The 55,087-nt window shown below is 59.7% G+C and carries 59 protein-coding genes and 2 pseudogenes (2 of these 61 only partly in view); 37 read left to right on the top strand and 24 right to left on the bottom strand.

Translation table 11 applies throughout. The features are described 5' to 3' along the window. The 11 genes from edd to AACY49_RS19900 form a co-directional block, all read left to right on the top strand. Window positions 1-1,294 carry the 3' portion of a phosphogluconate dehydratase gene (gene edd / locus AACY49_RS19950; protein ID WP_019651699.1) on the top strand. It extends 533 nt beyond the left edge of the window, so 1,294 of the gene's 1,827 nt are visible here — the last part of the coding sequence; its start codon lies beyond the left edge, outside the window; its stop codon occupies window positions 1,292-1,294. Further along, window positions 1,291-2,241: a glucokinase gene (locus AACY49_RS19945; protein ID WP_339525908.1), complete on the top strand. Its 951-nt coding sequence runs from the start codon at window positions 1,291-1,293 to the stop codon at window positions 2,239-2,241. Before edd ends, AACY49_RS19945 begins: the two co-directional genes overlap by 4 nt. A 156-nt stretch (window positions 2,242-2,397) precedes the next feature. Further along, window positions 2,398-3,129, top strand: coding sequence for a response regulator (locus AACY49_RS19940; protein WP_258699425.1), 732 nt, complete (start codon window positions 2,398-2,400; stop codon window positions 3,127-3,129). A 31-nt stretch (window positions 3,130-3,160) separates the two neighbouring features. Then, complete coding sequence (locus AACY49_RS19935) at window positions 3,161-4,588, top strand: ATP-binding protein (RefSeq protein ID WP_445262652.1); 1,428 nt, start codon at window positions 3,161-3,163, stop codon at window positions 4,586-4,588. Window positions 4,589-4,816: 228 nt separating this feature from the next. Further along, complete coding sequence (locus AACY49_RS19930) at window positions 4,817-6,076, top strand: D-mannose isomerase (protein WP_339525906.1); 1,260 nt, start codon at window positions 4,817-4,819, stop codon at window positions 6,074-6,076. Window positions 6,077-6,193: 117 nt separating this feature from the next. Further along, window positions 6,194-7,501 carry an ABC transporter substrate-binding protein gene (locus tag AACY49_RS19925; protein ID WP_339525903.1) on the top strand — a complete coding sequence of 436 codons (1,308 nt, stop codon included), beginning with the start codon at window positions 6,194-6,196 and terminating at the stop codon, window positions 7,499-7,501. 184 nt (window positions 7,502-7,685) lie between these two features. Beyond that, window positions 7,686-8,594, top strand: a complete 909-nt coding sequence (locus tag AACY49_RS19920; protein WP_007902369.1) for a carbohydrate ABC transporter permease — start codon at window positions 7,686-7,688, stop codon at window positions 8,592-8,594. Next, window positions 8,587-9,432, top strand: a complete 846-nt coding sequence (locus AACY49_RS19915; RefSeq protein WP_102616685.1) for a carbohydrate ABC transporter permease — start codon at window positions 8,587-8,589, stop codon at window positions 9,430-9,432. The genes AACY49_RS19920 and AACY49_RS19915 overlap by 8 nt, the downstream gene beginning before the upstream one ends. Window positions 9,433-9,435: 3 nt before the next feature. Next, the gene (locus tag AACY49_RS19910) at window positions 9,436-10,596 is read left to right on the top strand and encodes an ABC transporter ATP-binding protein (protein WP_258699428.1); all 1,161 of its coding nucleotides are present in this window, start codon (window positions 9,436-9,438) and stop codon (window positions 10,594-10,596) included. 220 nt (window positions 10,597-10,816) lie between these two features. After that, window positions 10,817-12,163, top strand: coding sequence for a carbohydrate porin (locus AACY49_RS19905; protein WP_258699429.1), 1,347 nt, complete (start codon window positions 10,817-10,819; stop codon window positions 12,161-12,163). A 116-nt stretch (window positions 12,164-12,279) separates the two neighbouring features. After that, entirely contained in the window at window positions 12,280-13,179 is a 900-nt protein-coding gene (locus tag AACY49_RS19900) for a D-hexose-6-phosphate mutarotase (RefSeq protein WP_258699430.1), read from the top strand. 56 nt (window positions 13,180-13,235) lie between these two features. Here AACY49_RS19900 and AACY49_RS19895 read toward each other — a convergent pair whose 3' ends face one another. Further along, a complete protein-coding gene (locus tag AACY49_RS19895; RefSeq protein ID WP_258622787.1) occupies window positions 13,236-14,096 on the bottom strand; it encodes a MurR/RpiR family transcriptional regulator in 861 nt (286 codons plus the stop codon). 227 nt (window positions 14,097-14,323) lie between these two features. On the opposite strand from AACY49_RS19895, the gene zwf reads away from it, so the two are divergent. The 4 genes from zwf to AACY49_RS19875 all read left to right on the top strand — a co-directional run bounded on the left by zwf (window position 14,324) and on the right by AACY49_RS19875 (window position 18,182). Then, window positions 14,324-15,793, top strand: coding sequence for a glucose-6-phosphate dehydrogenase (gene zwf / locus AACY49_RS19890; RefSeq protein ID WP_258699431.1), 1,470 nt, complete (start codon window positions 14,324-14,326; stop codon window positions 15,791-15,793). Next, window positions 15,780-16,493, top strand: coding sequence for a 6-phosphogluconolactonase (gene pgl / locus AACY49_RS19885; RefSeq protein WP_258699432.1), 714 nt, complete (start codon window positions 15,780-15,782; stop codon window positions 16,491-16,493). Before zwf ends, pgl begins: the two co-directional genes overlap by 14 nt. 17 nt (window positions 16,494-16,510) lie before the next feature. Then, window positions 16,511-17,176, top strand: a complete 666-nt coding sequence (locus AACY49_RS19880; protein ID WP_258699433.1) for a bifunctional 4-hydroxy-2-oxoglutarate aldolase/2-dehydro-3-deoxy-phosphogluconate aldolase — start codon at window positions 16,511-16,513, stop codon at window positions 17,174-17,176. Between the two features lie 280 nt (window positions 17,177-17,456). Next, the gene (locus tag AACY49_RS19875; protein WP_339525895.1) at window positions 17,457-18,182 is read left to right on the top strand and encodes an intradiol ring-cleavage dioxygenase; all 726 of its coding nucleotides are present in this window, start codon (window positions 17,457-17,459) and stop codon (window positions 18,180-18,182) included. 2 nt (window positions 18,183-18,184) lie between these two features. On the opposite strand, the pseudogene AACY49_RS19870 reads toward AACY49_RS19875, so the two are convergent. Both AACY49_RS19870 and AACY49_RS19865 read right to left on the bottom strand, forming a co-directional pair. After that, window positions 18,185-18,638: pseudogene (locus AACY49_RS19870) on the bottom strand (hypothetical protein). A gap of 25 nt (window positions 18,639-18,663) precedes the next feature. After that, the gene (locus AACY49_RS19865; protein WP_026346079.1) at window positions 18,664-18,900 is read right to left on the bottom strand and encodes a DUF3820 family protein; all 237 of its coding nucleotides are present in this window, start codon (window positions 18,898-18,900) and stop codon (window positions 18,664-18,666) included. 203 nt (window positions 18,901-19,103) lie between these two features. On the opposite strand from AACY49_RS19865, the gene AACY49_RS19860 reads away from it, so the two are divergent. After that, window positions 19,104-19,571 (top strand): ferritin-like domain-containing protein, encoded by a 468-nt coding sequence (locus tag AACY49_RS19860; RefSeq protein ID WP_320393555.1) that lies wholly within the window; start codon window positions 19,104-19,106, stop codon window positions 19,569-19,571. 172 nt (window positions 19,572-19,743) lie between these two features. On the opposite strand, the gene AACY49_RS19855 is transcribed toward AACY49_RS19860, so the two are convergent. Next, window positions 19,744-20,214 carry a MaoC family dehydratase gene (locus AACY49_RS19855; RefSeq protein WP_071553717.1) on the bottom strand — a complete coding sequence of 157 codons (471 nt, stop codon included), beginning with the start codon at window positions 20,212-20,214 and terminating at the stop codon, window positions 19,744-19,746. Window positions 20,215-20,257: 43 nt separating this feature from the next. Beyond that, window positions 20,258-21,202 (bottom strand): alpha/beta hydrolase, encoded by a 945-nt coding sequence (locus tag AACY49_RS19850; protein ID WP_258699436.1) that lies wholly within the window; start codon window positions 21,200-21,202, stop codon window positions 20,258-20,260. A 244-nt stretch (window positions 21,203-21,446) separates the two neighbouring features. On the opposite strand from AACY49_RS19850, the gene fadD2 reads away from it, so the two are divergent. Next, window positions 21,447-23,135 (top strand): long-chain-fatty-acid--CoA ligase FadD2, encoded by a 1,689-nt coding sequence (fadD2, locus tag AACY49_RS19845; RefSeq protein WP_339525890.1) that lies wholly within the window; start codon window positions 21,447-21,449, stop codon window positions 23,133-23,135. Between the two features lie 356 nt (window positions 23,136-23,491). Continuing rightward, window positions 23,492-25,192, top strand: a complete 1,701-nt coding sequence (fadD1, locus tag AACY49_RS19840) for a long-chain-fatty-acid--CoA ligase FadD1 (RefSeq protein WP_339525888.1) — start codon at window positions 23,492-23,494, stop codon at window positions 25,190-25,192. Between the two features lie 164 nt (window positions 25,193-25,356). Here fadD1 and AACY49_RS19835 read toward each other — a convergent pair whose 3' ends face one another. Further along, window positions 25,357-25,734: a hypothetical protein gene (locus AACY49_RS19835; protein WP_008069134.1), complete on the bottom strand. Its 378-nt coding sequence runs from the start codon at window positions 25,732-25,734 to the stop codon at window positions 25,357-25,359. A gap of 201 nt (window positions 25,735-25,935) precedes the next feature. Between AACY49_RS19835 and AACY49_RS19830 the strand changes: the two genes are divergently transcribed. The 3 genes from AACY49_RS19830 (at window position 25,936) to def (ending at window position 27,778) form a co-directional block, all read left to right on the top strand. Next, entirely contained in the window at window positions 25,936-26,127 is a 192-nt protein-coding gene (locus AACY49_RS19830) for a CsbD family protein (protein WP_339525884.1), read from the top strand. A 170-nt stretch (window positions 26,128-26,297) separates the two neighbouring features. After that, a complete protein-coding gene (locus AACY49_RS19825) occupies window positions 26,298-27,242 on the top strand; it encodes a YihY/virulence factor BrkB family protein (RefSeq protein ID WP_258699439.1) in 945 nt (314 codons plus the stop codon). Next, window positions 27,239-27,778, top strand: a complete 540-nt coding sequence (gene def, locus AACY49_RS19820; RefSeq protein WP_258699440.1) for a peptide deformylase — start codon at window positions 27,239-27,241, stop codon at window positions 27,776-27,778. Before AACY49_RS19825 ends, def begins: the two co-directional genes overlap by 4 nt. 138 nt (window positions 27,779-27,916) lie before the next feature. Here the strand turns inward: def and AACY49_RS19815 are convergent, their stop codons facing one another. Together AACY49_RS19815 and gstA are read right to left on the bottom strand one after the other, a co-directional pair. Beyond that, on the bottom strand, window positions 27,917-28,333 hold the full coding sequence (locus tag AACY49_RS19815; RefSeq protein ID WP_339525881.1) for a GNAT family N-acetyltransferase: 417 nt from the start codon (window positions 28,331-28,333) through the stop codon (window positions 27,917-27,919). Between the two features lie 477 nt (window positions 28,334-28,810). Next, entirely contained in the window at window positions 28,811-29,413 is a 603-nt protein-coding gene (gene gstA, locus AACY49_RS19810; protein WP_320393561.1) for a glutathione transferase GstA, read from the bottom strand. A gap of 99 nt (window positions 29,414-29,512) precedes the next feature. Between gstA and AACY49_RS19805 the strand changes: the two genes are divergently transcribed. After that, a complete protein-coding gene (locus AACY49_RS19805; RefSeq protein ID WP_258699443.1) occupies window positions 29,513-30,400 on the top strand; it encodes a LysR family transcriptional regulator in 888 nt (295 codons plus the stop codon). A gap of 180 nt (window positions 30,401-30,580) precedes the next feature. Here AACY49_RS19805 and AACY49_RS19800 read toward each other — a convergent pair whose 3' ends face one another. After that, the gene (locus AACY49_RS19800; protein ID WP_339525879.1) at window positions 30,581-31,213 is read right to left on the bottom strand and encodes a glutathione S-transferase family protein; all 633 of its coding nucleotides are present in this window, start codon (window positions 31,211-31,213) and stop codon (window positions 30,581-30,583) included. 63 nt (window positions 31,214-31,276) lie between these two features. Then, complete coding sequence (locus AACY49_RS19795; RefSeq protein WP_258699445.1) at window positions 31,277-32,308, bottom strand: LacI family DNA-binding transcriptional regulator; 1,032 nt, start codon at window positions 32,306-32,308, stop codon at window positions 31,277-31,279. 215 nt (window positions 32,309-32,523) lie between these two features. Here AACY49_RS19795 and AACY49_RS19790 point away from each other — a divergent pair, with 215 nt between their 5' ends. Together AACY49_RS19790 and AACY49_RS19785 are read left to right on the top strand one after the other, a co-directional pair. Further along, window positions 32,524-33,057, top strand: coding sequence for a gluconokinase (locus AACY49_RS19790; protein ID WP_339525876.1), 534 nt, complete (start codon window positions 32,524-32,526; stop codon window positions 33,055-33,057). Window positions 33,058-33,138: 81 nt separating this feature from the next. Continuing rightward, a complete protein-coding gene (locus AACY49_RS19785) occupies window positions 33,139-34,491 on the top strand; it encodes a GntP family permease (RefSeq protein WP_258699447.1) in 1,353 nt (450 codons plus the stop codon). A gap of 167 nt (window positions 34,492-34,658) precedes the next feature. Here AACY49_RS19785 and alaC read toward each other — a convergent pair whose 3' ends face one another. After that, window positions 34,659-35,876, bottom strand: a complete 1,218-nt coding sequence (gene alaC / locus AACY49_RS19780) for an alanine transaminase (RefSeq protein WP_258699448.1) — start codon at window positions 35,874-35,876, stop codon at window positions 34,659-34,661. A gap of 138 nt (window positions 35,877-36,014) precedes the next feature. Here alaC and AACY49_RS19775 point away from each other — a divergent pair, with 138 nt between their 5' ends. The 3 genes from AACY49_RS19775 to AACY49_RS19765 all read left to right on the top strand — a co-directional run bounded on the left by AACY49_RS19775 (window position 36,015) and on the right by AACY49_RS19765 (window position 37,825). Further along, window positions 36,015-36,677 (top strand): LysE family translocator, encoded by a 663-nt coding sequence (locus AACY49_RS19775; RefSeq protein WP_339525874.1) that lies wholly within the window; start codon window positions 36,015-36,017, stop codon window positions 36,675-36,677. Window positions 36,678-36,746: 69 nt separating this feature from the next. Continuing rightward, window positions 36,747-37,235 (top strand): GyrI-like domain-containing protein, encoded by a 489-nt coding sequence (locus tag AACY49_RS19770; RefSeq protein ID WP_258699450.1) that lies wholly within the window; start codon window positions 36,747-36,749, stop codon window positions 37,233-37,235. Window positions 37,236-37,336: 101 nt separating this feature from the next. Next, window positions 37,337-37,825, top strand: a complete 489-nt coding sequence (locus AACY49_RS19765) for a GNAT family N-acetyltransferase (RefSeq protein ID WP_320393568.1) — start codon at window positions 37,337-37,339, stop codon at window positions 37,823-37,825. A gap of 24 nt (window positions 37,826-37,849) precedes the next feature. Here the strand turns inward: AACY49_RS19765 and AACY49_RS19760 are convergent, their stop codons facing one another. Further along, window positions 37,850-38,455 (bottom strand): pyridoxamine 5'-phosphate oxidase family protein, encoded by a 606-nt coding sequence (locus AACY49_RS19760; protein WP_339525871.1) that lies wholly within the window; start codon window positions 38,453-38,455, stop codon window positions 37,850-37,852. An 18-nt stretch (window positions 38,456-38,473) separates the two neighbouring features. Then, window positions 38,474-38,959 carry a GNAT family N-acetyltransferase gene (locus tag AACY49_RS19755; RefSeq protein ID WP_339525869.1) on the bottom strand — a complete coding sequence of 162 codons (486 nt, stop codon included), beginning with the start codon at window positions 38,957-38,959 and terminating at the stop codon, window positions 38,474-38,476. 140 nt (window positions 38,960-39,099) lie between these two features. On the opposite strand from AACY49_RS19755, the gene AACY49_RS19750 reads away from it, so the two are divergent. The 3 genes from AACY49_RS19750 (at window position 39,100) to AACY49_RS19740 (ending at window position 41,280) form a co-directional block, all read left to right on the top strand. Beyond that, on the top strand, window positions 39,100-39,525 hold the full coding sequence (locus AACY49_RS19750; protein WP_258699453.1) for a YybH family protein: 426 nt from the start codon (window positions 39,100-39,102) through the stop codon (window positions 39,523-39,525). A gap of 98 nt (window positions 39,526-39,623) precedes the next feature. Beyond that, entirely contained in the window at window positions 39,624-39,968 is a 345-nt protein-coding gene (locus tag AACY49_RS19745) for a YciI family protein (RefSeq protein WP_258699454.1), read from the top strand. Between the two features lie 76 nt (window positions 39,969-40,044). Further along, entirely contained in the window at window positions 40,045-41,280 is a 1,236-nt protein-coding gene (locus AACY49_RS19740) for an RNA polymerase sigma factor (RefSeq protein WP_339525866.1), read from the top strand. A 61-nt stretch (window positions 41,281-41,341) separates the two neighbouring features. Here the strand turns inward: AACY49_RS19740 and AACY49_RS19735 are convergent, their stop codons facing one another. Next, on the bottom strand, window positions 41,342-42,196 hold the full coding sequence (locus AACY49_RS19735; RefSeq protein WP_339525864.1) for a LysR family transcriptional regulator: 855 nt from the start codon (window positions 42,194-42,196) through the stop codon (window positions 41,342-41,344). 89 nt (window positions 42,197-42,285) lie between these two features. Between AACY49_RS19735 and AACY49_RS19730 the strand changes: the two genes are divergently transcribed. Next, window positions 42,286-42,723: a multidrug/biocide efflux PACE transporter gene (locus AACY49_RS19730; RefSeq protein ID WP_339525862.1), complete on the top strand. Its 438-nt coding sequence runs from the start codon at window positions 42,286-42,288 to the stop codon at window positions 42,721-42,723. Window positions 42,724-42,931: 208 nt separating this feature from the next. Here the strand turns inward: AACY49_RS19730 and AACY49_RS19725 are convergent, their stop codons facing one another. The 3 genes from AACY49_RS19725 to AACY49_RS19715 form a co-directional block, all read right to left on the bottom strand. After that, complete coding sequence (locus AACY49_RS19725) at window positions 42,932-43,654, bottom strand: TylF/MycF family methyltransferase (RefSeq protein WP_258699458.1); 723 nt, start codon at window positions 43,652-43,654, stop codon at window positions 42,932-42,934. After that, window positions 43,651-44,517 (bottom strand): hypothetical protein, encoded by an 867-nt coding sequence (locus AACY49_RS19720; protein ID WP_258699459.1) that lies wholly within the window; start codon window positions 44,515-44,517, stop codon window positions 43,651-43,653. Before AACY49_RS19720 ends, AACY49_RS19725 begins: the two co-directional genes overlap by 4 nt. A 159-nt stretch (window positions 44,518-44,676) precedes the next feature. Then, on the bottom strand, window positions 44,677-45,699 hold the full coding sequence (locus tag AACY49_RS19715) for a transporter (protein WP_320393574.1): 1,023 nt from the start codon (window positions 45,697-45,699) through the stop codon (window positions 44,677-44,679). Window positions 45,700-45,912: 213 nt separating this feature from the next. Here AACY49_RS19715 and AACY49_RS31920 point away from each other — a divergent pair. The 3 genes and pseudogenes from AACY49_RS31920 to AACY49_RS19705 form a co-directional block, all read left to right on the top strand. After that, window positions 45,913-46,713, top strand: a pseudogene (locus AACY49_RS31920) (HAMP domain-containing protein); the annotation flags it as partial. Between the two features lie 117 nt (window positions 46,714-46,830). Continuing rightward, window positions 46,831-47,598, top strand: a complete 768-nt coding sequence (locus AACY49_RS31915) for a methyl-accepting chemotaxis protein (protein ID WP_445262651.1) — start codon at window positions 46,831-46,833, stop codon at window positions 47,596-47,598. Between the two features lie 111 nt (window positions 47,599-47,709). Beyond that, entirely contained in the window at window positions 47,710-48,153 is a 444-nt protein-coding gene (locus tag AACY49_RS19705; RefSeq protein ID WP_339525858.1) for a hypothetical protein, read from the top strand. 114 nt (window positions 48,154-48,267) lie between these two features. On the opposite strand, the gene AACY49_RS19700 is transcribed toward AACY49_RS19705, so the two are convergent. Both AACY49_RS19700 and AACY49_RS19695 read right to left on the bottom strand, forming a co-directional pair. Further along, on the bottom strand, window positions 48,268-48,573 hold the full coding sequence (locus AACY49_RS19700) for a PepSY domain-containing protein (protein WP_258699463.1): 306 nt from the start codon (window positions 48,571-48,573) through the stop codon (window positions 48,268-48,270). 100 nt (window positions 48,574-48,673) lie between these two features. Continuing rightward, on the bottom strand, window positions 48,674-49,801 hold the full coding sequence (locus AACY49_RS19695) for a glycerophosphodiester phosphodiesterase (protein ID WP_258699464.1): 1,128 nt from the start codon (window positions 49,799-49,801) through the stop codon (window positions 48,674-48,676). Between the two features lie 235 nt (window positions 49,802-50,036). Between AACY49_RS19695 and AACY49_RS19690 the strand changes: the two genes are divergently transcribed. Beyond that, the gene (locus AACY49_RS19690; RefSeq protein ID WP_258699465.1) at window positions 50,037-50,363 is read left to right on the top strand and encodes a DUF2025 family protein; all 327 of its coding nucleotides are present in this window, start codon (window positions 50,037-50,039) and stop codon (window positions 50,361-50,363) included. 125 nt (window positions 50,364-50,488) lie between these two features. Here the strand turns inward: AACY49_RS19690 and AACY49_RS19685 are convergent, their stop codons facing one another. Both AACY49_RS19685 and AACY49_RS19680 read right to left on the bottom strand, forming a co-directional pair. After that, on the bottom strand, window positions 50,489-50,812 hold the full coding sequence (locus tag AACY49_RS19685; RefSeq protein ID WP_258699466.1) for an antibiotic biosynthesis monooxygenase family protein: 324 nt from the start codon (window positions 50,810-50,812) through the stop codon (window positions 50,489-50,491). After that, complete coding sequence (locus AACY49_RS19680; RefSeq protein ID WP_339525853.1) at window positions 50,809-51,516, bottom strand: CTP synthase C-terminal region-related (seleno)protein; 708 nt, start codon at window positions 51,514-51,516, stop codon at window positions 50,809-50,811. Before AACY49_RS19680 ends, AACY49_RS19685 begins: the two co-directional genes overlap by 4 nt. 15 nt (window positions 51,517-51,531) lie before the next feature. Here AACY49_RS19680 and AACY49_RS19675 point away from each other — a divergent pair, with 15 nt between their 5' ends. Further along, a complete protein-coding gene (locus AACY49_RS19675; RefSeq protein ID WP_339525851.1) occupies window positions 51,532-52,473 on the top strand; it encodes a LysR family transcriptional regulator in 942 nt (313 codons plus the stop codon). Window positions 52,474-52,479: 6 nt separating this feature from the next. Here the strand turns inward: AACY49_RS19675 and AACY49_RS19670 are convergent, their stop codons facing one another. Both AACY49_RS19670 and AACY49_RS19665 read right to left on the bottom strand, forming a co-directional pair. Then, window positions 52,480-53,019, bottom strand: a complete 540-nt coding sequence (locus AACY49_RS19670; protein WP_258699469.1) for a DUF1003 domain-containing protein — start codon at window positions 53,017-53,019, stop codon at window positions 52,480-52,482. 140 nt (window positions 53,020-53,159) lie between these two features. Then, window positions 53,160-53,768, bottom strand: coding sequence for a TetR/AcrR family transcriptional regulator (locus AACY49_RS19665; protein ID WP_258699470.1), 609 nt, complete (start codon window positions 53,766-53,768; stop codon window positions 53,160-53,162). 215 nt (window positions 53,769-53,983) lie between these two features. Between AACY49_RS19665 and AACY49_RS19660 the strand changes: the two genes are divergently transcribed. Next, the gene (locus AACY49_RS19660; RefSeq protein WP_339525849.1) at window positions 53,984-55,042 is read left to right on the top strand and encodes an MBL fold metallo-hydrolase; all 1,059 of its coding nucleotides are present in this window, start codon (window positions 53,984-53,986) and stop codon (window positions 55,040-55,042) included. A 44-nt stretch (window positions 55,043-55,086) separates the two neighbouring features. Here the strand turns inward: AACY49_RS19660 and AACY49_RS19655 are convergent, their stop codons facing one another. Then, window position 55,087 carries a 1-nt sliver of an XRE family transcriptional regulator gene (locus AACY49_RS19655; RefSeq protein WP_258699472.1) on the bottom strand. 194 nt of this gene lie beyond the right edge of the window, so a 1-nt sliver of its 195-nt coding sequence is all that appears in the window; the start codon falls outside the window, past its right edge; its stop codon straddles the right edge of the window (only 1 of its three bases is visible, at window position 55,087).

The raw sequence follows: 55,087 nt of genomic DNA, 5'->3' as shown, positions 1-55,087 counted from the left end.
CGGGCCGATGGTGTCGGGCATCTCCAACAAGCAGAAAGCCGATGTGCGCCAGCGCTACGCCGAAGGCAAGGCGACCCGCGAAGAGTTGCTGGAATCGGAGATGAAGTCCTACCACAGCCCCGGCACCTGCACTTTCTACGGCACCGCCAACACCAACCAGTTGCTGATGGAAGTCATGGGCCTGCACTTGCCGGGCGCCTCGTTCGTCAACCCGAACACCCCGTTGCGCGATGCCCTGACCCGCGAAGCGGCGCATCAGGTCACCCGCCTGACCAAGCAGAATGGCAACTTCCTGCCGATCGGCGAAATCGTCGACGAGCGTTCGCTGGTCAACTCCATCGTGGCCCTGCACGCCACCGGCGGCTCGACCAACCACACCCTGCACATGCCGGCCATCGCCATGGCCGCGGGCATCCAGTTGACCTGGCAGGACATGGCCGACCTCTCCGAGGTGGTGCCGACCCTGAGCCACGTGTACCCGAACGGCAAAGCCGACATCAACCACTTCCAGGCAGCGGGCGGCATGTCGTTCCTGATCCGCGAACTGCTGGAAGCCGGCCTGCTCCACGAAAACGTCAACACCGTGCTCGGCCATGGCCTGAGCCGCTATACCCAGGAACCGTTCCTCGAAAACGGCGAGCTGGTCTGGCGCGAAGGCCCGATCGAAAGCCTCGACGAAAACATTCTGCGTCCGGTGGCTCGCGCATTCTCGCCAGAAGGCGGTTTGCGCGTGATGGAAGGCAACCTCGGCCGTGGCGTGATGAAAGTCTCGGCGGTCGCGCTGGAAAACCAGGTCGTCGAAGCACCGGCCATGGTGTTCCAGGATCAACAGGACCTGGCCGATGCGTTCAAGGCCGGTTTGCTGGAGAAGGATTTTGTCGCCGTGATGCGCTTCCAGGGCCCGCGCTCCAATGGCATGCCGGAACTGCACAAGATGACGCCGTTCCTCGGTGTGCTGCAGGATCGTGGCTTCAAAGTCGCACTGGTGACTGACGGGCGCATGTCCGGCGCCTCGGGGAAAATACCGGCGGCGATCCATGTCAGCCCCGAAGCTTATGTGGGTGGCGCTTTGGCGCGGGTGCGTGAGGGCGATATCATCCGCGTCGATGGCGTCAAAGGCACCCTGGAGCTTAAGGTGGACGCCGAAGAATTCGCAGCGCGCGAACCGGCCAAAGGCCTGTTGGGCAACAACATCGGCACCGGTCGCGAACTGTTTGGTTTCATGCGCATGGCCTTCAGCTCCGCAGAGCAAGGCGCCAGCGCCTTTACTTCTGCCCTGGAGACGCTTAATTGAAACTGGCTTTGGTCGGTGACATCGGTGGGACCAACGCACGTTTCGCGTTGTGGAAAAACCAGCAGCTGGAATCGGTCCAGGTGCTGGCGACGGCAGACCACGCCAGCCCGGAGGAAGCGATTGCGCTTTACCTGAGCGGGCTGGGCCTGGCGCCGGGTTCGATCGGTTCGGTGTGCCTGTCGGTGGCAGGCCCTGTGAGCGGCGATGAATTCAAGTTCACCAACAACCATTGGCGGCTCAGTCGCAAGGGTTTCTGCACGACCTTGCAGGTGGATCAACTGCTGTTGGTCAACGACTTCTCGGCCATGGCCCTGGGCATGACCCGTTTGCAGCCGGGCGAGTTTCGGGTGGTCTGCGAAGGCAAGCCCGAGCCGTTGCGGCCGGCGGTGGTGATCGGCCCGGGCACGGGCCTGGGCGTCGGCACGTTGCTCGATCTGGGCGAGGGCCGTTTTGCCCCGCTGCCGGGGGAGGGCGGTCACGTCGATCTGCCGCTGAGCAGTCCGCGGGAAACCCAGTTGTGGCAGCACATCTTCAATGAAATCGGCCATGTCAGCGCTGAAACGGCGTTGAGCGGCAGTGGTTTGCCGCGGGTCTACCGGGCGATCTGCGCGGTGGACGGGCACACGCCTGTGCTCGACACGCCTGAGGCGATCACGGCGGCCGGGTTGGCGGGCGATCCGATTGCCCTGGAAGTGCTTGAGCAGTTCTGCTGCTGGCTGGGGCGCGTGGCGGGCAACAATGTGCTGACCACGGGGGCACGCGGCGGCGTGTACATCGTTGGCGGGGTGATTCCACGGTTTGCCGATTTCTTCATCGAAAGCGGTTTCGCCCGCTGCTTCGCCGACAAGGGCTGCATGAGCGATTATTTCAAAGGTATTCCGGTGTGGCTGGTGACAGCGCCATATTCCGGGTTGGTGGGCGCGGGTGTGGCGCTGGATCAGGCTTAGACCGAGTCGACTTCATCGCGGGCAAGCCCGCTCCCACAGGATCACCTGAATCCTTGTGGGAGCGGGCTTGCCCGCGATGGCGCCCGAACAGGCAACAAATTTCCAAGGTTCATCAGGCATAATCCTACCTAACACAAACAACAAGGACGCCTTCCCGTGAGCTCAGTCAACAAGTCGATTTTGTTGGTCGATGACGATCAAGAGATACGCGAGTTGCTGGACACCTACCTGACCCGTGCCGGTTTCCAGGTCCGCACCACGCCCGATGGCGCAGGCTTTCGTCATGCCCTGAACGAGGCGCCGAGCGATCTGGTGATCCTCGACGTGATGCTGCCGGACGAAGACGGTTTCAGCCTCTGCCGCTGGATCCGCCAGCACCCGCGCCAGGCCCATGTACCGATCATCATGCTCACTGCCAGTTCCGACGAGGCCGACCGCGTCATCGGCCTGGAACTGGGTGCCGACGACTACCTCGGCAAACCCTTCAGCCCCCGTGAATTGCAGGCGCGCATCAAAGCCTTGTTGCGCCGCGCACAGTTCGGTCAGGAGCGTTCCGGCGGTGAAGTGCTGGCCTTCGACGACTGGCGGCTGGACATGGTCAGCCATCGGCTGTTCCACACCGACGGCGAGGAAGTGATTCTCTCCGGCGCCGATTTCGCGCTGCTGAAACTGTTCCTCGACCACCCGCAGGAAATCCTCGATCGCGACACCATCGGCAACGCCACCCGTGGCCGCGATTTGATGCCGCTCGATCGTATCGTCGACATGGCGGTCAGCCGTTTGCGTCAGCGCCTGCGCGACACCGAAAAACCGCCACGGCTGATCCGGACCGTGCGTGGCAGTGGCTACCAACTGGCAGCCAGCGTGGTTGCCGGCAATGGTCACTGAGTTCCTGCGCAAGCTCGCCGGGCGCGTGCCGGTGCCGCGCTCACTGCTCGGGCGCATGTTACTGCTGACCCTGCTGGCGGTGCTGTTCGCTCAGACGCTGTCGAGTGTGATCTGGGTCTCGCAACTGCGCGCCACCCAGCTCGAGGGCCTGGTCACCAGCGCCCGCAGCCTGGCCCATTCGATGACGGCCAGCGTCAGTTATTTCCGCTCATTGCCGGTGGCGTTCAGGCCGTTGGTGCTCGACCAGTTGCGCAGCATGGGCGGCACCCGGTTCGTGGTGACGCTCAACGACAAACCCTTGGGCATGGAAGTGCTGCCAATCACCCCGCGCAAAGAGGCGGTGCTCAAAGCGGTGGACGAAGTGCTGCGCCAGTCGCTGGGCCAGGACACCGACATCTCGGTGACCTTCGTCAGCCCCGAAGACCTGCGGATTTTCAACGGCGGCTTGAAGCTCGATGAGTTGCCGCGCTCCTGGGCGCATTACGCGTTGACTCTGGAGCCGGTGAACCCGCCGGTGCTGGTCACGCAAATCCAGATGGCGCCGGGCGAATGGCTGTACATCGCCTCGCTGTTGCCCGAGCCCTACACCAGTCTTGAAGAGCAAGGCCTGCCGGCGCAGCAGGTCTGGTTCATCGTGCTCACCAGCGGTTTCTTGCTGCTGTTCATCGGCCTCCTCGTGCACTGGCAGAGCCGACCACTCAAGCGATTGGCGCGGGCGGCACGGGACATGTCTCTTGGCGCCGAGGTCGAACCGGTGGCCGAGGGCGGCGGCAGTGAAGTGGTGGAAGTGGGCCGCGCCTTCAACGCGATGCGCGAGCGTATCAGCCGTTACCTGACCGAACGCAGCCAGTTGTTCAGCGCGATTTCCCATGACTTGCGCACGCCGATTACCCGGTTGCGATTGCGGGTGGAATTGCTTGAAGACGAAAAGCTGCAGGCCAAGTTCGGTCGTGATCTGGATGAGTTGGAGTTGCTGGTCAAAGGCGCGCTGCAATGCGTGAAAGACACCGACATCCACGAGAATATCGAGCCGGTGGACCTCAATCATGTGCTCGACTGTCTGGTGGAACCGTATCTGGCGCCCAACGGCAATGGCCGCGTGACCCAGCAGGGGCGGGCGCTGGCGCCGTATCCGGGCAAGCCGCTGGCGCTCAAGCGCTGCATCGGTAACCTGATCGACAACGCCTTGAAGTACGGGCAGAACGCGCATCTACACATCGATGATGACGAGAGCGCGTTTGTCCTGCATGTCGACGATGAAGGGCCGGGCGTACCGGAGCAACGGCTGGAACAGGTGTTCGAGCCGCACTTCCGCTTGGCCGGCCAGCAGCAGGGCTATGGTCTGGGGCTGGGGATTGCGCGCAACATTGCCCATAGCCATGGCGGTGAAGTCAGCCTGCAAAACCTGCGTGAAGGCGGGTTGCGGGTGACACTGCAGTTGCCGCGTAGTGTTGATTAGGAAGACCGCGTTATCGTTCATCGCGGGCAAGCCCGCTCCCACATTGGATTTGTGTACGACGCAGAACCCCTGTGGGAGCGGGCTTGCCCGCGATGGCGTCAGATCATTCAACACATGCCTGAAGGCTAATGTCACAACTCGGTGACATAACTCGCCCCCTTCGTTACCTGCCCATCACCGACCGTTGTTTAGACTGGTCTCCGTCATAACAACAAAAAAAGGTACCGCATGGACACCTTCCAACCCGCCTTCAGCAGTTGGCTGAACGCGCCTGCCCATCAGCAATGGCTCGCCGCCGAAGGCCTGCGCCTGTTGGCGTTTGCCAAGGCTTCAAAGCTTGCCGAAGGCTTCGGCAACCTCGACGATCAGGGCCGCCTCCCGGCCAACGCGCAAGCCGAAACCATGAACACCGCGCGCATGACCCACAGCTTCGCCATGGCCCACATCCAGGGCCTGCCGGGTTTTGCCGAGCTGGTGGATCACGGCATCAAAGCCCTCAGTGGGCCGCTGCGTGATGCCGAACACGGAGGCTGGTTCGCCACGCCCGAACACCGTGACGGCAATACCGGCAAAGCCGCTTATCTGCATGCCTTCGTGGCGTTGGCTGCGAGCTCTGCGGTGGTCGCTCAACGTCCCGGCGCGCAAGCCTTGCTCGACGACGCGATCCACATAATCGATAGCCGTTTCTGGAGCGAAGAGGAGGGTGCCATGCGCGAATCCTTCAACCGCGACTGGAGCGTCGTGGAAGCCTATCGCGGTGCCAACAGCAACATGCACGCCACCGAAGCCTTCCTCGCTCTGGCCGATGTCACCGAGGACAACCGCTGGCTGATTCGCGCCCAGCGCATTGTCGAACGTGTCATTCACGATCACGCCGCGGCCAATGATTACCTGGTGGTCGAGCATTTTGACCGCGACTGGCAGCCGCTGCGCGACTACAACCGCGACAATCCGGCCGACGGTTTCCGCCCTTACGGCACCACGCCGGGCCATGGTTTCGAATGGGCGCGGCTGTTGCTGCACCTTGAAGCCGCGCGGGCACAGGCCGGGATGCTCACGCCGGGCTGGCTCGCCACCGATGCGCAAAAACTCTTCGAGCACAATTGCCGTCACGGTTGGGACGTCGACGGTGCTCCGGGCATCGTCTACACCCTCGACTGGGACAATCGCGCGGTGGTTCGCCATCGTTTGCACTGGACTCATTGCGAAGCCAGCGCCGCCGCCAGTGCGCTGCTCAAACGCACCGGTGACGAGCAATACGAGCACTGGTACCGACTGTTCTGGGAATTTTGTGACAGTCATTTTATCGACCGCTGCGATGGCAGCTGGCATCACGAGCTCGACCCGCTGAACCGTCCGAGTGCTGATATCTGGGCCGGAAAACCCGACCTGTATCACGCCTGGCAAGCTGTATTGATCCCGCGCCTGCCGCTGGCGCCAAGCATGGCCACTGCGCTGGCGCAATTGTCCCAGAGCGTTGCTGTGTAACCATATGGTGACATTCGCGCGTCCCTTCGTTACCTGCGAAGGGGTATCCCCTGTTTAGAATCCTATGCAGCGCAAGCACCAGACTTGCATGCATAACAACAAGAAAGGTACTACTAGATGAATGCGATCTCTCGCCTCGCTACTGTCATTTCTCTCGCTTCGCTGCTTCCCGTTGCTGCATTCCCGCTCAGTGCCCTTGCCGCCGATGCCAAAGGTTCGGTGGAGGTCGTTCACTGGTGGACGTCTGGTGGTGAAAAAGCAGCGGTCGATGTGCTCAAGGCTCAAGTCGAAAAAGACGGCTTCACCTGGAAAGACGGCGCAGTCGCCGGCGGCGGCGGTTCCACGGCCATGACCGTACTCAAAAGCCGCGCCGTGGCCGGTAACCCGCCAGGCGTTGCCCAGATCAAGGGTCCGGACATCCAGGAGTGGGGCAGCACTGGCCTGCTCAGCACCGATGCCCTGAAAGACGTTTCCAAATCGGAAAACTGGGACAGCCTGCTGATCAAGAAAGTCTCCGATACCGTGAAATATGAAGGCGATTACGTCGCCGTGCCGGTGAACATTCACCGCGTCAACTGGCTGTGGATCAACCCGGAAGTCTTCAAGAAAGCCGGGATCGACAAAGCGCCGACCACCCTCGCAGAATTCTATGCCGCTGGCGACAAGCTCAAGGCTGCCGGCTTCATCGCGCTCGCTCACGGCGGCCAGCCTTGGCAGGACAGCACCGTGTTCGAAGACGTGGTGCTCTCGGTCATGGGGGCTGACGGTTACAAGAAAGCTCTGGTCGACCTGGACCAGAAAACCCTCTCCGGGCCAGAGATGGCCAAGGCCTTCACCGAGCTGAAAAAAGTCACCGGCTACATGGACCCGAACCGCGCCGGTCGTGACTGGAACATCGCTGCCGCCGACGTCATCAACGGCAAGGCCGGGATGCAGATGATGGGCGACTGGGCCAAGAGCGAATGGACCGCCGCGAAGAAAGTAGCGGGCAAGGACTACCAGTGCGTGCCGTTCCCGGGCACCGAAAAAGCCTTCACCTACAACATCGACTCGATGGCCGTGTTCAAGCTCAAAGCCGATCGCAAAGGCGACATCGCCGCCCAGCAAGACCTGGCCAAGGTCGCTCTGGGCAAAGACTTCCAGAAAGTCTTCAGCATCAACAAAGGCTCGATCCCGGTGCGTACCGACATGCTTAACGACATGAGCGCGCTGGGCTTCGATTCTTGCGCTCAAGCGTCCGCCAAGGATTTCCTGGCTGACGAGAAGACCGGCGGCCTGCAACCGAGCATGGCGCACAACATGGCCACGTCCCTGGCCGTGCAGGGCGCGATCTTCGATGTGGTGACCAACTTCATGAACGACAAGAACGCTGACCCGGCCAAGGCCAGCGCGCAACTGGCATCGGCTGTCAAAGCCGCCCAGTAACTCCTGACACAAACTGATCCTGCGTGGAATGAGATTGTGTGGGAGCGGGCTTGCCCGCGATGCAGGCGACTCGGTTTAACTTCGAACCGTGTTGATGGCATCGCAGGCAAGCCAGCTCCCACAGGGTCCTGCTCCCACAAGGGATCGCTGTGTCGGTTCATTCCTCTTCACCTGGATTATCCCGATGAGCTCTGTGGCGGTTTTCAGCAAAGCCTCACCGTTCGACGCACTGCAGCGCTGGCTCCCCAAGCTGGTTTTGGCGCCAAGCATGCTGATCGTCCTGGTTGGTTTTTACGGTTACATCATCTGGACATTCGTACTGTCCTTCACCAACTCCAGCTTCATGCCGAGCTACAAGTGGGTCGGCCTGCAGCAATACATTCGGCTGATGGACAACGATCGCTGGTGGGTCGCGAGCAAGAACCTCGCGGTGTTCGGCGGCATGTTCATCGGCATCAGCCTGGTGCTGGGCGTTTTCCTCGCCGTGCTGCTGGATCAGCGCATTCGCAAGGAAGGCTTCATCCGCACCGTTTACCTGTACCCGATGGCGCTCTCGATGATCGTTACCGGTACCGCATGGAAATGGCTGCTCAACCCAGGTCTTGGTCTGGACAAGATGCTGCGTGACTGGGGCTGGGAAGGCTTCCGTCTCGACTGGCTGGTGGATCAGGATCGCGTGGTGTATTGCCTGGTGATCGCCGCCGTATGGCAAGCCTCCGGGTTTGTGATGGCGATGTTCCTGGCCGGCCTGCGTGGTGTCGATCAGTCGATCATCCGCGCGGCGCAAGTCGACGGTGCGAGCCTGCCGACCATCTACCTGAAGATCGTGTTGCCGAGCCTGCGCCCGGTGTTCTTCAGCGCCTTCATGATCCTGGCGCACATCGCGATCAAGAGCTTCGACCTGGTGGCGGCGATGACCGCGGGCGGTCCCGGTTACTCATCCGACCTGCCGGCGATGTTCATGTACTCCTTCACTTTCAGCCGTGGCCAGATGGGCATTGGTTCGGCGAGCGCCATGATGATGCTCGGCGCGATCCTGGCGATTCTGGTGCCGTACCTGTACTCCGAATTGCGAGGCAAACGCCATGAGTAATCAACTTGGCAAACCAGGTATCAGCTTCAGCCGCATCGCCATTTATGCAACCCTGTTGCTGGCCGCGGCGATCTATTTGGTCCCGTTGGTGGTGATGCTGCTGACCAGTTTCAAATCGCCGGAAGACATCCGCACCGGCAACCTGTTGAGCTGGCCGCAAGTGATTGATGGCATCGGCTGGATCAAGGCCTGGGACAGTGTCGGCAGCTACTTCTGGAACTCGGTGAAAATCACCGTGCCGGCGGTACTGATCTCTACGTTCATCGGTGCCATGAACGGTTACGTATTGTCGATGTGGCGCTTCCGTGGTTCGCAACTGTTCTTCGGTCTGTTGTTGTTCGGCTGCTTCCTGCCGTTCCAGACCGTGTTGCTGCCAGCCTCGTTCACCCTCGGCAAGATCGGCCTGGCCAACACCACCACCGGCCTGGTGCTGGTGCACGTGGTCTACGGCCTGGCGTTCACCACGCTGTTCTTCCGCAACTACTACGTGAGCATTCCGGATGCGCTGGTCAAGGCGGCGCGGCTGGATGGCGCGGGCTTCTTCACGATTTTCTGGAAGATCCTGCTGCCGATGTCGATCCCGATCGTGATGGTCTGCCTGATCTGGCAGTTCACGCAAATCTGGAATGACTTCCTGTTCGGCGTGGTCTTCGCCAGTGGCGATGCCCAGCCGATTACCGTGGCCCTGAACAACCTGGTCAACACCAGCACCGGGGCCAAGGAATACAACGTTGATATGGCCGCCGCGATGATCGCCGGGCTGCCGACACTGCTGGTCTACATATTCGCTGGCAAGTATTTCCTGCGTGGGCTGACGTCCGGCGCGGTCAAGGGGTAGAACATGGCAACTCTCGAATTACGCAACGTCAACAAGACCTACGGTGCCGGTTTGCCGGACACCCTGAAAAACATCGAACTGAAGATCGATGACGGTGAATTCCTGATCCTGGTCGGTCCATCGGGCTGTGGCAAATCCACCTTGATGAACTGCATCGCCGGACTTGAAAACATCAGCGGCGGGGCGATCCTGGTGGACGACGCCGACATCAGTGGCATGAGCCCGAAAGATCGGGACATCGCCATGGTGTTCCAGTCCTACGCGCTGTACCCGACCATGAGCGTGCGCGACAACATCGCGTTCGGCCTGAAGATTCGCAAAATGCCCACCGCCGAAATCGACGAAGAAGTCGCTCGCGTGGCCAAGCTGCTGCAAATCGAACACCTGCTCAATCGCAAGCCGGGTCAGCTCTCCGGTGGTCAGCAACAACGCGTGGCCATGGGCCGGGCGCTGGCACGGCGGCCGAAGATTTACCTGTTCGACGAACCGCTGTCCAACCTCGACGCCAAGCTGCGGGTCGAGATGCGCACCGAAATGAAACTGATGCACCAGCGCCTGAAAACCACCACGGTCTACGTGACTCACGACCAGATCGAAGCCATGACCCTGGGCGACAAGGTTGCGGTGATGAAGGACGGGATCATTCAGCAGTTCGGCACGCCGAAAGACATCTACAACAACCCGGCCAACCTGTTCGTGGCGAGCTTCATCGGTTCGCCGCCGATGAACTTTATCCCTTTGCGTTTGCAGCGCAAGGAAGGTCGGTTGGTAGCGCTGCTCGACAGCGGTCAGGCGCGCTGTGAATTGCCGTTGGGCATGCAGGACGCCGGGCTCGAAGACCGCGAAGTGATCCTCGGCATGCGCCCGGAGCAGATCGTGCTGGCGAACGGCGAGCCGAACGGATTGCCGACCATTCGCGCCGAAGTGCAGGTCACCGAGCCGACCGGTCCCGACACCCTGGTGTTCGTCAACCTCAACGACACCAAGGTCTGCTGCCGTCTGGCACCGGACGTCGCGCCGGCCGTGGGTGAGACCCTGACTCTGCAATTCGATCCATCGAAAGTGCTGCTGTTCGATGCCAAGACCGGTGAGCGTCTGGGTGTAGCGGGCCTGCCAAAGACCGAGGCCCACAGTGCCAACGTGGCGCAGTTCAAAGGCCGCTGAAGATCAAGTGTGGGAACGGGACTATGTGGGAGCGGGCTTGCCCGCGATGCAGGCGACTCGGTTCAACGTTGAATCGAGTTGATGCCATCGCAGGCAAGCCAGCTCCCACACAACCCCGCTCCCATTGGGGGATATGTGGCGGGTGCACGCCATCCGTCGCAATCGATGTAAACCGCGTTAGATAAAAACAGTTAATAAAAATAAAGACGAGGATGTAGGGATGAAGAAGAAGAACAACGCTCAGCTTATCTGCCAATTGTCGGCTGTTGCGGCGATGATGCTGGCCGGCAGCGTGCACGCGGCTGACGCGTTCAGCGCCGATTCCAAGTGGATGACGGGGGACTGGGGTGGCGAGCGGACCAAGCTGATCGAGCAAGGTATCGACATCAAGGCCGACTATGTCGGTGAAGTGGGCGGCAACCTGCATGGCGGCTACAACGACGACAAGACGGCACGTTACGCCGACCAGTTTGGTTTGGGCGTGGCGCTGGACCTGCAAAAGCTGTGGGGCTGGGATAACACCCAGGCCAAGATCCAGTTCACCAACCGTAACGGTCAGAACATCTCCAATGACCGCGTCGGCGACCCGCGTGCTGGCACCTTGAGTTCCTCGCAGGAAGTCTACGGCCGTGGCCACATGGTCCGTCTGACCCAGTTGTGGGTCCAGCACCAGTTCCTCGACGGTAAACTGGACGTCAAAGCCGGTTACTTCGGCGAAGGCGAAGACTTCAACACCTTCCCTTGCGAGTTCCAGAACCTGGCGTTCTGCGGTTCCCAGGCGGGTAACTGGGCGACCGGTATCTGGTACAACTGGCCGGTCATGCAGGCGGCGCTTCGCGTGAAGTACAACATCACGCCTGAGTTCTATGCGCAGATCGGCGCATACAACCAGAACCCGTCGCAACTTGAGCACGGTAACGGCTTCAAGCTCAGCGGCAGTGGTACCAAGGGCACCGTCTTGCCGGTTGAACTGGTCTGGTCACCGAAGGTCAACAACCTGCCGGGCGAATACCGTGTCGGTTACTACAAGAGCACTGCCGACGCCAATGATGTCCGTGAAGACGACAACGGCAACGATGCAGCGACCACCGGCAACGCCTATCGCAGCCACAACAGCAAGCACGGCTACTGGTTCGTGGCGCAGCAACAACTCACCAGCCACAACGGTGATGCTTCACGCGGTCTGAACATCGCGGCCAACGCTACCTTCCACGACAAGGACACCAACTTCGTCGACAACTACCAGTCGCTGATGTTTGTTTACAAGGGCCCGTTTGATGCTCGTCCAAAAGACGACGTCGGGATCGGTTTCTCTCGTATCCATGTCAACGATGACGTGAAGAAAAACGCCGAGTTGGTCAACGCCGCCAATGGTGTCACCGACTACAACGATCCGCTGTTCGCGCCACTGCGCAGCACCGAGTACAACTACGAGATCAACTACGGTTTCCACGTTACCAACTGGTTGACGGTACGTCCTAACCTGCAATACATCACTCACCCAGGTGGTGTGGATGAAGTTGATAACGCGCTGGTGGCCGGCCTGAAAATTCAGTCGGTGTTCTAACGCTGTTGCGATAAGCTCCTCTCTATGTGCGCATTTTTGCGGACGGCCATGGCTGTCCGCTTTTTTTTGGGGGTGGCGCACCCTCGGGTGACAGATGATTTTCAGGACCGTGGCACATGCTTGAGCATCCGCTACAACGCTTCTTCAAATCCTTGCGCGAACGTCCGGTGTTTGCGTGGGAGCGCTATCAGATGCGCGATGTGCTGGTGATTGACCATCCGCTGTGTCAAGCGGTGTTCAGTCGTCAGGGCGCGCAGTTGTTGCACTTCCAGCCAAAGGGGCAGAAACCCTGGCTGTGGTGCGCGGCGAAATGGCCTCATGTCGGTGCGATTCGCGGCGGCGTGCCGGTGTGCTGGCCTTGGTACGGCCGCCATCCAAGCGAAAACGCCTGGCCGTCCCATGGCTGGGCGCGCCTGCTCGACTGGAAACTGCTCGACAGCACCAGTGATGACGATGGCGTGCACCTGCACTGGCAGTTACAGCTATGCGACTGGCAAGTGGACTTGCACGCGCACCTGGGCGAGCGCATGGATTTGCACCTGAGCACCGAGCATCAGGACGACATGCCGTGCCAGTTGAGCCAGGCGTTGCACGCCTATTGGCGTATTGGCGACGTGGGTGAGGTAGCGCTGTCCGGGCTCGACGGCGCGCAAGGCTACGACCAGTTGAATCGTCAGGTTTGCCAGCAGGAAGGTGAGTTGCGGGTCGATGGCGGGTGTCAGCGAGTGTTCCAGCATGACGGCGAATTACAGCTCAAGGACCACGCCTGGCAGCGGCAATTGTGCATCGACACCGGTGACCATGCGGACACGGTGGTCTGGCATCCGGGCTCGCGGCCGCTGTTGGGGGTGAGCTGGAACGAGGTTTTAGAGTTCGTCTGTGTGGAAGCGGCCAGCGGCGGCACCGACAGCCTGTGCCTGGCACCGGGGGAGCGGGCACATTTGAGTTTGCAGGCGAGGGTGATCGTTCCCACGCTCGGCGTGGGAATGCCTCAAGGGACGCTCCGCGTCCAGTGACGCGGAGCGTCACGGGCTGCGTTCCCACGCGGGAGCGTGGGAACGATCATGGTGGGTTAATTAAACTCATCCCCAATCGGATACCGACTGGCATTGAGGCTTTCCTTGATCTTGCGTAAATGCGGCTGGAAATCCACGCCCCGGCGCAGGGTCATGCCGGTGGCGAGCACATCGAGCACGGTCAGTTGAATGATCCGCGAGGTCATCGGCATGTAGATGTCGGTGTCTTCCGGCAGTGGAATGTTCAGGCTCAAGGTACTGGCCTTGGCCAGCGGCGAGCCCTCGGCCGTCAGGCCCAGTACCGAAGCGCCGTTTTCCCGGGCGATGCGCGCCACTTCCACCAGTTCGCGGGTGCGGCCGGTGTAGGAAATGATTACGAACAACTCACCGGTGTGGGCCACCGAGGCAATCATGCGTTGCATCAGCACATCGGCATGCGCAGTGACCGCGAGGTTGAAGCGGAAGAACTTGTGCTGCGCATCCAGCGCCACCGGGGCCGAGGCGCCGAGGCCGAAGAAGTGGATTTGTCGCGCCTGGATCAACAGGTCGACGGCGCGGCTGATCAGGTTCGGGTCCAGGGCCTGGCAGGCGCTGTCCAGGGACGCGATGGCGCTGCCAAAGATTTTTTGGGTGTAGGCTTCCGGATTGTCGTCGGCTTCCACCGCACGGCTGACATACGCCGCGCCACTGGCCAGGCTCTGTGCCAGTTGCAGTTTCAGTTCCGGGTAGCCGCTGACACCGAACGAGCGGCAGAAACGGTTGACCGTCGGCTCGCTGACCTTTGAAGCCTGGGCGAGGGCGGCGATGCTGAACCGGGTGGCTTGCTGCGGGTTGAGCAGGATCACTTCGGCGACTTTGCGTTCTGCCTTGTTCAGGTCTTCAAGGCGATTCTGGATCTGTTCCAGTAAATTTCGCACGCGGTCCATATGGGGTTCCTAGATTCACCTGCGCAAACAAGCGCTCGGCTATGCAAATTGGGCCTTTGATACGGCCTGTAACGGTGGCCTATCCTACTGATGGCTCCGACCGACCACCACTCGGAATCTATATTTTGCGAAAATGTTGTGGTTATTACTACATTTTCCCTTGAGTGATGCCTTGAAAAAAGGTATTTGTAGCTTAACTTGATAAAAGAACAAACATCATGCCTTCGATTACGGTTGAACCGTGCACCTTTGCCTTGTTCGGCGCTCTCGGCGATCTCGCCCTGCGCAAGCTGTTTCCTGCCCTTTATCAACTCGATGGCGCCGGCCTGCTTCATGAGGATACGCGCATTATCGCGCTGGCCCGTGAACCCGGCAGCGAGCAACAGCATCTGGCATTCATTGCCACCGAGCTGCGCCGCTACGTAGGCGCCAAAGAGCTGGATGAAGCTGTACTCGAGCGCTTCCTGGCCCGTTTGAGCTACTTGCACGTCGACTTCCTCAAGGCTGACGATTACGTCGCCCTGGCCGAGCAGGCCGGCAGCGCCCAGCGGATGATTGCCTACTTCGCCACGCCGGCGGCGGTTTACGGCGCCATTTGCGAGAACCTGTCGAAGGTCGGCCTGACCGAAAACACCCGCGTGGTGCTGGAAAAGCCCATCGGCTCGGACCTGGAGTCCTCGCGCAAGGTCAACGACGCCGTGGCGCAGTTCTTCCCGGAGAACCGCACCTACCGCATCGACCACTACCTGGGTAAAGAGACCGTACAAAACCTGATCGCCCTGCGTTTCGCCAACAGCCTGTTCGAAACCCAGTGGAACCAGAATTACATCTCCCACGTGGAAATCACCGTGGCCGAGCAGGTCGGTATCGAAGGCCGCTGGGGTTACTTCGACAAGGCCGGCCAGCTGCGGGACATGATCCAGAATCACCTGCTGCAACTGCTCTGCCTGATCGCCATGGACCCGCCGGCCGACCTGTCCGCCGACAGCATCCGCGACGAGAAAGTCAAAGTGCTCAAGGCGCTGGCGCCGATCAGCCCGGAAGGCCTGACCACTCAGGTGGTGCGCGGCCAGTACATCGCCGGCCACAGCGAAGGCAAATCGGTGCCGGGGTATCTGGAGGAGCCTAATTCCAACACCCAGAGCGACACCGAGACCTTCGTCGCCCTGCGTGCCGACATTCGCAACTGGCGCTGGGCCGGCGTGCCGTTTTACCTGCGCACCGGCAAACGCATGCCGCAGAAGCTGTCGCAGATCGTCATCCACTTCAAGGAGCCGTCGCACTACATCTTCGCTCCCGAACAGCGCTTGCAGATCAGCAACAAGCTGATCATCCGCCTGCAACCGGATGAAGGCATTTCCTTGCGCGTGATGACCAAAGAACAAGGCCTGGACAAGGGCATGCAGCTGCGCAGCGGTCCGTTGCAGCTGAATTTTTCCGACACCTGGCGTAGCGCGCGGATTCCCGATGCCTACGAGCGGTTGTTGCTGGAAGTGATGCGTGGCAATCAGAACCTGTTTGTCCGTAAAGATGAAATCGAAGCCGCGTGGAAGTGGTGTGACCAGTTGATCGCCGGGTGGAAAAAATCCGGTGATGCGCCCAAGCCGTACGCGGCCGGGTCCTGGGGGCCGATGAGCTCCATTGCACTGATCACGCGGGACGGGAGGTCGTGGTATGGCGATATCTGAATTGAAGCTGCCTCAGGGCGTCAGCGCCCATGAGTTCAAAAGCCCGGTGCTGTTGGCCGAAGGCCTGGCATTGACGGTAGCCAGACAACTGAGCGACGCGATTGCCGCACAAGGCGCCGCGACGCTGGTGGTGTCCGGTGGACGCAGCCCGGTGGCGTTTTTCCAGCATCTGGCCAAGCAGGCGCTGGACTGGTCGAAGGTGGTGGTCAGCCTGGCTGACGAGCGCTGGGTGCCGGTAGAGCATGCCGACAGCAATGCCGGCCTGCTCAAGCGTTACCTGTTGCAAGGCCCGGCGGCCAAGGCCCAGTTCCTGAGCCTCTACAGTGCCACCGCCAACCTGGAGCAGGCCGCCGAGCAGGCTGATCGCTTGCTCGCCGAATTGCCGCCGATCGACGTGCTGGTGCTGGGCATGGGCGATGACGGTCACACCGCGTCGCTGTTCCCCAACAGCCCGAACCTGGCCGACGCCTTGAAAATCGACGGCAGCCGTCGCTGCTGGCCGATGCTGGCGCCGACCGTGCCGCATCAGCGCCTGACCATGAGTCGTGCGCTGCTGGCTTCGGCCAAGCACACCGTTCTATCGATTTCCGGTCAGTCCAAACTGACCACCCTGAGTGCCGCACTGGCCGGTGACGATGTCGCCGCCATGCCGATTCGGGCGTTTCTGCAACCTACGTTAGAGATTTACTGGTGCCCATGAACCAAGGATCAGCCGCTATGACAAACACATCCCCGACCGTTTCCATGGCGGACAAAGTTGCCCTGATCGACAGCCTCTGCGCCAGGGCGCGGATCCTGCCGGTGATCACCATCGCTCGTGAACAGGACGTGCTGCCGTTGGCCGACGCCCTGGCGGCCGGTGGCCTGACGGCGCTGGAAGTGACCCTGCGTTCGCAGTTCGGCCTCAAGGCGATCCAGATCTTGCGCGCGCAGCGTCCAGAGCTGGTGACCGGCGCCGGCACCGTGCTCGATCGCAGCATGTTGGTCGCTGCCGAAGCGGCCGGTTCGCAGTTCATCGTGACGCCGGGCATCACCCGTGATCTGCTCGAAGCCAGTGTCGACAGCCCGATCCCGCTGTTGCCGGGCATCAGCAATGCCTCCGGCATCATGGAAGGCTATAGCCTGGGTTATCGCCGCTTCAAGCTGTTCCCGGCGGAAGTCAGCGGCGGCGTCGCGGCTATCAAGGCCCTGGGCGGCCCGTTCGGCGAAGTTAAATTCTGCCCGACCGGCGGCGTCAGCCCGGCCAACATCAAGAGCTACATGGCGTTGAAAAACGTGATGTGCGTGGGCGGTAGCTGGATGCTTGACCCCGAGTGGATCAAGAACGGCGACTGGGCCCGCATCCAGGAGTGCACCGCCGAGGCGTTGGCTCTGCTGGACTGATTGAACGGATTTACCAAACACTTCGTTGTGTGTTCTACGGCTTTACGGTGCGCTTGGTCGGTGCACCGTTTTTTTTTGCCTGAAATAAAACCCCTGTGGGAGTGGGCTTGCTCGCGAAGGGGCCGTCACATTCAATGCAGATGTTGACTGTCAGACCGCTTTCGCGAGCAAGTCGGATCGCCGCACCGCCGCTTCCACAGGACATCATGCGATACATAGTTACCGCATCTCGCCGCACGTCCAGCGTTAACCTGCGTTCATCTTATGGAAAGAGAACGTCATGGACGACAACACTGCGATTTCATCCCCTTCACCGGTTTATCAACTGTCGCCCGAACAGGTCGCCGGTCCGTATTTTCGAAATCCAAAACTGATCAGACGAAACATCAGCGAAGGCATGGATGGCATTCCCTTGGTGTTGCGGCTGACGATCGTCGATGCCATGACCGGTCAACCGGTCACGGGGGCCGTGGTCGATATCTGGCATTGCAACGCACGCGGGGCGTATTCGGGCTGGAGCAAGGTCAACCCGGATAAGGAAGTCGATGTGGGTGATATCGGGTCGATCCCGCGCACCGACGACGATACCTATCTGCGCGGTGGGCAATTCTCGGACAGAAAGGGCATCGTGAGGTTTACCACGATTTATCCGGGGTTCTATGCCAGCCGCGCTCTGCACATTCACGTCGCGGTACGAATCACTGCCGGCAACAACTATCTGGAAGAGCGGCATGTCGCCTGGGTCGGCCAGCTGTACTTTCCCGAGGTGGTGTCGAGGTCGGTCCTCAATGCCAGAGAGTACAGCGGCCGCGTGGTATCACCGCTGAGCAACGATGAAGATTTTCACTATAAACACCATGGCGGCGAAGCCTCGACCCTGAACATTCACACCATCGGTCGAGACTCGAATGAGGATGGCTTTTTCGGGCACATCACCATCGGTGTCGACACGTTTGCGCTGTCATCGCAGATCAAACCCGAGGACTTCGACAAGTACACCGTGTGACGTCAGCGCAATTCGCTCAGCGCCCGGGCCAGCACATCCATGTCGGCTGCTGTGGTGGTGAGCCCCGGTGTAATGCGAATGCACGGGCCACTCGCCGCGCCGCTGCGCGCCACGGTAAACAGGTTGTAGTCGTTGAGCAGGCGCTCGACCATCGCCTGTTGGTCGGCATGCCGGGTAAAGCGCATCGAGGTGATGCCGCAATACAGGCGTGGGTCATCCGGGGTCCAGCTGCGTGCGAATCTCGACGCTTTCGCCCTGTTCGAAGCGCTGGCGCACATGCACCGAGTTGCCGCGGTTGATGAGTTCGATGTTGCGCTGATACTCCTCGACCACAGTGCGTGACATGCGCCCGAAGTAACCGTTCTCCAGGTTCAGGGGGCCGGGTTCGACAGCGTAGCGATCGGCAAAGGTCTGCCAAAAGACTTCATCACGGGCACGGCGGGTGTTATCGGGCATGGGCTACTTGGTGAGGTAGAACGGGTCAGTGACGAGGGGCGGGTTTGCCGTGTTTGACACGCAGCGGTTCGAGCAGCTCCGACAAGCCGTTGTGGTCGATTTCCTGCATCAAGGCCAGCAAACCGCCCAGTTCACCGTGAGGGAAACCTTCGCGGGCGAACCAGTTCAGGTACTGGCCGGGCAGGTCAGCGATGATGCGGCCCTTGTATTTGCCGAAGGGCATTTCACGGGTAATCAACAGTTCGAGCTTTTCGGGATTCATCATCAGTCGTCTTGATTCAAACAGTCTGGAAAATACAGGCATTCTGCATGCAGGCCAAATGACAGATCATGCAAAAGAAGCGGATACAGATTTCGCCTTGAAAACTAACTTATTGAAATATAAATAAAAAATAATCAATTCAAAGCTGGCATGGCGGGTGCAACACCTTATTGCATCTTTCATCAACCGTAAGGAATTGAAAAATGACCGACATCAACAAAGAAGCGATCTCTGTACTCAACGACCTGATTGAAACCAGCAAAGACGGTCAGGAAGGGTTCAAGACTTGCGCTGAAGACATCAAGCATCCAGAACTCAAAACCCTGTTCGTTCAGCGCTCCAGCGACTGCGCCACTGCCGCTGCCGAGTTACAGGCTATGGTGCGTTCCCTGGGCGGTGATCCGGAAACCTCCACCAGTGTCAGTGGCGATCTGCACCGTCGCTGGGTCGACGTGAAGGCGATGTTCACCGGCAAGGATGAAGAAGCAGTGCTGAACGAAGCCGAACGCGGTGAAGACCATGCGCTGAAGGCTTACAAAAAAGCGCTGGAGAAAATCAACAAGGACAACCTGGTGGGCATTCGTGACATCGTTGAACGCCAGTACCACGGCGTGCAACGCAACCACGATCAGGTGAAAGCCCTGCGCAACCAGGCTCGCGCACGCTCGTAAGTTCGACCTGTGGCGAGGGAGCTTGCTCCCGTTGGGGGGCGCAGCGCCCCCTAAATCAAACACCGCGTTGGATCTGATCAAGCGCGGTGACAGGTTTACGACTGCTGCGCAGCCGAACGGGAGCAAGCTCCCTCGCCACAGGCAAGGCCTCTCATCACAAGGGAGCGATGAATCAGCCGATGCTGATCGCCGGCAACGTCGGCAACGTCACGGTCTGTTGCTTGCGCGGCGCCAGAATCTCCGCCTCGCCATCCACCACCAACTCATCGCGCTGGTTGAACACCCGAGTGGCGATACGCACACGAAACTTCGGCAGTTTCTCGAGGATCTCCAGGCGTACGGTCAGCGTGTCGCCAATCTTTACCGGTTTCTGGAAGCTCATCTGCTGACCGATATAAATAGTCCCTGGCCCAGGCAACTCGCAAGCCACCGCCGCGCTGATCAACGCGCCGCTGAACATGCCGTGGGCGATACGCTCCTTGAACATGGAGGCAGCGGCGAATTCGGCGTCCAGGTGCACCGGGTTATGGTCACCGGACATCGCGGCGAACAACTGAATGTCGCGCTCTTCGACGGTTTTGCTGTAGCTGGCGGTCTGGCCGACTTCGAGGGCTTCGTAAGGGGTGTTGGTAACCTGGGTCATCTGTCTCGATTCCTGTGACGAATTAAATAAATCCACAAAAAAACTATTCGGCTCTGGGGGGCCGGCGGTTGCTCAAGGCTTGGGCGATCCAGTTCAGCACATCGGCAGTCACTTCGTCGCGGTTGCTCTCGTTGAACAGTTCATGCCGGGCCTGCGGGTAAATAGTCAGCTGCAGGCTCTGGCAGCCAGCGTCGCGCAGGGCGTGGGCCAGATCTATCAGACGTTTGCCTTCGCTCACCGGATCACATTCGCCACCGATCACCAGCAGCGGCAGGCCCGGATCGATCTGGGCGAGATTGGACGCTTTGCTGATTTGCTGCAAGCCGCCGAGCAAATCGATCCACAGTTGATTGGTGCAGCGAAAGCCGCAGAGCGGGTCGCTGGCGTACTTGTCGACTTCCGCCGGGTCGCGGCTCAGCCAGTCGAACGAGGTGCGCGCCGGTTTGAACTTCTTGTTGAACGAACCGAACGACAGCCATTCGATCAGCGCACTGCGACCCTTGGGGCCCTGACGCAGGCGTTCGAGGCGAGCAATCTGCCGCGCTGCACGATAGAGCGCCACGGGCTGGAAGTTCGAACCGCTGAGAATGGCCCCGTGCAGGCTGGCGCTGTGGTGCAGCAAGTAAGCCTGGGCGATGTAGCTGCCCATGCTGTGGCCCAACAGTACGATCGGAATGCCGGGATGCTGTTGGCCGATGTGTTGGTTAAGGCTGGCCAGGTCGCCGACCACTTTGCACCAGCCATCGTCGTCGTCGAAATGCCCCAGAGTGCCGTTTTCGGCGGTTTTGCCATGTCCACGCAAGTCCGGTGCGTAAACGCCGTAGTCCTGTTCGCAGAACTTTTCTGCCAGACGAGCGTAGCGACCGCTGTGTTCCGCCATGCCGTGGGCCAGCAGGATCACGGCCTTCAACGGTGCAGCCGGCAGCCACTGGTTGACGAAGAGGCGGCTGTGGTCACTCGCGGTCAGCCAGAAAGTGTCGTGGATCATGGCGATTCCTTTGCATTGGGCTGCATGGGGTTGCAGGGTGGGAAACAGCCTCGTTGCATTGTATAGCGCATCCGTCGCCTACCGTCTGATCAGGCCACGCCGGGGCAGCAAGATTCACGGGATCAATGACGACTGTGCGCATATTTGCCTGATTCACCATAGCTGCTAGTGTCCGGGAAGCTCCGTTTTTCAGCAGTGACGGAAAAGCGGCCCCGGATAGATTCAGGTAAAGAGGACAAGAACAATGCAACCTGATTTCTGGAATGACAAACGCCCGGCCGGCGTGCCCCTGGATATCGACCTTGGGGCCTATAAGTCGGTAATCGAGGTGTTCGAGCGTTCCTGCAAGAAATTTGCTGACCGCCCGGCATTCAGCAACATGGGCGTGACCTTGACCTACGCCGAATTGGAACGCTACAGCGCAGCGTTTGCCGGTTACCTGCAAGCCCACACCGACCTCGCGCCGGGGGATCGCATCGCGGTGCAGATGCCCAACGTGTTGCATTATCCGATTGCCGTGTTCGGCGCCTTGCGCGCCGGGCTGATCGTGGTCAACACCAACCCGCTGTACATCACGCGTGAGATGCGACATCAGTTCAAGGACTCCGGTGCCCGGGCGCTGGTTTACCTGAATGTGTTCGGACAGAAGGTCCAGGAAGTGCTGCCCGACACCGACATCCAGTACCTGATCGAAGCGAAAATGGGCGACCTGATGCCCACCGCCAAGGGCTGGCTGGTCAATACCGTGGTCGCCAAGGTCAAGAAAATGGTCCCGGACTATTCCTTGCCGCAGGCCATCTCCTTCAAGAGCGCGCTACGCCTGGGCCGGGGTCTGGGGATCAAACCGCTGAGCATCGGCCTCGACGACATCGCCGTGCTGCAATACACCGGCGGCACCACCGGGCTGGCCAAAGGCGCGATGCTGACCCACGGCAACCTGGTGGCGAACATGCAGCAGGCGCGGGCATGCCTCAGTCAGCTGGGTGCCGACGGTCAGCCGCTGTTGCGCGAAGGCCAGGAAGTGATGATCGCGCCGCTGCCGCTGTACCACATCTATGCATTCACGGCGAACTGCATGTGCATGATGGTGACTGGCAACCACAACGTGCTGATCACCAATCCACGGGACATCAAGGGCTTTATCAAGGAACTGAAGAACTGGCGGTTCTCGGCGCTGCTGGGGCTCAACACGCTGTTCGTCGCACTGATGGACCATCCCGACTTCAAGACGCTGGATTGCTCCAGTCTCAAAGTCACCAACTCCGGCGGCACGGCATTGGTCAAGGCCACCGCCGAGCGTTGGGAACAGCTAACCGGTTGCCGCATCACTGAAGGTTACGGCCTGACCGAGACCTCGCCAGTGGCCTGCACCAACCCTTACGGCGACAGATCGCGCATCGGCACGGTCGGCCTGCCAGTGCCGGGCACCACGCTCAAGGTCATCAACGATGAAGGCGTCGAGCAGCCGCTGGGCGAGCGCGGCGAACTGTGTATCAAGGGCCCGCAGATCATGAAGGGCTACTGGCAGAAACCCGAAGCCACCGCCGAAGTGCTGGATGCCGACGGCTGGTTCAAGTCGGGCGACATTGGGGTGATCGACCCGGACGGATTCGTGCGCATCGTCGATCGCAAGAAAGACATGATCATCGTCTCGGGCTTCAACGTGTACCCGAACGAGATCGAAGACGTGGTGATGGCCCACCCGAAAGTCGCCAGCTGCGCGGTGATCGGCGTGCCGGACGAGCGGTCGGGGGAGGCGGTGAAGTTGTTTGTGGTGGCCCGTGAAGCCGGGGTGAGCCTTGAGGAGTTGAAGGCGTACTGCAAGGAAAACTTCACGGCGTACAAAGTGCCCAAGCACATCGTGTTGCGTGAGTCGTTGCCGATGACGCCGGTGGGCAAGATTCTGCGGCGGGAGTTGCGGGATATCGCGTAAACGGTCGTAGACCGAGGCGGCGCCAAAAGATCGCAGCCTTCGGCAGCTCCTGCGGGGATCGCATTCCTCTGTAGGCGCTGCCGAAGGTTGCGATCTTTTGCTTTGAAGGCCCGTATTACGAGGCTTTTAAGGCTGTGTAGGGTTTTTGCTCTAAAATGACTGCTTGTTTGTCTTGAGTCATTAAGGTGACTGTGGGGGGCGTTTTAGGCTCTAGTCGGCCCTTGGCAAAGCTGCTACTCTCGGCGCGCTTTGTGACTTCTCGGCCTATGTTAAAAGCCAGACTCACTAAAAACACACACCAATAATAATCGCATCAAATGCGGTGAAGAATTCGCGTTGCTGAGGAGTGGGCTTCCATGATCGAAGACTTTTGGAAGGATAAGTACCCAGCTGGAATTGCTGCCGAGATCAATCCAGACGAGTATCCGAATATTCAGGCAGTGTTGAAGCAATCCTGCCAACGCTTCGCTGACAAACCGGCATTCAGCAACCTGGGCAAGACAATCACCTACGGTGAACTGTACGAATTGTCCGGTGCCTTTGCTGCTTACCTGCAACAGCATACCGATTTGCAACCCGGCGATCGAATCGCCGTGCAACTGCCCAACGTATTGCAATACCCGGTCGCCGTCTTCGGTGCTATCCGCGCCGGGCTGATCGTGGTCAACACCAACCCGCTGTACACCGCGCGGGAAATGGAACACCAATTCAACGACTCCGGTGCCAAAGCCCTGGTCTGTCTGGCCAATATGGCGCACCTGGCACAGTCCGTCGTGCCGAAGACTGGCGTCAAGCATGTGATCGTCACTGAAGTGGCCGACCTCTTGCCGCCGCTCAAGCGTCTGCTGGTCAATAGCGTCATCAAGTATGTGAAGAAGATGGTTCCGGCGTATCACTTGCCCAAGGCCATCAAATTCAACGACGTGCTGCGCAAGGGCCATGGCCAGCCAGTGGCTGAAGCCAACCCGGCCAGCAGCGACGTTGCCGTGCTGCAATACACCGGGGGCACCACCGGCGTGGCCAAGGGCGCGATGCTGACCCACCGCAACCTGGTGGCGAACATGCTGCAGTGCAAGGCGCTGATGGGCTCCAACCTCAATGAAGGTTGCGAGATCCTGATCACGCCGCTGCCGCTGTACCACATCTATGCCTTCACCTTTCATTGCATGTCGATGATGCTGATCGGCAACCACAACATCCTGATCAGCAACCCGCGCGACCTGACGGCGATGGTCAAGGAACTGTCGAAGTGGAAGTTCAGCGGTTTCGTCGGCCTGAACACGCTGTTCGTCGCGTTGTGCAACAACGAAGCGTTCCGCAAGCTGGACTTCTCGAGCCTGAAAATCACCCTGTCCGGCGGCATGGCCTTGCAACTGGCCGCGGCCGAACGCTGGAAAGCGGTCACCGGTTGCCCGATCTGCGAAGGTTACGGCATGACCGAAACCAGCCCGGTGGCCACGGTGAACCCGAGCCAGAACATTCAGATCGGCACCATCGGTATTCCGGTGCCGTCGACTCTGTGCAAAGTCATCGACGATGCAGGCGTTGAACAGCCGTTGGGCGCCATCGGTGAATTGTGTGTGAAAGGTCCGCAAGTGATGAAGGGCTACTGGCAGCGTCAGGAAGCCACCGATGAAATACTCGACAGCGAAGGCTGGTTGAAGACCGGTGACATCGCACTGATCCAGCCGGACGGTTACATGCGCATTGTCGATCGCAAGAAAGACATGATCCTGGTCTCCGGTTTCAACGTGTATCCCAATGAGCTGGAAGACGTGCTGGCGACCCTGCCGGGCGTGTTGCAATGCGCGGCCATCGGCGTGCCGGACGAGAAGTCGGGGGAGGCGATCAAGATCTTCATCGTCGCCAAACCGGGCGTGACCCTGACCAAGGAACAGGTGATGGAGCACATGCGCGCCAATGTCACCGGCTACAAGGTGCCTAAAGCCGTGGAGTTCCGCGACGCACTGCCGACCACCAATGTCGGCAAGATCCTGCGCCGAGAACTGCGCGACGAAGAGCTGAAGAAACTGGGCGTGAAGAAAGTAGGCGCCTAGTCAAACAAAAGCCCCGCAGATGCGGGGCTTCTTGTTTCTGGCCAGGGCATTTTCAGCGCCTGTCAGGCCGCCTTCGCGAGCAGGCTCGCTCCCACATGTGATCGCATTCTTTCTGAAGGAACTCGGTTAAATGTGGGAGCGAGCCTGCTCGCGATGCTTTTGGGTTACTGACGGAACTGCGCGAAATTGACGTTGGTGCCCGCCGGGCGCATGTCTTGCAGGTACGAGTCCTTGTCGGCACTCAGTTCCAGGCTCAGGGCCGCTTTGCGTTTGCCCTGGTTGCGCACCACCAGGCCTTCGAGCTTCTCGCGCAGGAACACCGTCGGCACTTTCAGGTGCAGCAGTTCGTCGGTATCCGGGGTGTGCATCAGCAAGTGAATCCATTCGTACTGACCAACGGCCAGCCGCGCGACCGGGATATCAAACCAGAAAATGTTGCGGTTACGGTTCAATTCGGTGAAATGGCAGTTGTTGACGCCAAGCACAGCACCGCCAAGTTCCTGGTTTCTGCGGGCAATGGCCTGCTTTTTATCGAGTTTCATAACGTTCCTACGGGATTGGATCTTCAGCGCCATGGCCTGAATACGTTGCGCATTCTCGGGGCAAAGCCTGCAAACATAAAGCCTAACCTGCCTGGAGCGATGAAATGTTCTGTTGGGAAATAAATGAAACTCCGCGCAAAGGCTTTCGGTCCACCCTTATGTAACGACTTTCCCCGTTGAAATGTTCACAGGAGAAATACCATGAGCAGCACTGGCGATAAAGTTAAAGGCATGGCAAACGAAGCGGCCGGCAACGTCAAGCAAGGCGTTGGCAAGGCCACCGGTAACGACAGGCTGCGCGCCGAAGGCGTCGTGCAGGAAAAGAAAGGCGAAGCCCAGCAAGCGATCGGCAAAGCCAAGGATACTCTCAAAAAAGGCATCGACAAGGCATAATCCGACCTTTGACGAGTAACAGAAACGGCCATCCGCGGATGGCCGTTTTTGTGTCAGCTTGAACTTGAGCAATGAAATTGTTTCAAAGTCGCCAAGTAGGCTACTTTGTTGTAGAAAACGGCCCCTGAGTCGCCATGACTTCAACCTTTTTGCGGCGAAAGGAGACGCTAATGTTTTTTCCGACCATGAAAGGTTTGCCCTTGCATCGCGTGATGATGCGCACGGTCACCGAGTTCGTCGCCGACGAGATGTCGACCTATGCCTCGGCGCTGGCCTATCAAATGCTGTTCTCGCTGTTCCCTTTCATCCTGTTCCTGATCGCCCTGATCGGTTTTCTGCATTTGCCGGACTTCTTCTCCTGGCTGCGCCTGCAATCGGAACTGGTCCTGCCGCCCCAGGCGCTGGAGCAGGTGAACCCGGTGATCGACCAGCTCCAGCAATCCAAGGGCGGTTTGCTCTCGGTGGGTATCGTGATCGCCCTGTGGACTGCGTCCGCCGGTGTGCGGCTGATGATGAGCGCGATGAACGCCGCGTACGACGTGGTCGAAGGTCGCCCGGTCTGGAAGCGTTTTCCACTGTCGATTTTCTACACCATCGGCATCGCCGGCATGCTGCTGGCCGCCGCTGCGCTGATGGTGCTCGGGCCGCAGGTGATGGCCTGGATCGCTTCGCAAGTGGGCCTCGAAGATTTCATCGTGACCGTCTGGACCATTGTGCGCTGGCCGGTGATCGTGATTCTGTTGATGATGGCCGTGGCACTGATTTACTACGTCATGCCCGACGTCAAACAAGAGTTTCGCTTCATCACCCCGGGTTCGGTGCTGGCCGTGGTGGTGTGGATCGTCGCCTCGCTGGGCTTCGGTCTTTACGTCAAAACCTTTGCCAACTACAACGCCATGTATGGCAGTATCGGCGCGATCATCGTGTTGCTGCTGTACTTCTATATTTCCGCCGCGGTGCTGTTGCTCGGCGCGGAAATGAACGCGGTGATCGAGCACATGTCGTCCGAAGGCAAGAAGCCTGGCGAAATAGTGCCCGAAGAACCCAAACACCACGTTTCGGGACTGGGACGGGATCACTCGCTCAAGCCGACCACCGACGAAGTCATCAAATGATCCGTGAAATTCTGAAAATGGGTGATGAACGCCTGCTGCGCATTGCCCCGCCGGTGCCGGCGCAAATGTTCGACAGCCCCGAGTTGTGGCACCTGATCGACGACATGTTCCAGACCATGGAAAGTGTCGGCGGAGTCGGCCTGGCCGCGCCGCAGATCGGTGTCGACCTGCAACTGGTGATCTTCGGTTTCGAGCACAGCGAGCGCTATCCGGACGCCGAAGCGGTACCGCAGACGATTCTGATCAATCCACTGATCACGCCCTTGAGCCCGACCCTCGAAGAGGGATTCGAAGGGTGCCTGTCGGTGCCGGGCCTGCGCGGCGCGGTGGATCGTTATCAGCAGATTCGTTATGAAGGCTTCGATCCCAAGGGCGAGCCAATCGTGCGCATTGCCTCGGGGTTCCATGCGCGGGTGGTGCAGCATGAATGCGATCACCTGATCGGCCGGTTATACCCGTCGCGCATCAGTGATTTCAGCAAGTTCGGGTTTACCGAGGTGATGTTTCCGGACCTGGACCCAGCGGCGGACGACTGACCCCGTCCTTCGAATCCACCGCAAAACCAATGTGGGAGCGAGCCTGCTCGCGATGAGGCCCTGACAGTCAATATTGATGGTGACTGTCACACCGCTATCGCGAGCAGGCTCGCTCCCACATTTAATCTTCACAGGTCTCTAGTGCTTCGGTTCCAAACCCATCGCAATCATCGGTTTGCTGCGCGCATAACGGCTCAACCGTTCAGCCATGGCGTAGGGCAGGGGCGGGTCGAAAGTAAAACCTCGACGCTCATAAAAATCACGCAAATCCGGATGGCAGAACAACCACACTGGCTCTTCGAGGTGCTTGACGGCGTGTGCGATCAACGCCGCGGCGATCCCTTGCTCGCGACAGCCCGGATCGACGAACAACCCGGTCAGCCAATGCCCACCGGCCACCGGCCGCAAACATAACGCGGCAATGATCTCTTCGCGTTTTGCGACCCATAGCCGTGCGTCGCGGACCGCTTTCATCGACGATTGGTGGGCGCGGTAAAACTTGTTCATCAACGGCCATAACGGCTCGTCGAGCAAGGTGTACTGGGTGTTGGGCATGGGCTCGGACTGTCGGTACGCAAAGCGGGCTATTATAAAAGAACGCCAGCGCGGGGATAGGTGTATACCTGATCTCACATCCCGTATGAGTGGAGTACGTATCATGGCCAAAGGCATGGATTCAAAGAAAGCGGCGAAAAAGAAACCGGCGAAAACCGCCATTGAGAAACGTGCGGACAAGAAGGCCAAGAAGGTGGGTGTGTTCGGCCACTGATCCCGCGTCAACGGAGCCCGAGTTCTCGGGCTCCTGTTTTTTACGTCTATCGAAATAACCAAACAATCTGCAAGAAATCCCTGCGCCATTGCACAGAGGGGGACTGGTTCCTGTTCTGAGCAAAGCCATGCCCCATTACTTCGATGCTGCCCACCGTGAAGAAATCGCAACTTTGCGCCAACGCCTGACAGCCCGCGGCATCCGTTTCATTGATTGCCAATGAATCCTGTGGGAGCGGGCTTGCTCGCGAATGATCTCAAGCCTTACACCAATTCCGCAGCCAACGCCGCTTTCACGCTTGGCCGCGAATCAACCCTGGCCTGAAACCGCGCCAACGCCGGCCACTGATTCAAGTCGATGCCAAACAGCTGCGTCCAGCGCAACACCGTAAACAGATACACATCGACAATGCTGAATCCGTTGGCCATCAAATAATCCTGCCCCTCCAGCGTCTGGCACAGCACGGCAAAACGCTTGAACAGCTTCTCTTTGATGAGCACTTTTACCTCATCCGGAAACTGTGAATTGAACAGCCAACCCAGCCCGCCATGAATCTCGGTCGAAACGAAATTCAGCCATTCCTGCAAACGCACCCGCTCGAACGTTCCATTCGCCGGTGCCAAGTTCGCCTCGGGCCGCAGATCCGCCAGGTATTGCAAGATCGCCGGGCCTTCGGTCAGCACATCACCGTTATCCAGTTGCAACGCCGCGACGTAGCCTTTGGGGTTAATGGCGAGGAAGTCATCACCGGTGACGGTTTTCTTGGTGCTGTTGTCGACGCGGACCAACTCGAACGGCAGCTCCAGTTCGCGCAGCACAATGTGCGGCGCCAATGAACAGGCTTGTGGGGCGTAATACAACTTCATGGGCAGGGCTCTGGTTGCGGATTTGCGCCAGTGTCATAGTGCGCGGCACACTCGGTAAAATTAATCTTTCAGAAAACTGCCATTAGGAAAGCTACTGCCATGATGAACCTGATGCACTGGCGAATGGTGGTGGCGGTGGCCGATACCGGCAACATTACCCGGGCCGCCGAGCGGGTTGGCATGACCCAGTCCGGTGCCAGTCAGGCGCTGGCACTGATCGAAGAAAACCTGGGTGTTCAGCTGTTCAGCCGGGAAAACCGCCAGACCTTGCCGACCGCCATCGGCTTGCCTGTGATCGAACAGGCGCGAACCATGCTTGGCGCCCTGGAAAACATTCGCAGCACCGTCGAGGCCGCTAAAGGCATCCAGCGCGGGACGATTCGTCTGGCCAGTTTCCCTATGGTGCTGGCGACCTTCCTGCCGCCGCTGTTGCGCCAGTTCAATCGGCTTTACCCCGGTATACATGTGGTGGCGCTGGAGGTCAGCGACGATGAAGTGGAAACGTTGCTCGGTGCCGGGCTGGTGGATGTCGGCGTAGTGTTGAACCCGGCGCCAGCGCGCAATGCCGGTCGCTTGGGGCGTGATGCCTGGATGGCGGTTCTGCCCGGTGGCCATCCCTTGGCGCGCCGCTCGAATGAAGAGGGCCTCTCGCTGGCGGAGCTGGCGGAGCAACCGTTCGTGCTGGCCACGGGCGGGTGTTCGACCAATGCCCGCAGCCTGGCTGCCGATGCCGGGTTGCATCTGCTGGATGTGCGGGCCGAGGTGCGTGAGTGGAGCAGTGCGTTCACCCTGGTGCGGGAAAACATCGGCGTGACCCTGGTACCGGAAATGACCCTGCCGGCTAATCGCCAAGGCCTGCGGATAGTGCCGGTGACACCGCGCATCGATCGCGAGTTTGCCTTGGTGGTCGCGCCCGACAAAGCACCTTCGGCAGCGGTGCTGGCGCTGTTGGGGATGCTTGCGGAACATCCGCTATCACCTGACTAGTCATGGGGGAGTACCGGTCAGTCAAGTGCGATCTATGTGGGAGCGGGCTTGCTCGCGAAGGGGCCACGTCAATCAACATTGATGTCGCCTGATACACCGCCTCCGCGAGCAAGCCCGCTCCCACAGGTTCTGTGCCTCACTTAATTGATTGGCATTACCGGGTAAATCGTTCAGGTGCAATCAAGGCACGCCATTACAGCCGTGTGCCATGAACCCCGGCCGCAGCGCCAGTCGTTGGCAATAGGCGTCGACGGCGGGATAGTCCGGGCGCTCCATCGGGGTCATCCGCCAGCGGTTGATCGACAAGCCGATAAGGATATCGGCCAGGGTGAAGCGTGGGCCGGCGACATACGCGCCGGTCGCCGCGAGTTGCTGTTCGAGGATGCCCATTTTCGCGTTCCAGCCGCGAACGCCATCCGCGATCCGCTGTGCGTCCTGAAAGTCCGGCAATTGCCGGACCAGCGCAAAAAAGGCGTAGCCCCAGGACGGATTGAGTTCGGTGGCTTGCCAGTCCATCCACTGCTCCACGCGAGCGCGCGCCGCCGGCTCGATGGGCAACAGGTCGGTGTTTTGGTATTTGCCGGCCAGATAGCGACAGATGGTATTGGATTCCCACAGCACGCCGGCTTCGTCGATGAGTACCGGCACCTGTGCGTTGGGGTTGAGCTGGAGAAATTCCGGACTCCGGGTCGATGCAAAACCGCTGCCCCAGTCCTCCCGTTCGTAGGAAACACCCAGCTCGTCGCACGCCCACAGGACTTTTCTGACGTTGATTGACGAGGCCTTACCCAAAATCTTCAGCGTATGTCCCATTGAGCTTCTCCGTTTGCTGTTCCAGGTGCCGGGAATCTAGCACGAGCAACGGACAATCGTGTATCAGGTGCTCTCGCGCACCTTCAACTCAAACCCCATGTCCTGCACCGGTTTGGCCACCGAATTGCCCGCTAATAAGGTCAGCATCAACTCCGCCGAGCGACGGCCAATGGCTTCTCTCGGAGTGCTGATGCTGCTCAGGCGCGGGACCATGTGGGCCGAGGCTGGCAGATCGTTGAAGCCGAGGATAGCCACTTGTTCGGGGATCTTGATGCCGCAGCGCAGGGCTTCGAGCAGTGCGCCGTGGGCCAGGTCGTCGTTGCCGAAGAAGATCGCGTCGACCTGCGGATGACTGGCCATCAATTGCAAAAACAGCTCGCCCCCCAAGCCGACGGAGGAGGGGCGTGGCGTCAGCACTTCCAGGGCCGGATCATACAAACCGGCCTTTTGCAGCGCGTGGCGGAAACCTTCACCCCGCAGCAGCGTGCGCTGGTCCAGCTGCGCACCGATGTAGGCCAGGCGTTTGCGACCGCGGGAAAGCAAATGTTCGGCCGCCGTTTCGCCGGCGGCGACTTGCGAAAAGCCGACGCAATTGAGCCCGGCCGCGCTGTCCAGTTCCATCATGTAGACGCAGGGAATGTTGCTGGCCTCGATCATCCGCCGCGAACTTTCGGTGCGATCGAAACCGGTCAGCAGCAAGCCGCGAGGCTGATAAGCCATGTAATTGCGCAGCAGGTTTTCTTCTTCGTCACGGGAGTAGTGGAAGTTACCGATCAGCACTTCGAAGCCCTTCGGTCGCAAAACCTGATGAATGGCTTCCAGCGTGTCGATGAACAGCAGGTTGGACAGCGATGGCACCAGAACCACCACGGAATGGCTCTGGGCCGAGGCTAACGCGCGTGCGGCGGGGTTGACCACGTAGTTCAGGTCGAGGGCGGCCTTCTGGACTTTTTCCACCAGTTCGGTGGCCACCGTACTGACGCCGCGCAGGGCGCGGGACGCGGTAATCGGGCTGACACCGGCCAGGCGCGCGACTTCGTTGAGGGTAGGGCGGCCAGTGGTGCGAGTATTTTTATCGTTTTTAGGGGTCATCATCGGACGGCTTGCCAAACAAAATTCAAGGCACTAAGGTAGCGCTGTCTCGACGCAGCTGCAAATGCGTGAGCGGGGTTTGCCTGATCCTCGCTTTTCGGCATCGAGAACGAACATGCTGCAACCCATAAAAATGACAAGAAGGCGTCGGCAACTTCTGCTTTTGCACTAGCGTTTTACGTAGCAAAGGTAGCGCTGTCTGCGCGCTGAGGTGTTACATGAATCATCCCATCACCGCCCTGATCATCATGGGCGTTGCCGGTTGCGGCAAGACGTGCGTCAGCCAGGCCCTGTGCCAGCTCAGCGGCGCGACCGCCATTGAAGGCGACACTTTCCACCCTGCCGCCAATATCGAAAAGATGAGCGCGGGTATCCCCCTGAACGATGAAGACCGTGCCGGCTGGCTCGACAGCCTGTGCGATGAACTGCGCCGCGTCGACACCCAAGGCGAGCGCCCGGTGCTGACGTGCTCGGCCCTCAAACACAGTTACCGCGAACGCTTGCGCGGTGCCTTGCCGGGCCTGGGCTTCGTTTTCCTTGAGCTGACCCCCGAAGTCGCCACTGATCGTGTGTCTCATCGGCCGGGCCACTTTATGCCGTCGACCTTGATCGACAGCCAGTTCGCCACACTTGAATCGCCCGTTGGTGAGCCCCTGACCCTGGCTCTGGATGCTTCGAGCCACAGCGTCGATGAGTTGGCGAAGCAGGCGCATGCCTGGTGGCTCGATCATGGCTTGAAACTCGCCAGTTGAGTTTTGCTCCAAGAGATAGCGCTGTCCTGACGGCTTCTGAATAACCGCTTTAATAACAACAACAACCAGGAGACACCCCTAATGTTTGGCATGTCCCACGAGACGTTTCTGCTGCTAGACGCAGTGGTCACGGTGATCGGACTTATCGTCCTGATCACCAAGTTCAAGTTGCACCCATTCCTCGCACTGATCATCGCCGCCGCCTTCCTCGGGCTGACGTCCGGCATGCCGATCGGCACCATCATCAAGGCGTTCCAGGACGGCTTCGGTGGCGTGCTTGGTTTCGTAGGCATCATCCTGGCGCTGGGCACCATGCTCGGCAAAATGATGGCCGAATCAGGCGGTGCGGATCAGATTGCGCAGACGCTGATTCGCGCCTTCGGCAAGGACAAGGTGCAGTGGGCGATGATGTTCGCCGCGTTCCTGGTCGGCATTCCGCTGTTCTTCGAAATCGGCTTCGTACTGCTGATTCCACTGGTGTTCATCGTGGCCCGTCGCACTGGCGTGTCGATCATCAAGATCGGTATCCCGCTGCTGGCTGGTTTGTCCGCGGTACACGGCCTGGTGCCGCCGCACCCGGGTCCGCTGCTGGCCATCGGTGTGTTCGGTGCCGACATCGGTAAAACCATTCTGTACGGCCTGATCGTTGCGTTGCCGACCGCTATTATCGCCGGTCCGATCTACGGCACGTTCATTGCCAAGCACATTCCGGGTCATCCGAATCAGGAACTGGTGGATCAACTGGTGCGCGATGAGGATGCAGGCGATCTGCCTAGCTTCGGCATCACCCTGATCACTGTGCTGTCGCCCGTGTTCCTGATGCTGCTCAAGACCTTTGCCGATGTGGCGCTGCCGGACGGCAACTTCTTCCGCACCTTCATGGACCTGATCGGTCACCCGATCTCGGCTCTCCTGCTGGCATTGCTGCTGTCGCTGTACACCTTCGGCTACAAGCAGGGCATCGGTTCGCAACAGATGCTTAAATGGCTGGACGCGAGCCTTGCGCCGACCGCTGCGATCATCCTGATCATCGGTGCCGGTGGTGGCTTCAAGCAGATGCTGGTGACCAGCGGTGTGGGTAACGTGATCGGCAACATGGCGGTGGCTGCACAGATCTCGCCGATCCTGCTGGCCTGGCTGGTGGCGGCGGTGATTCGTATCGCGACGGGTTCAGCGACCGTGGCGACCATTACTGGCGCGGGCATTGTGGTGCCGGTAGTGGGGATGATCCCGGGTGTGAACCGTGAGCTGCTGGTGCTGGCGACCGGTGCCGGTTCGTTGATCCTGTCCCACGTCAACGACGCAGGTTTCTGGCTGGTGAAGCAGTACTTCAACATGACCGTGGCGGAAACCTTCAAGACCTGGACCGCGATGGAAACCATCCTGTCCGTGGTGGGCCTGGGCTTCATCCTGCTGTTGTCGTTGTTCGTTTAAGCCGATCGGCAGACACAAAAAAACCGCAGCGATGCGGTTTTTTTGTGGGTGATGATCGTTCCCACGCTCTGCGTGGGAATGCCTCAACGGACGCTTCGCGTTCGGCTCTGGAAGGGACGCGGAGCGTCCCGGGCTGCATTCCCACACAGAGCGTGGGAACGATCGTGTCAGGCGTTGGTTTTGGTCACTAGCCCATCCGCCCGGAACATCCCGCGAATCCCGCGCACGGCCTGACGAATCCGATCCTGGTTTTCGATCAGCGCGAAGCGCACATGATCATCCCCATATTCGCCAAATCCCACACCCGGTGAGACACAGACCTTGGCCTCGGCCAGCAGCTTCTTGGCGAATTCCAGCGAGCCCATGTGTGCATAAGCCTCGGGAATCTTGGCCCAGACGTACATCGACGCTTTCGGGTTTTCGACCATCCAGCCCAGTTCATGCAGGCCTTTGACCAGCACGTTGCGACGCTGCCGATACTGCTCGGCGATGTCTTTGACGCACTGCTGATCGCCTTCCAGCGCCGCGATGGCCGCGACCTGCAGCGGGGTGAAGGTGCCATAGTCGTGGTAGCTCTTGATCCGCGCCAGGGCGCTGACCAGTTCCGGGTTGCCGACCATGAAACCGATGCGCCAGCCCGCCATGTTGTAGCTCTTGGACAGGGTGAAAAACTCCACCGCGATGTCCTTGGCGCCGGGCACCTGCATGATCGACGGGGCTTTCCAGCCGTCGTAGACGATGTCGGCGTAGGCCAGGTCGTGCACCACCAAAACGTCGTACTGTTTGGCGAGGGCGATCACCCGCTCGAAGAAGTCCAGCTCCACGCACTGGGCGGTGGGGTTGGACGGGAAGCCGAGGATCATCATTTTCGGTTTCGGGATCGAGCCGCGAATCGCCCGTTCCAGCTCGGCGAAAAAGTCCACGCCAGGGATCAGCGGCACCGACCGCACCTGGGCACCGGCAATCACCGCACCGTAGATGTGAATCGGGTAGCTCGGGTTTGGCACCAGCACGGTGTCGCCCTGATCGAGGGTGGCCAGCATCAAATGCGCCAGGCCTTCCTTGGAACCGATGGTGACGATGGCTTCGCTTTCCGGGTCGATGTCGACCTCGTAGCGATCCTTATACCAGTTGGAAATCGCGCGGCGCAGGCGCGGAATCCCTTTGGACGTGGAGTAGCCGTGGGTGTCTTCGCGCTGGGCGACGGTGACCAGTTTTTCGACAATGTGCGGCGGCGTGGCGCCGTCGGGGTTGCCCATGCTCAAGTCGATGATGTCTTCGCCACGACGACGGGCGGCCATCTTCAGCTCGGCAGTGATGTTGAAAACGTAAGGGGGGAGTCGATCGATGCGCGCAAAGCGGCGCGGGGAACCTTGTTCGGCCATTGTTGCCTCGGATAACGTAAGCGCCCGGAACCGTCCGAGCGACGCTGGCCACTGCGGTGGCCTGTGGCGGAATGTAAGGGCAGTCGTGGCAAACTGTCTAGCCTGCGCATCAATAAATTTTTCCCAAGGAAATGGTCGATGGAATTTACCAGTGGCTTCCTGCTAAGCCTTTCGCTGTGCCTGGACATTGGTGTGGCCAATATCGCGATGATCACGCTGGCGATGCAGCGCGGCTATTTTCAAGGCTTTGCCCTGGGGCTGGGGACTTGTGTCGGCGACCTTATTTACGCGGTGCTGGCACTGGCCGGCATGACCGTATTGCTGCAGTACGAAACCGTGCGTTGGGTGTTGTGGATCGGTGGGGCGGCGTTGCTGCTGTACTTCGCGGCGAAAATGATTCATTCGGCGATTTATCACAACGCTGTGTTGGCCGAGACCGCCGAAGTTGGCCACAACTCCCATCGCAAGGAGTTCTTGCGGGGGATTTTCCTCGCCATGTCGTCGCCCAGTGCGATTCTCTGGTTCGCGGCGGTGGGTGGCACCCTGATTGCCCGTTCCGGTGGTGGGGGCACTCTCAGCTCGGTGTTGTTTCTAGGTGGATTTCTCTGTGCGGGGATTCTCTGGTGCGTCACGCTGTGCTTCGCGGCGAGCCATGGCGGCAAGTTGCTCGGTGACAAACTGTTGCGTTATTCCTACATGGCATCGGCCGCGATCTTCTGCTATTTCGCGGTCTATGTGATTCTATCGGGCTACAACGAGTTTATCGGTGCGCCCGCCGCCGGGCAGCTTCCGGGGCTCTGACTGGGCGAATCGGGTTTGGCCTCTATACTCCCAGCCGAACCCACCTTTTTCGTTCCCAGGAGTCGAGTCATGGATGAGCAAACACGCGATGATCAGGCTGAGCCACGCTTCGAACACGGGCACTTCATGCTCATAGCGGGGCTTGGCGGGCGACTTACCCAAGCGACGGCCAAAAAACAGATTCCCAAGCTGTGGGATCAATTCGTCCCCCACATCGGCAATGTACCCGGGCAAATTGACGAAGTGACCTACGGCGTTTGCTGCAACTCAGACGACAAGGGCGGTTTCGAATACATCGCCGGCGTCGAGATCAGCAAGCTCGACGACCTGCCCGAGAAATACCGTTGGGTCGAGATTCAGCCCCAGTATTACGCGGTGTTCAAGCACAAGGGCTCGCTGGATACGCTGCCGCAAACCTTTCAGTACATCCGGGAAACCTGGTTGCCGAAGTCCGGTCGCGAGGCGGCGGATGCCCCGGAGTTCGAACGTTACAGCGACGATTTCAACCCCAAGCTCAATACCGGCGTGCTGGAAATCTGGCTGCCGATCAAAGCGTAACGAAGGGGGCGAGGGGCGGATCGGCGGTCCGCCTTTCTGATCGATATGAACACCTTATTAAATTATGATCCCAGCCTTTCTCCCGCCGATTCCGAGTTGCCATGAACACCGTCATCCGCCACGTCACCGCCGCTGACCTGGACCGCTGCTACGCCATCGAAACCGTTGCCTACGAAGGCGACGAAGCCGCCACCCGCGAGAAAATCGCCACCCGCATCGCCACCTGGCCCGAGGGCTTCATCGTGACTGAAGTGGATGGGGTGGTAGCCGGCTTCATCAATTCCGGTGCGGCGTTTGAGGTGGAGATGTCGGACGAGGCGTTCAAGGAACTGATCGGCCACGACCCGGCCGGCCCGCACGTGGTGATCATGTCGGTGGTGGTGCATCCGGACTACCAAGGGCAGGGCCTGGCGAAACGCTTGATGAGTGAGTTCATCCAGCACATGCGCGCACTGAACAAGGCCAGCATCCACCTGATGTGCAAAGAGCGGCACATTGCGCTGTATGCCGGGTTTGGGTTTGCCTACATCAAGCCTTCGGCGTCTGACCATGGCGGGATGGCGTGGCATGAGATGGTGTTGACGCTGTAGTTCCAGTGTGGGAGCGGCGTTGTGTCAGTAGAGGCTATCGCGCACTCTGGTCGGCGCTTCCCGGTCATAGGTTTCGGCATCGAACTGTCCGTCGTTCAGCCGTTTGTGAAATGCGCCCGCCGTCGGCAGGGCAGAGCGGTCAAGGTAGCGCTCGGGGTTCCACAGATCCGAACGCATGATCGCTTTCGAGCAATGGAAGTACGCCGCTTCCACCGTCACCAGCATTGCCGTGCGCGCCGGTTTGCCGTTGACTGCAAAACTCTCCAGCAACGCGGGTTCGGCGCTGATCTGCGCCGTGCCATTGACCCGCAATGTCTCGCCTATCCCCGGAATGATGAACAGCAGCGATACTCGCGAATCGAGCACGACATTGCGCAGGGTGTCGATGCGGTTGTTGCCCGGGCGATCCGGGATGGCCAGCGTGCGTTCATCGACGATCCGCACAAAACCCGGCGTATCGCCGCGCGGCGAGCCGTCCATGCCATCGGGGCCGACCGAGCTGATAATCACCAGCGGCGAGGCGCGGACCATCGCCTGATAGTCCTCGTTCAGAAAGGGGATCTGCTTACGCACCGCACGCTCATGGGGCAGGCCGTAGATCGCTTCCAGCGCTTCGATTGAATTCAACATCGTTCATCCCTCTACGAATCAGAAAACCAGCCCCATCCGCCGTTCGTAACCGATCCGGCCCTTGTACGCTTCGCCGCTGTCGACAAAGCCATATTTGGCATACAGCGCGATGGCCGACTCATTGTCCGCATCCACCGACAACTCCAGCCCTTTGATTTCCGGCCAAGCCTGGCGCGCAACCTCGGGCAGGGCTTGCAGGCAGGCTTTGCCATAGCCTTTGCCCTGGGCGCGGCGATCGACTTGCAGGGCGTGCAGGGTGGCGCTGTGTTCATCGGCCCAGGCCGGCAGCACCGGCGGGCGCTTGAGCAGCAGGAAGGCCACCGGTGCATCCTCCACCAGCAGCGCAAAGCCTTTGACGCCAGGGCCCGGTTTGGACAGCAAGGTGTGCAACGCACCATGAATGTCGCCGGAGAATCTGATTTGTTCAGCGTGGATTTCGATGGCCTCGACCTGTTGGCGCTGCAAGGCGTTCAGGCTTTCGTAAGGCACGAGTCGGGCTGTCACTGGAGTGTCCTTTTTCCAACGGAAATGAGCCTCGGATTCTAGCGAGTTTGCCCTCATGGATTATTTTTATTTCGGCTGTCGATCTGGCTTTTCGCCAGTCGACTAAAGGTGTCTTCAACAAAAAAACACGGAGAACCCTCATGAATGCTCAGACACAAATCCATAACTTGATCGAGAACTATCGCCAGGCGGTCATCGCCAAGGACGTGGAAAAGGTCATGGCCCTGTACGCCGACGACATCGTCTCCTTCGATGCCGTCAAAGCCCTGCAATTCAAGGGCAAGGCGGCCTACCGTGCGCATTGGCAGGAATGCATGGAGATGTGCCCCGGCCCGCACATTTTCGAGTTCCACGAGATCGACATCGTGCCGTCGCAGGAGATCGCTTTCGCTCACTGGCTGGCGCATTGCGGCGGCACCAATGAAAAGGGTGAAACCCAAGCCTGCTGGATGCGCGTCACCGCGTGCTACCGGCAGGAAGCGGGGCTTTGGCAGATCGTCCACGAACACTGGTCGGCACCGTTCGACATGACGAATGGCGCGGCGCTGTTCAACCTGCAACCCTGATGGCCGGGCTGTTTATCGGAAAGCAGCGCCAAGGCGCCAATCGACAGCCATAGTTGATCAGTTCGGTCACGGCAGAGCCGCCTGAAATGGAGAGCCCCATGAAGTATTTATGCCTGGTCTACAGCAACGAGCACGAATTGCACTCACTGCCCGAAAGCCCCAACGACACCGAGTGCATGGCCTACGCCGAATCGATCCAGGGCAGCGGCCGGATGATCGCCGCCGAAGCGCTGGAGTCGGTGCAGACCGCGACCACCGTGCGCATGCGCAACGGCAAAATGTCGATCACCGACGGCCCGTTCGCTGAAACCAAGGAGCAGTTGGCCGGCTTCTACCTGATCGATGCCAAGGACCTCAACGAAGCCCTCCAGATCGCCGGCAACATCCCGGCGGCCCGGGTCGGTTGTGTCGAGGTGCGGCCCGTTCGCCAGTTGAATCCCTGAATAACCCTCACCACGGGAGTTCTTTTATGAGTGTGCAATCCGTCCAGCGAAAAATGGCCCCAGGCATGCCGGACTGATGCCGGGCGAATCGGTACGGGCGCAAGTCGAGCAGGTCTACCGCGACGAGTCGCGGCGGATTCTGGCGACGCTGATCCGTCTGCTCGGCGACTTCGACCTCGCCGAAGAGGCGCTGCACGAGGCGTTCTTCGTTGCGGTCGAACGCTGGCAGCGCGACGGTGTGCCGGACAATCCGCGCACCTGGCTGGTGTCCACCGGGCGCTTCAAGGCCATCGATGTATTGCGCCGGCGCGCGCGTTTTAATGCATCCCGGCCGATGTTGATCGCTCAACTGGAGGCGCTGGAGCAGGCCGACTGGAGTGATGAAGACGTGGAAGACGATCGCCTGCGCCTGATCTTCACCTGTTGTCACCCGGCACTGGCGGCAGACGCTCAAGTGCCGTTGACCTTGCGCGAAGTCTGCGACCTGACCACCGAAGAAATCGCCCGGGCCTTTCTCTCGGCACCGGCCACCATCGCCCAGCGCATCGTGCGGGCCAAGGCCAAGATCCGTGACGCGAAAATTCCTTATCAAGTGCCCACCCTGGCGGAACTGCCCGAGCGTCTCGACAGCGTACTGCGGGTGATTTACCTGGTGTTCAACGAAGGATACTCGGCGTCTATCGGTAGCGAACTGACCCGCGAAGACTTGACGCGTGAAGCGATTCGCCTCGGTCGGTTGTTGATGGACCTGTTGCCCGAACCGGAGGTGATGGGGCTTTTGGCGCTGATGCTGTTGCATGAGTCGCGGCGTTCGGCCAGGACCTCATCGAGCGGTGAACTGATTGTGCTGGATGAACAGGATCGCTCGCTGTGGGACGCCGAGCTGATTGCCGAAGGCTGCGCCCTGATTGAGCGGGCGCTGACGACGCGGCGCTTCGGGCCCTATTGCCTGCAAGCGGCGATTGCGGCGGTGCATGCCGAAGCGCCCACGGCGGCGGAGACGGACTGGCCGCAGATTGTCGGTCTGTATGACGTGCTGCTGCGGGCGGTGCCGTCGCCGGTGATCGAATTGAACCGTGCGGCGGCGCTGGCCAAACGCGATGGACCACTGGCCGGGCTGACGTTGATCGAAGGGATTCTGGATCGTGGTGAGTTGCTGGATTACCACCTGGCGCACTCGGCGCGGGCAGAGTTTTACCGGCAGTTGGGGAGGGTGGAAGAGGCGCGTGCGGCGTATGAGCGGGCGCTGGAATTGACACAGCAGGTGCCGGAGCGGCGGTTTATCGAGGGACGGCTCCGGGCGTTGGGATGATCATGGGTGTGCGGCGTGGCGGCTGGCCTCTTCGCGGGCTTGCTCGCGAATGGCGACACCGCTATTTCAGCATCTTGCTCAATAACCAACTCCCCGCCGGCCCTGGTGGATGCAGTCGCGACCACAGCGCATCGACGTACACCGGTTTCGGCCATCCACGCACCTTCAGCTCTACCAACGAACCGGCCCCGAACCGCCCCACCAGCCACCGTGGCAACGGTGCCCAGCCAAACCCGCCCTGAGCCATTTCCAGCAGCATCAAGTAACTCGGCGCCGACCAGACACGCCCCTTCGCTCGGCTTTCATACGGATTGACGATCGTTGCCAGACGCAGTTCTCGGTGCTGCTGCAGCACGTCCTGATCGACTGCGCTCAGCTTCGCCAACGGGTGCGCAGGTGACACGAACAGGGCGATTTCCGTGCGCTCGTCCACCGTCGAACTGACCAGATCCGGCGGGTAGCTGTCCTGCATCTCGGCGAAGGCGACGTGCGCTCGTCCGCGTTGCACCAGGGCCACCAGGTCATCGCATTCGGCGATCAGGCATTCAAGTTCCAGGTCTGGGTAACGCTGCTCGAAAGCACTGAGCGCCGCTTCGAAACGGTCGGACTGATAGGTGTCGGAAATCGCCACGGTCAGCTTCGGTTCGACCCCTTGGGACAGTTGGCTGGCGGTCATTTCCAGACGGCTGGTGGCGGCCAGAATCTCCTCGGCCCGTTGCAACATGACATGCCCGGCGGGGGTCAGGCTTGGCTTGCGGCTGCTGCGGTCGAAGAGGGCAAGGTTCAGGTCGACTTCAAGGCTCGCCACTGCGGCGCTGATGGTCGACTGACTGCGGCCGAGCTTGCGCGCCGCGGCGGAAAACGAGCCTTGAGTCGCGGCTTGGACAAACGCCAGCAGCACTTCGTGGGAGGCCATGAACTATCGCCTTGATCGATGGTTATTGGTTATGAAGTATCGGTTCGATGGCGGACCATGGCAACCACAGTCACTCAGGGAGTCTGGCCATGAACGCCAAAAAATCCATCACTGAACGCATTTTTCAGGCCATCGGTTTCGAACTGCTGGCTGTTTTGATCTGTACCCCGTTGCTGGCCTGGGTCATGGACAAACCCATGGTGGAAATAGGCGTGGCGACCGTGGCCATCGCAGCGCTTGCCCTGGCCTGGAACGTGGTCTTCAACGGTCTGTTCGACCGCTTGCTCAAGCGCTTTGCCATTGTGCGCAACGCTTGGGTGCGCGTGATGCATGCGCTGTTGTTCGAAGGTGGGCTGGTCGCGTTCGGCGTACCGTTGATTGCCTGGTGGCTGAAGATCAGCCTGTGGCAAGCGTTCCTGCTGGACATCGGCGTACTGTTGTTCTTCTTGCCGTACACCTACGTGTACCACTGGGGCTATGACGTGGTGCGTGAGCGGCTGTTGGTGCGCAGGGCTTGCGAAGGGTAAAAGCAAAGATCGCAGCCTTCGGCAGTTCCAGGATCGGATACAACCATTATTTTGGATGTGCCCGATCCTGCAGGAGCTGCCGAAGGCTGCGATCTTTTTATCTTTGTTTACTACCGCAGGTGATCCGATCAACGATCTGAACATGTAGGAGCGGGCTAGTTTTCAGCTTCTAAACCTGCTCCAGCCATAGGAAGGAGCAGGTTTTTCATTAGACGTGGAAGTAGCCCACGCACGAATCGAACGGCAGGCGCTTGAGTTCGATCTTGTTCAGGTCGAGCACTTCGCGCAAGGCTTTGGTTTCGCCCGGGAAGTTGCGGTAAGCGACTTCGTCGAGCACCACGATCGCGCCTTTTGGCATGTACGGCAGGAAGGTTTCCAGAGCGACTTTGGTCGATTCATACAGGTCGGTGTCGAGGATCAGCATCGCCACCACCAGGTCCGGACGGGTCTGGACCCACTCCGGTACAGTCTTGACGATGTCGCCTTTGACCAGCTCGCAGCGCGGGATACGGTTGACCGGGCGCAGCAGGTCGTTGGCGTCGATCATGTCCTGGATCAGCGACTGGTCGGTGTCGGAGAACATGGTTTCGTTGACGTCCGACGGGTCTTCTTTCTTGTCGATACTCTGGAAGCCTTCGAAGGTGTCGAAGCCGATGATCGAACGGTTGATCGCGTAGGGCTCCAGAATCATCGACAGGTGCATGTAGAGCATCAGCGAATTGCCCTTGTATACGCCGCACTCAATGATCGCGCCCGGGATTTCGGCGACTTTCTTGAACAGCTCCATGCGCGACAGGGCAGCGGTCACGCCGATGCGGTTGGCGAAGACAAATGGCGCGTCGGCCACATACTCGGCGTCAACCCGTTTCAAGACATTGGCACGGGTTTCGTTGTACTGGGCCTCGGCGGGCGTGATGCGGCGCTTGGTCATTGCTGGATTCCTTGGAAGTTCGAAAAGTCGTGAGCGTGGAAATAATCTTTGAACCCTGCACCGACGTCCGGGCAGGCGCTGTCGACGTTGATCGCGCCGCGCTTGTGCTTGAGGTCGTCAAGGTGCATCAGGCGAAAGTCCACGCTGAAGCGGGTCTGTTGCGTGTAGTTGGGAACGGTACCGTGCAGGTGCGAACCGGAAAAAATCAGCATGTCGCCTGTGTTGCCGGCCACGCGGATTTCCGATGAAGTATTGATCTCCTCCAGTGGAACCGGGTGTACCCGTACTTCTTCCTTGAGGTTTTCCTTGGCCCGATGACGCTGGTTGCTGATCCAGTCGGACAGGCTCCAGTCCTTTGAAGTGTTCTTCACCGGCACATCGAAATAACCGCCATTGATCATCATGGTCTGGTCAGGGCTGATGGTATGCACCGGCATCCAGGTGTTGATCTGACAGTCGACGCTGCCGTACCAAGTGTCGCGATGGGGTTTGTAGGCATAGCTGACACCGGCGTGCAGGTAGTCGTAGTTGGGCACTACGCGGATCCGTGGCACGTCGAAAATATACTCGCGAGGGTCGACACCGATTTCATCGATGAAGCCCAGGATCAAGTCCTTGGCTCGCTGGCTGTTGGTGAACTGGCCCTTGAGGCGAGTCACCAGAACCACGAATTCTTCCACCGGCATCAACGTGTGCAGTGCCTGGTGGTTGGTCTCGCCGTCGAAGGCGGCGGTGATGCTTTCCTGGGCGAACGCACACAATTCTTTGGCAGTGCGCAGCTGAGTGTTCAGGAAGATGTCGCCTGCGTAGATGGCTTCTTTGAAGTCAGCTTTCTTCTGAAGCTGATTGATATACAGATTCACGGTTCCCCTCCTGAATACATCGAGTCTCTTAAGAGTCGGCAACACGGTAGCAAACTGAAGTGCTATTCGGCGGGAGGTGAATCAATAAACGATTAATCCCATGAATTTGCGACGAAATGCTTAAAGGCAGGAGCTGCCGCAGGCTGCGATCTTTCGATCTTAATAATCCCGCCGCTTGCGAAACGCCCAGCGCCCGGCAATCAGGGTAAACGTCGCGACCAGCGCCACCAGAATCCAGAACCCCTCCGGATCACCGGCAAGCGGCACGCCGCCGACGTTCATGCCGAAGAAACCGGCGATGATGTTGATCGGCAGCGCGAGCACCGTGACCACGGTCAGGGTGAACAGCGTGCGGTTGCTCTGTTCGTTGAGGTTGGCGGCGATTTCTTCCTGCAACAGCTTGATCCGCTCTCCGAGGGCCGTGAGGTCGTTGATGATCAGCGCGAACTCCTCGGTGGACTTGCGCAGCTCCTTGACGTCCTCCTTCTGCAACCATTGCGGCGGGCGATTGAGCAGGCGTAGCAGCGAGCCTGGCTCCAGCGCCAACAACCGTTGCAGGCGCACCAGCACCCGGCGGTTGGCGCCCAGTTCGGCGCGGTTGGTGGACAGGCGCGAAGACAGCAATTCATCTTCGATCTGATCGACACTGAGGCTGGTCTTGCGCACGATCTGGGTCAGCACTTCGCCCTGATCGCGCAGCAGATGCACCAGCAACTCCAGCGGTGAGCGAAAGCATTCACCGGCCTTCACCGAAGAGCGCAGCTTGTCCACCGAGTGCAGCGGTTGCAGGCGCGCGCTGATGATCAGCCGACTGCGGGCGCAGACCCACAGCGTCGAAACATCCGAGGAGACCATGCTGCTGAGGTTGAACACCACGTCGTTGACCACCGCCAGCAACGCCGAATCGACATGCTCGATGCGCGTCGAACGGGAGCCTTCGTGCAAGGCTTCGAAAAACTCGTCGGGTAATTCCAGATGGCTTTTCATCCAGCGCTCGCACGCGGCATGGGCCAGGTTCAGGTGCAGCCAGAGAAACTCGTCATTGTCCCCTGGTTGTTGCAGGCAGCGCAGCGCCTTGGCCGAATCGATCTCTCGACCGCGCTCGCCAGGGCGAAAACTGAAACCGTAAAGCAGGCCGAACAGGTCGGAATCGCGATGGCGTTGGTCGATGCTGTGGTTCATGAGGTCTCGCTGTGAGGGGGCGCCTGTCACAGGTTTCACAGGTTCACTTGAGCCCCATCATCGCAACGTATTTTGAAGGTTTTGTGACAGTTAAATGGCGCCGGAAATCCGCCTCGTGCCGGTGGTCGGAAACATTAAAGAATGGGGCTGGCGCGCCGATGTTGCTGATGTCGATCTTCTGATTCTGGTCGTGAGCTAGCGTCGCTGACAGGGATGTCCGGACATCTTGCTCGCCACTTGAGCGTGCCTTATCCCTGCCATGAGATATCCCCGATGCTTTTGCAAAAATCCCTGAGAGCGCAAATCCTCGCCCTGTTGAGCGGCAGCCTGTTGGCGATGTTGCTGATCGCTTTGGCCTGCTTTCACTTCCTGTCCAATGGCGTTCAGAACTACGCGAATCTGATCGAAGGTCCGTTGCGCACCTCGCAATTGATCGATGAAGCCAACCTGCAATTCAAGGTGCAGGTGCAGGAGTGGAAAAACGTCCTGCTGCGCGGCAAGGACCCGGCGAACCTGGACAAATACTGGAAGCAATTCGAGGATGGCCAGCGCAACGTGCAGGGCATCCTGGGGGAATTGGCCGGGCAGAAAGGCATCGAGCCGCAACTCAAGACCCGTATCGAACGTTTGCGTGAAGAGCATCGTGTTTTAGGTGCGGCCTATCAGAAGGGCCGTGATGCCTACGTGGCGGCCGGTGCCGACCCAGCGGCCGGCGACAACGCGGTCAAGGGCGTGGACCGTGCCGCCAGCGAACAGATGAATGAACTGGTTGGCGAACTGCGCAAGCAGGGCACCGAGCAATCGAAGCTGATCAGTGCCAGCGCTGATCGCACCGTGTTGTTGGGGCTCGCGGTGATGTTGGTGTCGGGTCTGCTGATTGGCCTGTTGAGCCTGTGGCTGGTCAACCGCAACCTGGTGGAGCCGATTCGTAAACTGATCGACTACGTGGCACAACTCAGCCAGGGGCGGTTCGCCGAGCGCGTGGCCAGCACCCGTCAGGACGAGTTGGGCAACCTGGCCAAGGCCGCCAACACCTTGCGCGACTTCCTCGCTGAAACCTTCACTCGGTTGCAGCGCAGTGCGACGGATCTGAACAGCGCCAGCGGTGAGTTGAGCTCGATTGCCGGCCTTATGGCCAGCGGCACCAACGAGCAGTTCAATCGCACCGATCAGGTGGCCACGGCGATGAACGAAATGTCCGCCACTGCACAAGAAGTCGCGCGCCACGCAGGCGATGCGGCACGTGCGGCCGACGATGCCGACCAGTCTGCCCAACAGGGCGGAAAAGTCATGCAGGGCACCATTCGCACCATCACCCAAATGCGTGGCGAAATCGCCAACACCGCCACCGTCATCCGTCGTCTGGAAGAAGACAGCGGGCGCATCGGCAAGGTGCTGGAAGTGATTCGCGGCATCGCCGAGCAAACCAACCTGCTGGCGCTCAACGCGGCGATCGAAGCGGCCCGTGCCGGTGAAGCCGGGCGCGGTTTTGCGGTGGTCGCCGATGAAGTACGCAGCCTGGCCCAGCGCACGGCAGCGTCGATCATCGAGATCAACCAGATCATTCAAACCGTGCAAACCGGGGCGGTAGACGCGGCTCAGGCGATCGAAAGCGGCCAGTCGCGCAGTGAAGAAAGCGTCGAACAAGTGACCCAGGCCGGCGCCATGCTCGAGCGGATCACCCATGCCGTGGAAGCCATTCGTGACATGAACCGCCAGATCGCCACCGCTGCTGAAGAGCAGACTTCAGTGGCCGAAGACATCTCGCGCAACCTCACTGAAATCACCAGCATTGCCAGCACCAACCTGGACAACGTGCAGCGTACCGAAGCGGCCAGCCACAACCTGCACGGGTTGTCGGGGCAGTTGAATGAAGTGACGGCACGGTTGAGCGCCTAGTGCAATGGGCTGTGTACCGATTCGGTTACTGAGTCGGTACACAGTCGCTCTCAAGTTCGTGCTGCGCCCGTCGATGACGGTGTTACCCAAACTCCACATTGGATAACTCCCATGGTCAGCATCAGTTCTGTTTCGATCAATCAGACCGTCTCGACGTCTTCAAGCCAAGTCTCGATCAGCGGCAGTACCGAAGACACCTCCGCCGCCACAACCGCCAGTGCCTCCAGCGACTCCAGCGATTCCACGAAGGTTGCCGCTGGCGGTGCGCCTTCCTCAAGCGGCAGCAGCTCCAGCAGCACCGAATCCGATACAGTGAAAGAGCTGCGCAAGCAGATCGCCGAGTTGCAAAAGCAATTGCAGGAAGAACAGCAGCAACTGCAAGCAGCCCAGGCCAAGCAGGAAAGCGCCGAAGCCAAAGCTGCAACCGTTGCGGCGGCTCAGTCGCAGATTGCGGCCACTTCGGCTTCGTTGCAGACGGTGACGGCGGCGTTGACGCAAGCGTTGCAGGATGAGGGGGGCAGTACGTCGGGTTCGTTGGTCAGCACCACTGCTTAAGTCCGTGGGGCAAGCTGAAGGTAAACGTCGTGACCTGTTGCTCGGTCGACCTGCCTGATGCCTGATGCAAAAAAGCCGCACGATCCGAAAATCGTGCGGCTTTTTGTTGTTGAATCACGTGTCTTGCTTGTTGCTCAGAACCTTGCCGGTAGTGGCGTCGAAGTCCACGTCCCACTCTGTGCCGTCGGCTAAACGCAGTTCGACTTCATATTCGTAACCGTTGAAGTGGTTATCCAGGTCGGTATCGGTAATCGTGGCGCCCGGGTGCAACTTCAGTGCGGCCTGGTTCATTTCTTCCAGTGGTTTGATCTTGCCACTCTTGACCAGCTCGGGGATCTGGTCGACACGAACGTCAGCCTGGGCCAGGCCAGCGGCGAGAGTCAGGGCAGCAGCGGTGAACAGGGCAGTTAAGGTTTTCATGAAGTTCTTTCCTTGGGTGAACTGTTTAAGTGGGATCAGCTTAAACAGCGCAACTTAATTCCCCCTTAATTCCCCGCGAAGCAGACGCCACGGTCTCGAATCAATAACCGTTGTTCTGCAACAACTGCGTAACGCTCGCCGCCGCCGGACGCTTATAGAACTTCAGCAGTTCGCTGGCGCGGTTGGTGAAGATGCCATCGACGCCGGCATCCGCCACTTTCTGATAATCCACGGCATCGTCGATGGTGTAGACGTGCACCAGCAAGCCCTGATCGTGGGTGTACTGGTTCATCCACGGTTTCACCAGGTCCGAATAGCTCTGATCGCCACCCTTGGTCAGCGCGGCCGAAGGACCGGTACCGATAGCGCCCTGGGCCTTGGCGTACTCGACCCATTGCTGGAATTCGGCTTTGTCTTTCGGTTCCTGTCTGGCGTAGTAAGTCGCTTTGTCCTTGTCACCGGACTCGGCGAACGTCACTTTGGATTTCGGCTCGATGCTGCCTTCGCCTACCCACAGCAGCAGGATTTTCGGCACTTTCGGCATTTCCTTCTCGAGCAGTTCGAGGCTGCTCTTCTCGAAGGTCTGCAGCACCACCTTGCCTTTACCCTGGCCAACCGCCAGATCGCTCTTCGCCAGTTTCGAACCGGTCGGGCTCAGCCAGCCGCGATCCTGGAGTTTGTCCTTGAGGTCGCGCTCGATGCCGGGAAACTGCTTCGGCTCTTTGGTTTCGATGTACAGGCCAGGCTTGTGCAGGGGATTGCCTTGGGCGATGTCGATGATTTCGTCCAGGGTCAGGATCTTCAGACCCGCGTAGCTCGGACGCGCGCGATCCGGGTAAGCGGCGTTGAACCAGCTGCCGGCATCCAGGGTTTTGAGTTCGGCGAGGGTGAATTCGTTGGCCGGGCTGTCCTTGCGTTCAGGGAACTTGGTGGCGACGTCGGTGGTGCGTTGCAGGTTGTTGTCGTGCAGGGCAAACAGCACGCCATCCTTGCTGCGTTGCAGGTCCATTTCCAGGTAATCGGCGCCCAGGTCGCGGGCCAGTTTGTAGGCCGCGGCAGTGGATTCCGGTGCATCGAAGGATGCGCCGCGGTGGGCGATCACCGCCGGGTGCGGAATGCCCTGGCGGGTCGCCAGTGCGGTGGGGCTTGGCTCGCTGGCGGCCTGTGCCTGGCCGAGGCCGAGCATCAGGCTCAGCAACAGGGCGCTTTGGGTGAAGGTAACAGGCATGGTCGAAGTCCTTTTGCGATAGGTTTTCAAAGACGTATCTTTTAGCAACTGAGCGCCGCTCGCGCTATCGTCAGACCGACATAAACGTGTTTAAAGGAGATGTTTCCAACGCTTTTGTGCGCTCCTTTGCAGTACTCTTGAGCGAGGCGTTTCCCCGGCAGAGGGAAGCCCGTTCGCTTGCCCTGCGTGTAAACCATCGAGCACCGGTCCTTTGTGGCCTTTTGTGAGGTTTACCATGCGCATCACTTCCGAACTCATCTGCCAGGCCGCCGACCAACTCAAAGGCTTTGTCGGCCTCAATCGCAAGACCGGCCGCTACATCGTGCGCTTCAGCGAAGACGCCTTCGGCATGGACGTGGCCGACGACGGCATCATCCCCGCCCGTGAGTTCGTCTGGGCCCCCGGCCCCGCGCAGACCATGACGCTCAAGCGCGAGCTGATCCAGCTGCTGCTGGACCAAAACATCGACGACCGGATCAGCATAACTGAGCCGTTGCGGGTGTACATGAACCGGCGGGAAGTGCCGGAAATCTCGGCGGTGAGGCGTCTGGTGCAGAGCTGAATATTGCGCTGACTTGGCTGGCCCTATCGCGAGCAGGCTCGCTCCCACATTGGTCTTGTGATCGACACCTAATCAATGTGGGAGCGAGCCTGCTCGCGATGGCGGCCTAAAACACACCGCAATTATTACTGCTCAAACAGATACGCCCGCTCAACCCTGCACACCCGCGTATGACACGCCGAATACCAGGTCGACCGCCCACGTTCCCGAATCACGCTGTGCTCGGGGTGGTGTTTCCAGGCCAGAATCGCCGCTTCGCTGGCCCAGTAAGACACCGTAATCCCGAGCCCATCCACCCCCCGGGCCGATTCCACGCCAAGGAAGCCGGGTTGTTCGCGGGCCAGTTCCACCATGCGTTCGGCGGCCTGTTCATAACCGTGATCGCCGTCGGTGCGCAGCGAGGTGAAAATCACCGCGTAGTAAGGCGTTTCAGGTGCCTGGGCGATCAAGGTTTTTGCCTCGCACAGGCTTCAATCAACGCCCTGACCAACGGCGGCAGCAAGCCCTTGAGCGCGGCGCGTTCCGGCTGGAACAGTGTCGCGACAAAGAACGGATGATCTTTTAGCTCCACCGCCCGCAGGTCCCCCGCCGAATCGTGGCCAACCGCGTGTAGCTGTTGCTTCAATAGCTCCCGTTCAAACTCAGGATTCACACCATAACGGCAGCGATATCCCTCACGGATCTCAGTATTTTCGTACGCCTTGGCGATCAACGAACCTTCAACCAAATGAATGCTGTCGACGGCCTCCACCAGCGCACAGGTTAGCGGCGTGAGTAACGCCCGCGTCGCCTCGGGCGATGTCTCGCCGTGTTCGGCATCTTTCCAGCCCAGAACGTTACGGGCGAATTCGAGTACCGCGTGCTGAAAACCGCCACACGTGCCGAGGAACGGTCGCCGCTGTTCCCGGGCAAAACGGATCGCCCGTAACGCGCCATCCATGTCGCGATAAGGGCTGGCGGGTACGCACCAGAAACCATCGAAGTCACTCAGTGGCGTCTCGGCGTTGATGCAGTCGGTGGCCAGCCATTGGACCTGTATGTTCCTGCCTGAGTGTTCGGCGGCCATGCCGAGGGCGACGGGGATGGCTTGATGGGCGGTGACTTGAGGGTCGTGATCGCCGATCAGGGCGATGCGAATGGCGCTGGTTTCCATGAGTGATCTCGACGCTTGTTGATTCCTGGTGCCCACTATAGATTGGCGTTCACGCAATCAATATTGGCGTTATCCCAAGTGATCAATGCATCGATGCACTATCGGCTGGACTACCCGGATCTGTCCCTGATTCTCGCTTTGGTGCGCGGCGGCTCTCTGGCCCGGGCCTCGGCGTTGTTGAAGGTCGATGTCTCGACGGTGTTTCGCGCCGTCCGCCGACTGGAAGCAGCGCTGGGCCAGCAACTGTTCGACAAGAGCCGCGCCGGTTACTTGCCCACCACGCTGGCGCAGACTTTGGCCGAGCAGGCTGAGCGTGCCGAACAAGCGCTGGAGGCGGCGCGCATTGGCGTGGAGCAGGGCGGTGAGGTCATCAGTGGCACCGTGCGCCTGACCTGCACCGATTCGGTCCTGCAAAGTCTGCTGTTGCCGGCGCTGGCGCGGTTCATGCCGTCTTACCCGGCGCTGACCCTTGAACTCTGCACCTCCAACGACTTTGCCAACCTCAGCCGCCGCGATGCCGACATCGCCTTGCGGCTGACCCGTACGCCGCCCGAGCATTTGGTTGGCCGGCGTCTGGCGGACATTTCCTACCGGGTTTGTGCCAGTTCGGCCTATCTGCAATCGGTCGATTCCCACGATCTGGCCTCATTGACCTGGATCGCCCCGGACGACTTTCTGCCCGATCACCCCACTGTTGCGTGGCGGCGTCAGCAATTGCCTGGCGTAACACTCGGTTACCGCTGCAACAGCATGTTGTCGGTGACCGAGTTGGTGCGGGCCGGGCTGGGCGTCGCGGCGTTACCGGACTTTCTGATCGGTGACGGACTGCAACCGTTGACCGAGCCTTTGCACGGTTATGACACCGCGCTGTGGTTGCTGACCCGCCCGGACTGCCGCGCGTTGCGCTCGGTGGTGATGTTGTTCGATGAATTGGGGCAGGCGCTGAAGTTGCCTTGAGTCGGATCACGCCTTCGGTGGCTCGTTGCCTACGAAGTGTTGATGTATTTGCGACGTCAGGCTTTCGACACGCTCGGTCAGGGTCTTGGTGATTTCGGTGAGCCGGGTGTTTTGTTCCAGCAACTCCATCAGTTGCGCGGTGGTTTGCGCAGCCTGGGCCTGACGTTCACTGTTGGCGACGGCCAAGGCTTCACGGTGTCGCGCATCGGCGTCTGACTGGGCTTTGTCCCGCGCGGCCTGGCGTGTCTGGGCCAGCAGAATCAGCGGTGCGGCATAGGCCGCTTGCAGGCTGAACGCCAGGTTGAGCAGGATGAAGGGGTACATATCGAAATGGGTTATACCGGACAGGTTCAGGTACATCCAGATCACCACCATCAGGGTCTGGGCGCCGAGGAAGGTCGGCGTGCCGAAGAACCGTGCAAAGGCCTCAGCGCGCAGGGCAAAACGGTCGGTACCAAAAGTAGGTGCCAGGTGAGCGTGAGGGCGATGGAAACGCAGGTGATCGACAGGGGCGGTGGCTTCGGTTTCGCGGGTCGGAGTGCTCATGATGCTCTCTGTATCGTGCTGGGACTGAGGCTCACTATAGTCGCCAGCGCCAGTTTCATTCTGAAACACATTGCGGTGTTCTATTCAGAGCGACCGATCAGCGATAACGCGGCGGACATTGTCATTTTTTACAGCTCGTTTCAGCGCTCATAACAGGCCAGGAACATGTCCAGCGCCGACTCCACCACGGTGTGCTGCATCTCGGGCGACAGGCCTGGCTGGCCCATGGAGATCTGTGGCCAGAACGCAAAGGACTTGAGCAATCCCTGGACCTGTTGCGCGGCGAGCTCAGGCGCGGCCGGTTTCAATCGACCATCGGCCTGGGCGGCGCGAATCCACACCGTCAGGTTTTCTTCGCGCTCACCCATTCGGGCGACCATGTTTTGCGCACGCTCGGGAGAATGGATGGTGGCGGCGATCGCCACCCGCGCCAGGTCGAGAAAATTCTCATCGGCCAGCATCTGCAGTTTCGTCTGCAACATCAGACGCAACTGATCGCGCAAGGGCAGGTCAGGGCGGTAGGCCGTTTCCTGTACGGCCGTCACCCGCGCCCATAATTGATTGAGGATTTCGGCAAACAACTCTTCCTTGCTCGGGAAGTGGTTGTACACCGTGCGCTTCGACACGCCAGCGGTGGCGGCGATCTTGTCCATGCTGGTGATGTCGAAACCGTTGGCACGGAATTCGGCAATCGCTGCCTGGATGATGGCTTCGCGTTTACGGTCGGTGAGGCGCTGTGGAGCTGTCATAAATACGCTTCGGCAGGAAGAAGTGGAGAATTACACTTGGTAGTTTACTTGTGATCGGCTTTGATGCAACCTAGAAACTACACTGTGCAGTGTAATGTTTTGTTAATCCTGCACAGTGAAATATAGAATCTCCGGCTGATGCGTGCGTGCCTTGGCCATTAATCGTCCCAAGCGGAAAATCGCCAATCGTGCGGTTTTTCTGGAGTCATTCAGTCATGACCACCTCAACTTCCCCAACGGATAATGCCTCAACGCCTGAAGCGTCTCGACAGGCTCAAGGGCAGTACCGAAACCATGTGCCCGTGCAGCGCGAAGGCTTTCGCAAAACCTTGCGCATCCTGTGGAACTTCATCTTCCACAAACCGCATGACACCCGGCCGTCGGCCCCCGTCCCGGTGCAAGCCCTGACCCAGGCAGCGTTGATCGCCGCGCCCAACCACAGCGTCTATCGTCTCGGCCACTCCACGGTACTGCTCAAGCTGCGGGACAAATTCTGGATCACCGATCCGGTCTTCGCCGAACGTGCCTCGCCAGTGCAATGGGCCGGCCCCAAGCGTTTCCACCAACCACCGATCAGCCTCGAAGACCTGCCGCCGATTGAAGCGGTGATCCTGTCCCACGATCACTACGACCACCTCGATTATCAGGCCGTGCTCAAACTGGCGGACAAGACCCGTTACTTCCTCACACCGCTGGGCGTGGGCGACACCCTGATCAAGTGGGGCGTCGACGCCAGCAAAGTGCGACAGCTGGATTGGTGGCAGGGCACCGAGGTCGATGGCCTTCAATTCGTCGCCACACCTTCGCAACACTTTTCCGGGCGTGGCCTGTTTGACGGCAACAGCACCCTTTGGGCGTCGTGGGTGATGATCGACGGCGACACGCGAATCTTCTTCAGCGGCGACAGCGGCTACTTCGACGGCTTCAAACGCATCGGCGAACAGCACGGCCCGTTCGACCTGACGCTCATGGAAACCGGCGCTTACAACGTCGAGTGGCCACACGTGCACATGCAGCCCGAGCAAACCCTGCAAGCGCACATCGACCTTAAAGGGCGCTGGTTGCTGCCGATCCACAACGGCACCTTCGACCTGTCGATGCACGCCTGGTACGAACCCTTCGACCGTATTCTGGCGTTGGCCTGGGAGCGGAACGTGTCGATCACCACGCCGCGGATGGGCGAGGCGTTCAATGTGATGTACCCGCAACGTGGTCACACTTGGTGGCTGGGATTGGAAGGTGCAAGCGATCAGGCAACAGTGCAGAACGCTTGATGTTGTGCTGCCGGGGCGCCTGCCGTGCAAGCGCCCCGGTTTTTT

It is taken from the genome of Pseudomonas sp. EL_65y_Pfl2_R96, from assembly GCF_963970905.1.
Taxonomy (GTDB): Bacteria; Pseudomonadota; Gammaproteobacteria; order Pseudomonadales; family Pseudomonadaceae; genus Aquipseudomonas.
The sequence above is the reverse complement of the archived record's forward strand: the minus strand, read 5'-3'. Positions and strand labels throughout refer to the sequence as shown.

Excerpts from the sequence above, each read along its gene's own strand:
- fadD2 (WP_339525890.1), top strand. The coding sequence starts at position 21,447 with ATGCAACCTGATTTCTGGAATGACAAACGCCCGGCCGGCGTGCCCCTG.
- AACY49_RS19880 (WP_258699433.1), top strand. The coding sequence starts at position 16,511 with ATGACAAACACATCCCCGACCGTTTCCATGGCGGACAAAGTTGCCCTG.
- AACY49_RS19900 (WP_258699430.1), top strand. The coding sequence starts at position 12,280 with ATGCTTGAGCATCCGCTACAACGCTTCTTCAAATCCTTGCGCGAACGT.
- AACY49_RS19695 (WP_258699464.1), bottom strand. The coding sequence starts at position 49,801 with ATGCCTGTTACCTTCACCCAAAGCGCCCTGTTGCTGAGCCTGATGCTC.
- AACY49_RS19850 (WP_258699436.1), bottom strand. The coding sequence starts at position 21,202 with ATGATCCACGACACTTTCTGGCTGACCGCGAGTGACCACAGCCGCCTC.
- AACY49_RS19925 (WP_339525903.1), top strand. The coding sequence starts at position 6,194 with ATGAATGCGATCTCTCGCCTCGCTACTGTCATTTCTCTCGCTTCGCTG.
- AACY49_RS19805 (WP_258699443.1), top strand. The coding sequence starts at position 29,513 with ATGATGAACCTGATGCACTGGCGAATGGTGGTGGCGGTGGCCGATACC.
- AACY49_RS19825 (WP_258699439.1), top strand. The coding sequence starts at position 26,298 with ATGTTTTTTCCGACCATGAAAGGTTTGCCCTTGCATCGCGTGATGATG.
- AACY49_RS19740 (WP_339525866.1), top strand. The coding sequence starts at position 40,045 with ATGCCGGGCGAATCGGTACGGGCGCAAGTCGAGCAGGTCTACCGCGAC.
- AACY49_RS19670 (WP_258699469.1), bottom strand. The coding sequence starts at position 53,019 with ATGAGCACTCCGACCCGCGAAACCGAAGCCACCGCCCCTGTCGATCAC.
- zwf (WP_258699431.1), top strand. The coding sequence starts at position 14,324 with ATGCCTTCGATTACGGTTGAACCGTGCACCTTTGCCTTGTTCGGCGCT.
- AACY49_RS19750 (WP_258699453.1), top strand. The coding sequence starts at position 39,100 with ATGAATGCTCAGACACAAATCCATAACTTGATCGAGAACTATCGCCAG.
- AACY49_RS19715 (WP_320393574.1), bottom strand. The coding sequence starts at position 45,699 with ATGAACCACAGCATCGACCAACGCCATCGCGATTCCGACCTGTTCGGC.
- AACY49_RS19815 (WP_339525881.1), bottom strand. The coding sequence starts at position 28,333 with ATGCCCAACACCCAGTACACCTTGCTCGACGAGCCGTTATGGCCGTTG.
- AACY49_RS19785 (WP_258699447.1), top strand. The coding sequence starts at position 33,139 with ATGTTTGGCATGTCCCACGAGACGTTTCTGCTGCTAGACGCAGTGGTC.
- AACY49_RS19700 (WP_258699463.1), bottom strand. The coding sequence starts at position 48,573 with ATGAAAACCTTAACTGCCCTGTTCACCGCTGCTGCCCTGACTCTCGCC.
- fadD1 (WP_339525888.1), top strand. The coding sequence starts at position 23,492 with ATGATCGAAGACTTTTGGAAGGATAAGTACCCAGCTGGAATTGCTGCC.
- AACY49_RS19770 (WP_258699450.1), top strand. The coding sequence starts at position 36,747 with ATGGATGAGCAAACACGCGATGATCAGGCTGAGCCACGCTTCGAACAC.
- AACY49_RS19910 (WP_258699428.1), top strand. The coding sequence starts at position 9,436 with ATGGCAACTCTCGAATTACGCAACGTCAACAAGACCTACGGTGCCGGT.
- AACY49_RS19920 (WP_007902369.1), top strand. The coding sequence starts at position 7,686 with ATGAGCTCTGTGGCGGTTTTCAGCAAAGCCTCACCGTTCGACGCACTG.
- AACY49_RS19835 (WP_008069134.1), bottom strand. The coding sequence starts at position 25,734 with ATGAAACTCGATAAAAAGCAGGCCATTGCCCGCAGAAACCAGGAACTT.
- AACY49_RS19905 (WP_258699429.1), top strand. The coding sequence starts at position 10,817 with ATGAAGAAGAAGAACAACGCTCAGCTTATCTGCCAATTGTCGGCTGTT.
- alaC (WP_258699448.1), bottom strand. The coding sequence starts at position 35,876 with ATGGCCGAACAAGGTTCCCCGCGCCGCTTTGCGCGCATCGATCGACTC.
- AACY49_RS19765 (WP_320393568.1), top strand. The coding sequence starts at position 37,337 with ATGAACACCGTCATCCGCCACGTCACCGCCGCTGACCTGGACCGCTGC.
- AACY49_RS19855 (WP_071553717.1), bottom strand. The coding sequence starts at position 20,214 with ATGACCCAGGTTACCAACACCCCTTACGAAGCCCTCGAAGTCGGCCAG.
- gstA (WP_320393561.1), bottom strand. The coding sequence starts at position 29,413 with ATGAAGTTGTATTACGCCCCACAAGCCTGTTCATTGGCGCCGCACATT.
- AACY49_RS19705 (WP_339525858.1), top strand. The coding sequence starts at position 47,710 with ATGGTCAGCATCAGTTCTGTTTCGATCAATCAGACCGTCTCGACGTCT.
- AACY49_RS19860 (WP_320393555.1), top strand. The coding sequence starts at position 19,104 with ATGACCGACATCAACAAAGAAGCGATCTCTGTACTCAACGACCTGATT.
- AACY49_RS19790 (WP_339525876.1), top strand. The coding sequence starts at position 32,524 with ATGAATCATCCCATCACCGCCCTGATCATCATGGGCGTTGCCGGTTGC.
- AACY49_RS19730 (WP_339525862.1), top strand. The coding sequence starts at position 42,286 with ATGAACGCCAAAAAATCCATCACTGAACGCATTTTTCAGGCCATCGGT.
- AACY49_RS19735 (WP_339525864.1), bottom strand. The coding sequence starts at position 42,196 with ATGGCCTCCCACGAAGTGCTGCTGGCGTTTGTCCAAGCCGCGACTCAA.
- AACY49_RS19800 (WP_339525879.1), bottom strand. The coding sequence starts at position 31,213 with ATGGGACATACGCTGAAGATTTTGGGTAAGGCCTCGTCAATCAACGTC.
- AACY49_RS19725 (WP_258699458.1), bottom strand. The coding sequence starts at position 43,654 with ATGACCAAGCGCCGCATCACGCCCGCCGAGGCCCAGTACAACGAAACC.
- AACY49_RS19745 (WP_258699454.1), top strand. The coding sequence starts at position 39,624 with ATGAAGTATTTATGCCTGGTCTACAGCAACGAGCACGAATTGCACTCA.
- AACY49_RS19775 (WP_339525874.1), top strand. The coding sequence starts at position 36,015 with ATGGAATTTACCAGTGGCTTCCTGCTAAGCCTTTCGCTGTGCCTGGAC.
- def (WP_258699440.1), top strand. The coding sequence starts at position 27,239 with ATGATCCGTGAAATTCTGAAAATGGGTGATGAACGCCTGCTGCGCATT.
- AACY49_RS19930 (WP_339525906.1), top strand. The coding sequence starts at position 4,817 with ATGGACACCTTCCAACCCGCCTTCAGCAGTTGGCTGAACGCGCCTGCC.
- AACY49_RS19875 (WP_339525895.1), top strand. The coding sequence starts at position 17,457 with ATGGACGACAACACTGCGATTTCATCCCCTTCACCGGTTTATCAACTG.
- AACY49_RS19830 (WP_339525884.1), top strand. The coding sequence starts at position 25,936 with ATGAGCAGCACTGGCGATAAAGTTAAAGGCATGGCAAACGAAGCGGCC.
- AACY49_RS19665 (WP_258699470.1), bottom strand. The coding sequence starts at position 53,768 with ATGACAGCTCCACAGCGCCTCACCGACCGTAAACGCGAAGCCATCATC.
- AACY49_RS19760 (WP_339525871.1), bottom strand. The coding sequence starts at position 38,455 with ATGTTGAATTCAATCGAAGCGCTGGAAGCGATCTACGGCCTGCCCCAT.
- AACY49_RS19865 (WP_026346079.1), bottom strand. The coding sequence starts at position 18,900 with ATGAATCCCGAAAAGCTCGAACTGTTGATTACCCGTGAAATGCCCTTC.
- AACY49_RS19680 (WP_339525853.1), bottom strand. The coding sequence starts at position 51,516 with ATGGAAACCAGCGCCATTCGCATCGCCCTGATCGGCGATCACGACCCT.
- AACY49_RS19690 (WP_258699465.1), top strand. The coding sequence starts at position 50,037 with ATGCGCATCACTTCCGAACTCATCTGCCAGGCCGCCGACCAACTCAAA.
- AACY49_RS31915 (WP_445262651.1), top strand. The coding sequence starts at position 46,831 with ATGGCCAGCGGCACCAACGAGCAGTTCAATCGCACCGATCAGGTGGCC.
- AACY49_RS19660 (WP_339525849.1), top strand. The coding sequence starts at position 53,984 with ATGACCACCTCAACTTCCCCAACGGATAATGCCTCAACGCCTGAAGCG.
- AACY49_RS19795 (WP_258699445.1), bottom strand. The coding sequence starts at position 32,308 with ATGATGACCCCTAAAAACGATAAAAATACTCGCACCACTGGCCGCCCT.
- AACY49_RS19915 (WP_102616685.1), top strand. The coding sequence starts at position 8,587 with ATGAGTAATCAACTTGGCAAACCAGGTATCAGCTTCAGCCGCATCGCC.
- pgl (WP_258699432.1), top strand. The coding sequence starts at position 15,780 with ATGGCGATATCTGAATTGAAGCTGCCTCAGGGCGTCAGCGCCCATGAG.